General features: G+C 68.1%; 53 protein-coding genes. 40 read left to right on the top strand and 13 right to left on the bottom strand.

Going from position 1 to position 56372, the window contains the following annotated elements:
- Positions 1 to 333 precede the first annotated feature (333 nt).
- From J3S89_RS20135 to J3S89_RS20105, 7 genes are all read left to right on the top strand, one after another.
- Positions 334 to 1746 (top strand): ABC transporter substrate-binding protein, encoded by a 1413-nt coding sequence (locus J3S89_RS20135; protein ID WP_217930540.1) that lies wholly within the window; start codon positions 334 to 336, stop codon positions 1744 to 1746.
- A gap of 118 nt (positions 1747 to 1864) precedes the next feature.
- A complete protein-coding gene (locus J3S89_RS20130; protein ID WP_217930538.1) occupies positions 1865 to 2959 on the top strand; it encodes an ABC transporter permease in 1095 nt (364 codons plus the stop codon).
- A 10-nt stretch (positions 2960 to 2969) separates the two neighbouring features.
- Positions 2970 to 4763 (top strand): ABC transporter ATP-binding protein, encoded by a 1794-nt coding sequence (locus J3S89_RS20125; RefSeq protein WP_217930515.1) that lies wholly within the window; start codon positions 2970 to 2972, stop codon positions 4761 to 4763.
- A complete protein-coding gene (locus J3S89_RS20120) occupies positions 4763 to 5695 on the top strand; it encodes a GAF domain-containing protein (RefSeq protein ID WP_217930505.1) in 933 nt (310 codons plus the stop codon). Before J3S89_RS20125 ends, J3S89_RS20120 begins: the two co-directional genes overlap by 1 nt.
- Before the next feature lie 11 nt (positions 5696 to 5706).
- A complete protein-coding gene (gene nirB, locus J3S89_RS20115; RefSeq protein WP_217930503.1) occupies positions 5707 to 8145 on the top strand; it encodes a nitrite reductase large subunit NirB in 2439 nt (812 codons plus the stop codon).
- A gap of 32 nt (positions 8146 to 8177) precedes the next feature.
- On the top strand, positions 8178 to 8510 hold the full coding sequence (nirD, locus tag J3S89_RS20110) for a nitrite reductase small subunit NirD (protein ID WP_217930494.1): 333 nt from the start codon (positions 8178 to 8180) through the stop codon (positions 8508 to 8510).
- A 109-nt stretch (positions 8511 to 8619) separates the two neighbouring features.
- A complete protein-coding gene (locus J3S89_RS20105; protein WP_420801336.1) occupies positions 8620 to 11298 on the top strand; it encodes a nitrate reductase in 2679 nt (892 codons plus the stop codon).
- 82 nt (positions 11299 to 11380) lie between these two features.
- On the opposite strand, the gene J3S89_RS20100 is transcribed toward J3S89_RS20105, so the two are convergent.
- The 5 genes from J3S89_RS20100 to J3S89_RS20080 all read right to left on the bottom strand — a co-directional run bounded on the left by J3S89_RS20100 (position 11381) and on the right by J3S89_RS20080 (position 18877).
- Positions 11381 to 14554, bottom strand: a complete 3174-nt coding sequence (locus tag J3S89_RS20100) for an efflux RND transporter permease subunit (protein ID WP_217930483.1) — start codon at positions 14552 to 14554, stop codon at positions 11381 to 11383.
- A 16-nt stretch (positions 14555 to 14570) separates the two neighbouring features.
- Positions 14571 to 15725, bottom strand: coding sequence for an efflux RND transporter periplasmic adaptor subunit (locus tag J3S89_RS20095; RefSeq protein WP_217930481.1), 1155 nt, complete (start codon positions 15723 to 15725; stop codon positions 14571 to 14573).
- Positions 15726 to 15858: 133 nt separating this feature from the next.
- Complete coding sequence (locus J3S89_RS20090; RefSeq protein WP_217930479.1) at positions 15859 to 17466, bottom strand: methyl-accepting chemotaxis protein; 1608 nt, start codon at positions 17464 to 17466, stop codon at positions 15859 to 15861.
- The gene (locus J3S89_RS20085) at positions 17444 to 17968 is read right to left on the bottom strand and encodes a PAS domain-containing protein (RefSeq protein WP_217930469.1); all 525 of its coding nucleotides are present in this window, start codon (positions 17966 to 17968) and stop codon (positions 17444 to 17446) included. The genes J3S89_RS20090 and J3S89_RS20085 overlap by 23 nt, the downstream gene beginning before the upstream one ends.
- A gap of 510 nt (positions 17969 to 18478) precedes the next feature.
- Positions 18479 to 18877 carry a group III truncated hemoglobin gene (locus J3S89_RS20080; protein ID WP_217930459.1) on the bottom strand — a complete coding sequence of 133 codons (399 nt, stop codon included), beginning with the start codon at positions 18875 to 18877 and terminating at the stop codon, positions 18479 to 18481.
- 319 nt (positions 18878 to 19196) lie between these two features.
- On the opposite strand from J3S89_RS20080, the gene nifB reads away from it, so the two are divergent.
- The 7 genes from nifB (at position 19197) to J3S89_RS20045 (ending at position 24613) form a co-directional block, all read left to right on the top strand.
- Positions 19197 to 20681: a nitrogenase cofactor biosynthesis protein NifB gene (gene nifB / locus J3S89_RS20075; protein ID WP_217930457.1), complete on the top strand. Its 1485-nt coding sequence runs from the start codon at positions 19197 to 19199 to the stop codon at positions 20679 to 20681.
- 165 nt (positions 20682 to 20846) lie between these two features.
- Entirely contained in the window at positions 20847 to 21038 is a 192-nt protein-coding gene (locus J3S89_RS20070) for a 4Fe-4S dicluster domain-containing protein (RefSeq protein ID WP_217930455.1), read from the top strand.
- Between the two features lie 34 nt (positions 21039 to 21072).
- The gene (locus J3S89_RS20065; RefSeq protein ID WP_217930453.1) at positions 21073 to 21864 is read left to right on the top strand and encodes a 4Fe4S-binding leucine-rich repeat protein; all 792 of its coding nucleotides are present in this window, start codon (positions 21073 to 21075) and stop codon (positions 21862 to 21864) included.
- The gene (locus tag J3S89_RS20060; protein ID WP_217930444.1) at positions 21864 to 22193 is read left to right on the top strand and encodes a nitrogen fixation protein NifZ; all 330 of its coding nucleotides are present in this window, start codon (positions 21864 to 21866) and stop codon (positions 22191 to 22193) included. The genes J3S89_RS20065 and J3S89_RS20060 overlap by 1 nt, the downstream gene beginning before the upstream one ends.
- A gap of 97 nt (positions 22194 to 22290) precedes the next feature.
- The gene (nifT, locus tag J3S89_RS20055) at positions 22291 to 22503 is read left to right on the top strand and encodes a putative nitrogen fixation protein NifT (RefSeq protein WP_217930442.1); all 213 of its coding nucleotides are present in this window, start codon (positions 22291 to 22293) and stop codon (positions 22501 to 22503) included.
- Positions 22504 to 22836: 333 nt separating this feature from the next.
- On the top strand, positions 22837 to 23709 hold the full coding sequence (locus J3S89_RS20050) for an SIR2 family NAD-dependent protein deacylase (RefSeq protein ID WP_217930436.1): 873 nt from the start codon (positions 22837 to 22839) through the stop codon (positions 23707 to 23709).
- Between the two features lie 85 nt (positions 23710 to 23794).
- On the top strand, positions 23795 to 24613 hold the full coding sequence (locus J3S89_RS20045) for a shikimate 5-dehydrogenase (protein WP_217930434.1): 819 nt from the start codon (positions 23795 to 23797) through the stop codon (positions 24611 to 24613).
- A gap of 69 nt (positions 24614 to 24682) precedes the next feature.
- On the opposite strand, the gene J3S89_RS20040 is transcribed toward J3S89_RS20045, so the two are convergent.
- The gene (locus J3S89_RS20040) at positions 24683 to 25162 is read right to left on the bottom strand and encodes a ferritin family protein (RefSeq protein WP_217930432.1); all 480 of its coding nucleotides are present in this window, start codon (positions 25160 to 25162) and stop codon (positions 24683 to 24685) included.
- Between the two features lie 103 nt (positions 25163 to 25265).
- A complete protein-coding gene (locus J3S89_RS20035; RefSeq protein WP_217930430.1) occupies positions 25266 to 25637 on the bottom strand; it encodes a 2Fe-2S iron-sulfur cluster-binding protein in 372 nt (123 codons plus the stop codon).
- A gap of 723 nt (positions 25638 to 26360) precedes the next feature.
- On the opposite strand from J3S89_RS20035, the gene nifH reads away from it, so the two are divergent.
- From nifH to J3S89_RS20015, 4 genes are all read left to right on the top strand, one after another.
- Entirely contained in the window at positions 26361 to 27260 is a 900-nt protein-coding gene (gene nifH, locus J3S89_RS20030) for a nitrogenase iron protein (RefSeq protein WP_217930428.1), read from the top strand.
- Positions 27261 to 27393: 133 nt separating this feature from the next.
- Entirely contained in the window at positions 27394 to 28896 is a 1503-nt protein-coding gene (gene nifD / locus J3S89_RS20025) for a nitrogenase molybdenum-iron protein alpha chain (RefSeq protein WP_217930426.1), read from the top strand.
- Between the two features lie 269 nt (positions 28897 to 29165).
- The gene (gene nifK, locus J3S89_RS20020) at positions 29166 to 30704 is read left to right on the top strand and encodes a nitrogenase molybdenum-iron protein subunit beta (RefSeq protein WP_217930416.1); all 1539 of its coding nucleotides are present in this window, start codon (positions 29166 to 29168) and stop codon (positions 30702 to 30704) included.
- A 145-nt stretch (positions 30705 to 30849) separates the two neighbouring features.
- Entirely contained in the window at positions 30850 to 31611 is a 762-nt protein-coding gene (locus J3S89_RS20015) for an ion channel (protein WP_230489161.1), read from the top strand.
- Positions 31612 to 31630: 19 nt separating this feature from the next.
- Here the strand turns inward: J3S89_RS20015 and J3S89_RS20010 are convergent, their stop codons facing one another.
- Positions 31631 to 32239, bottom strand: coding sequence for a hypothetical protein (locus J3S89_RS20010; protein WP_217930414.1), 609 nt, complete (start codon positions 32237 to 32239; stop codon positions 31631 to 31633).
- Positions 32240 to 32489: 250 nt separating this feature from the next.
- Positions 32490 to 33785, bottom strand: a complete 1296-nt coding sequence (locus tag J3S89_RS20005) for an MFS transporter (protein WP_217930407.1) — start codon at positions 33783 to 33785, stop codon at positions 32490 to 32492.
- Between the two features lie 301 nt (positions 33786 to 34086).
- On the opposite strand from J3S89_RS20005, the gene nifE reads away from it, so the two are divergent.
- From nifE to J3S89_RS19930, 15 genes are all read left to right on the top strand, one after another.
- Positions 34087 to 35601 (top strand): nitrogenase iron-molybdenum cofactor biosynthesis protein NifE, encoded by a 1515-nt coding sequence (gene nifE, locus J3S89_RS20000; protein ID WP_217930405.1) that lies wholly within the window; start codon positions 34087 to 34089, stop codon positions 35599 to 35601.
- A gap of 11 nt (positions 35602 to 35612) precedes the next feature.
- Positions 35613 to 36998 (top strand): nitrogenase iron-molybdenum cofactor biosynthesis protein NifN, encoded by a 1386-nt coding sequence (nifN, locus tag J3S89_RS19995; protein ID WP_217930403.1) that lies wholly within the window; start codon positions 35613 to 35615, stop codon positions 36996 to 36998.
- Entirely contained in the window at positions 36961 to 37458 is a 498-nt protein-coding gene (gene nifX / locus J3S89_RS19990; protein ID WP_217930393.1) for a nitrogen fixation protein NifX, read from the top strand. The genes nifN and nifX overlap by 38 nt, the downstream gene beginning before the upstream one ends.
- A gap of 11 nt (positions 37459 to 37469) precedes the next feature.
- Positions 37470 to 37940: a NifX-associated nitrogen fixation protein gene (locus tag J3S89_RS19985; protein WP_217930392.1), complete on the top strand. Its 471-nt coding sequence runs from the start codon at positions 37470 to 37472 to the stop codon at positions 37938 to 37940.
- 176 nt (positions 37941 to 38116) lie between these two features.
- Positions 38117 to 38317, top strand: coding sequence for a CCE_0567 family metalloprotein (locus J3S89_RS19980; protein WP_217930381.1), 201 nt, complete (start codon positions 38117 to 38119; stop codon positions 38315 to 38317).
- Entirely contained in the window at positions 38317 to 38634 is a 318-nt protein-coding gene (gene fdxB, locus J3S89_RS19975; RefSeq protein ID WP_217930379.1) for a ferredoxin III, nif-specific, read from the top strand. Before J3S89_RS19980 ends, fdxB begins: the two co-directional genes overlap by 1 nt.
- 114 nt (positions 38635 to 38748) lie before the next feature.
- Positions 38749 to 39390 (top strand): nitrogen fixation protein NifQ, encoded by a 642-nt coding sequence (locus tag J3S89_RS19970; RefSeq protein ID WP_217930377.1) that lies wholly within the window; start codon positions 38749 to 38751, stop codon positions 39388 to 39390.
- A 259-nt stretch (positions 39391 to 39649) separates the two neighbouring features.
- Positions 39650 to 39970 carry a HesB/IscA family protein gene (locus tag J3S89_RS19965; RefSeq protein ID WP_217930369.1) on the top strand — a complete coding sequence of 107 codons (321 nt, stop codon included), beginning with the start codon at positions 39650 to 39652 and terminating at the stop codon, positions 39968 to 39970.
- 27 nt (positions 39971 to 39997) lie between these two features.
- Positions 39998 to 41041 carry a Fe-S cluster assembly protein NifU gene (gene nifU, locus J3S89_RS19960; protein ID WP_217930367.1) on the top strand — a complete coding sequence of 348 codons (1044 nt, stop codon included), beginning with the start codon at positions 39998 to 40000 and terminating at the stop codon, positions 41039 to 41041.
- A 289-nt stretch (positions 41042 to 41330) separates the two neighbouring features.
- Complete coding sequence (nifS, locus tag J3S89_RS19955) at positions 41331 to 42539, top strand: cysteine desulfurase NifS (RefSeq protein ID WP_217930365.1); 1209 nt, start codon at positions 41331 to 41333, stop codon at positions 42537 to 42539.
- A gap of 16 nt (positions 42540 to 42555) precedes the next feature.
- Complete coding sequence (gene nifV / locus J3S89_RS19950; RefSeq protein ID WP_217930350.1) at positions 42556 to 43719, top strand: homocitrate synthase; 1164 nt, start codon at positions 42556 to 42558, stop codon at positions 43717 to 43719.
- Positions 43720 to 43826: 107 nt separating this feature from the next.
- Entirely contained in the window at positions 43827 to 44555 is a 729-nt protein-coding gene (cysE, locus tag J3S89_RS19945) for a serine O-acetyltransferase (protein WP_230489162.1), read from the top strand.
- A gap of 40 nt (positions 44556 to 44595) precedes the next feature.
- Positions 44596 to 44985, top strand: coding sequence for a nitrogenase stabilizing/protective protein NifW (gene nifW, locus J3S89_RS19940; RefSeq protein ID WP_217930346.1), 390 nt, complete (start codon positions 44596 to 44598; stop codon positions 44983 to 44985).
- Positions 44986 to 45160: 175 nt separating this feature from the next.
- The gene (locus J3S89_RS19935; protein WP_217930343.1) at positions 45161 to 46186 is read left to right on the top strand and encodes a YeiH family protein; all 1026 of its coding nucleotides are present in this window, start codon (positions 45161 to 45163) and stop codon (positions 46184 to 46186) included.
- Between the two features lie 37 nt (positions 46187 to 46223).
- On the top strand, positions 46224 to 47129 hold the full coding sequence (locus J3S89_RS19930; protein WP_217930342.1) for a LysR substrate-binding domain-containing protein: 906 nt from the start codon (positions 46224 to 46226) through the stop codon (positions 47127 to 47129).
- A gap of 16 nt (positions 47130 to 47145) precedes the next feature.
- Here J3S89_RS19930 and J3S89_RS19925 read toward each other — a convergent pair whose 3' ends face one another.
- Positions 47146 to 47679, bottom strand: a complete 534-nt coding sequence (locus J3S89_RS19925; RefSeq protein WP_217930340.1) for a GNAT family N-acetyltransferase — start codon at positions 47677 to 47679, stop codon at positions 47146 to 47148.
- A gap of 4 nt (positions 47680 to 47683) precedes the next feature.
- On the bottom strand, positions 47684 to 48250 hold the full coding sequence (locus tag J3S89_RS19920; protein ID WP_217930338.1) for a helix-turn-helix domain-containing protein: 567 nt from the start codon (positions 48248 to 48250) through the stop codon (positions 47684 to 47686).
- Between the two features lie 127 nt (positions 48251 to 48377).
- Between J3S89_RS19920 and J3S89_RS19915 the strand changes: the two genes are divergently transcribed.
- From J3S89_RS19915 to J3S89_RS19885, 7 genes are all read left to right on the top strand, one after another.
- Entirely contained in the window at positions 48378 to 49016 is a 639-nt protein-coding gene (locus tag J3S89_RS19915) for a DsbA family protein (RefSeq protein WP_217930336.1), read from the top strand.
- Between the two features lie 192 nt (positions 49017 to 49208).
- Positions 49209 to 50060, top strand: coding sequence for an electron transfer flavoprotein subunit beta/FixA family protein (locus tag J3S89_RS19910; protein ID WP_217930325.1), 852 nt, complete (start codon positions 49209 to 49211; stop codon positions 50058 to 50060).
- A gap of 17 nt (positions 50061 to 50077) precedes the next feature.
- On the top strand, positions 50078 to 51187 hold the full coding sequence (locus J3S89_RS19905; protein WP_217930318.1) for an electron transfer flavoprotein subunit alpha/FixB family protein: 1110 nt from the start codon (positions 50078 to 50080) through the stop codon (positions 51185 to 51187).
- Between the two features lie 23 nt (positions 51188 to 51210).
- Positions 51211 to 52518, top strand: a complete 1308-nt coding sequence (locus J3S89_RS19900; RefSeq protein ID WP_217930316.1) for an FAD-binding protein — start codon at positions 51211 to 51213, stop codon at positions 52516 to 52518.
- 166 nt (positions 52519 to 52684) lie between these two features.
- Positions 52685 to 52975 (top strand): ferredoxin family protein, encoded by a 291-nt coding sequence (locus tag J3S89_RS19895; protein WP_217930314.1) that lies wholly within the window; start codon positions 52685 to 52687, stop codon positions 52973 to 52975.
- Between the two features lie 108 nt (positions 52976 to 53083).
- Positions 53084 to 53698, top strand: a complete 615-nt coding sequence (gene cobO, locus J3S89_RS19890; protein WP_217930306.1) for a cob(I)yrinic acid a,c-diamide adenosyltransferase — start codon at positions 53084 to 53086, stop codon at positions 53696 to 53698.
- 35 nt (positions 53699 to 53733) lie between these two features.
- Positions 53734 to 55176, top strand: a complete 1443-nt coding sequence (locus tag J3S89_RS19885) for a cobyric acid synthase (protein WP_217930569.1) — start codon at positions 53734 to 53736, stop codon at positions 55174 to 55176.
- 66 nt (positions 55177 to 55242) lie between these two features.
- Here J3S89_RS19885 and J3S89_RS19880 read toward each other — a convergent pair whose 3' ends face one another.
- On the bottom strand, positions 55243 to 55743 hold the full coding sequence (locus tag J3S89_RS19880; RefSeq protein ID WP_217930304.1) for a GNAT family N-acetyltransferase: 501 nt from the start codon (positions 55741 to 55743) through the stop codon (positions 55243 to 55245).
- Entirely contained in the window at positions 55737 to 56009 is a 273-nt protein-coding gene (locus J3S89_RS19875) for a YjhX family toxin (protein WP_217930302.1), read from the bottom strand. Before J3S89_RS19875 ends, J3S89_RS19880 begins: the two co-directional genes overlap by 7 nt.
- Between the last annotated feature and the right edge of the window lie 363 nt (positions 56010 to 56372).

Here is a 56372-nt window from a genome sequence, read left to right as displayed (position 1 = left end):
CTGATGCAGCATTGAGCAGAGGCGCCGCACGCGGCGGGTCGCGGAACCCCGCGAATTCGGCTCAATTCATTGTTCACATTGGAATTATCGAAGGCGCCCTGCGCTTGGCACGGCTCTTGTATTGAAGAGCGCGGTCAACGACGACCGACCGTCCGACGGATGGGAGCCCACAGACGGGCCTCCCTGTGTCAGGGGCGCCATCTTCCCGCGATCATCGCCTTCGTCCCGAGAGGGGGAGCGATCGAGACGCGGAGGATGTCGATCGTCGAGCGTCTTCGAGCGCGTGACCCCTGGTGATCCGAACCTGCCAGTTCGCTTTTTCGAGGGGTGACCATGACCGACCACCAGACCCGTTCCGGACTTTCGCGCCGCCGCTTCCTTCTGTCGGGCGCCGCCATCGGCGCCGCCGCCGTCGTTTCGACCTCGGTCGTCTCGAAGGCCGTAGCCGCGCCGCTGAAGCTCGAGAAGGACGTCGTCAAGCTGGGCTTCATCAAGCTCACGGACATGGCGCCGCTCGCCATCGCCCTGGAGAAGGGCTATTTCGACGACGAGGGCCTCCAGGTCGCGCTCGAGGCGCAGGCCAATTGGAAGGTCCTGCTCGACCGTGTCATCACCGGCGAGCTCGACGGCTCGCACATGCTAGCCGGCCAGCCGATCGGCGCCACCATCGGCTTCGGCACCCAGGCCGACGTCATCGCCCCCCTCTCGATGGATCTGAACGGCAACGGCATCACCGTGTCGAACGCCATCTGGGAGGAGATGAAGAAGCACGTCCCGATGGAGGACGGCAAGCCGAAGCATCCGATCTCCGCCGCCGCCCTGAAGCCGGTCATCGACGGGCTCAAGGCCGAAGGCAAGGCCTTCAAGATGGGGATGGTCTTCCCCGTCTCCACCCATAATTACGAGCTGCGCTACTGGCTCGCCGCCGGCGGCATCCACCCCGGCTTCTACAGCCCCGACAACGTCTCCGGCCAGATCCTCGCCGAGGCGCTGCTGTCGGTGACGCCGCCGCCCCAGATGCCCGCCACCATGGAGGCCGGCACCATCATGGGCTACTGCGTCGGCGAGCCGTGGAACCAGGCCGCCGTGTTCAAGGGCATCGGTGTGCCGGTGATCACCGACGACGAGATCTGGAAGAACAATCCGGAGAAGGTCTTCGGCGTCACCAAGAAGTGGGCCGAGGAGAACCCCAACACGCTCCTCGCCATCACCAAGGCGATGATCCGCGCCTGCATGTGGCTCGACGAGGGCAACGGCAAGAACCGCGCCGAGGCGGTGAAGATCCTCTCGAAGTCCGACTATGTCGGCGCCGACGAGAAGGTCATCGCCAACTCGATGACCGGCACCTTCGAATACGAGAAGGGCGACAAGCGCCCGGTCCCGGATTTCAACGTCTTCTTCAAGTATTTCGCCACCTACCCCTATTACTCCGATGCCGTGTGGTACCTCACGCAGATGCGTCGCTGGGGCCAGATCCCGACCGGCCGGACCGACGCTTGGTACGCCGAGACCGCCGAGAAGGTCTATCGCCCCGACATCTACATGAAGGCCGCCGAACTGCTGGTCGCCGAGGGCAAGGCCAAGAAGGAGGACTTCCCCTTCGGCTCCGACGGCTACAAGCCCGTCGACACCGGCTTCATGGACGGCATCGCCTACGACGGCAAGAAGCCCAACGACTATCTCGCCGCGCTGAAGATCGGCCTGAAGGGCGCCCAGAAGGTCGTCGGCAACGCCGTCGAGGGCTGAGCCCTTCTCCCCGGGGCGCGCGCGTTTGCCGACGGCCGCGCCGCCCCGCCGCCTCGCTCCGATGTTCCAGCACCCCGACACGCCGGCGCCTCGACGCCACCCCTGAAGGAAGCCCCCCATGACGATCGCCTCCGACACGCTCGCCACGGATGCCGCCAAGGCCGCCGACCGCGAGGCCCGCCGCCAGCGCTGGTTCACGCGCATCACCAAGGTCGAGGGCTATCTCTCGGTCCTGGGGCTGGGCTTCCTGGTGCCGGTCCTCAAGATGATCGGCGGCGACAATCTCAAGACGCAGGGGCGCGAACTGTGGCGCCTCGCCGGCGTGCCGGTGCTCGCCATGATGATCTTCCTCGGCATCTGGGGGGCGCTCGCCCCCCGCGTCCAGACCTCGCTCGGCGCCATCCCGGGGCCCGTCGAGGTGTGGGAGCAGTTCACGGTGCTGATGGCCGACCATTCGGCCGAACGCGCCAAGGAGAAGGCCTTCTATCAGCGTCAGGAGAAGCGCAACGCCGAGATCCTCGTCGCCGATCCCAAGGCCGAGATCAAGGTGCGCAGCTACGTCGGCAAGCCGACCTACATCGACAAGATCCTGACCTCGCTGAAGACCGTCTTCACCGGCTTCGTCATCGGCACGGTGGTGGCGATTCCGCTCGGCATCCTCGCCGGCCTGTCGCCGACGGTGAACGCCGCGATCAATCCCTTGGTGCAGATCTTCAAGCCGGTCTCGCCGCTCGCCTGGCTGCCGCTGGTGACGATGGTGGTCTCCGCGCTCTACACCTCGACCGACCCGATGTTCGAGAAGTCGTTCCTGGTCTCGGCGATTACGGTGACGCTGTGTTCGCTGTGGCCGACCCTGATCAACACCTCGCTCGGCGTCGCCTCGATCGACAAGGACCTGATGAACGTCGCCCGCGTGCTGCGTCTCGGCTGGGCCAAGAAGGTCTTCAAGCTCGTCATCCCCTCGTCGCTGCCGCTGATCTTCACCGGCATGCGCGTGTCGCTGGGCGTCGGCTGGATGGTGCTGATCGCCGCGGAAATGCTGGCCCAGAACCCCGGCCTCGGCAAGTTCGTGTGGGACGAGTTCCAGAACGGCTCCTCCTCCTCGCTCGCCCGCATCATGGTCGCGGTCTTCACCGTCGGCATCATCGGCTTCCTGCTCGACCGCGTGATGCTCGCGCTCCAGGCCGCCTTCACCGTCCAGGCCAAGCGTTGAGGAGCGAGCGATGAGCGAAGCGACCCCGATCCTCGAACTGAAACACGTCTCCAAGAGCTACGGCTCCGGCGACGGTGTCACCCACGTCCTCGCCGACGTGAACCTCTCGATCCGCGAAGGAGAATTCGTCGCCATCCTCGGTTTCTCCGGCTCCGGCAAGACCACGCTGATCTCGACCATCGCCGGGCTCGTCCAGCCCGACGCCGGCGAGGTGCTGATGAAGGGAAAGCCGGTCACCGAGCCCGGCCCCGAGCGCGGCCTCGTCTTCCAGTCCTATTCGCTGATGCCTTGGCTCACCGTCCACGGCAACATCATGCTGGCGGTGGAGACGGTGTTCCCCAAGGCCACGGCGGAAGAGCGCGAGGCGCGCGTCGCCAGGTACATCGCGATGGTCGGCCTCTCCCACGCCCGCGACCGCAAGCCGGCCGAACTTTCGGGCGGCATGCGCCAGCGCGTCGGCATCGCCCGCGCCCTCGCCATGAGCCCGGAGGTGCTGCTGCTCGACGAGCCCCTGTCGGCGCTCGACGCGCTGACCCGCTCCAAGCTCCAGGACGAGATCGAGCGCATCTGGGAAGAGGACAAGAAGACCGTCGTCCTCATCACCAACGACGTCGACGAGGCGCTGCTCCTCGCCGACCGCGTCATCCCGCTCACCCTCGGCCCCGGCGCCACCCTCGACCGCGAGTTCGTGATCGACCTGCCGCGTCCGCGCGATCGCACCGCCGCCAACCACGATCCCGAGTTCAAGCGCCTGCGCGCCGAAATCACCCAATATCTGATGGACATGGGCATCGAGCAGGGTTCGGGCGAGGACGACGGCAGCCGTCTGCCCGACGTCGTTCCGGTCCATTTCCGCGAGGACGTCGCCAGGATCAAGGCGGCCTTCGCCGAGGCCAAGAAGGCCGGCGAACTGCCCAAGGCCTGGGCCGAGGCCGCCCGCCCGAAGACCGGCATCGTCAATCGCTACGTCGAGTTCGACGAAGTGAAGAAGATCTACCCGACCCCGAAGGGCCCGCTCACCGTGGTCGACGGCTTCGACCTCGAGATGAAGCGCGGCGAGTTCATCTCGCTGATCGGCCATTCCGGTTGCGGCAAGTCGACCGTGCTCACCATGGTCGCCGGCCTCACCGACGTGTCGATGGGCGGCATCATCCTCGACGGTCGCGAGGTCGATCGGGCCGGCCCCGACCGCGCCGTGGTGTTCCAGGCGCCGAGCCTCTTCCCGTGGCTGACGGCCAAGGAGAACGTCCTGCTCGGCTGCGACGAGGTCTATCCGACCGCGACCCGGGCCGAGAAGGCCGATGTCGCCGAATATTACCTCGCCCGCGTCGGCCTCGGCGACGCCATGGACAAGCCCGCCTCCGACATGTCGAACGGCATGCGCCAGCGCGTCGGCATCGCCCGCGCCTTCGCGCTCTCGCCGAAGCTGCTGCTGCTCGACGAGCCCTTCGGCATGCTCGACAGCCTCACCCGCTGGCAGCTCCAGGAAGTGCTGATGGAGGTGTGGACCCGCACCCAGGTCACCGCGATTTGCGTCACCCACGACGTCGACGAGGCGATCCTGCTCGCCGATCGCGTGGTGATGATGACCAACGGCCCGAACGCCGAGATCGGCCGCATCCTCGAGGTCGACCTGCCGCGCCCGCGCACCCGCAAGGCGCTGCTCGCCCACCCCGACTACTACGCCTACCGCGAGCAGGTCCTGACCTTCCTCGAAGAATACGAACAAGGCGCGCACGGACCGGCGAAGGCCGCTCCGGCCGAGAAGAAGGCCGCCGGCAACGGTGGTCGGGAGGCCGCATGATGGACATCGCTCTGGACAAACCCGCCCGTACCTTCATCGAAGTGGCCGAGGTCTGGGTGCCCGAAGGGGACCGATTGGTCCTCGGTTCCGGCAACTACGGCACGCTCGCCGAATTCGCCGCCGTCTCCGGAGAGGAGAGCTTCGGCCGGGGTGAGGGCCTGCCCGGCAAGGCCTGGGCGGAAGCCCGGCCGGTGGTGCTGAAGGGCTTCGAGGGCTCCTATTTCAAGCGCACCGAGGCGGCGCGCGCCGCCGGTCTGACCAGCGCCGTGGCGGTCCCGGTCTTCGCCGGCGCCGAGCTGAAGGCCGTCCTGGTGGTGCTCTGCGGTGACGACGCGGACCGCACCGGCGCGATCGAGGTGTGGAAGGAGAAGGGCGGCCTGCTCACCCTCGACGACGGCTATTACGGCGCCGCCAAGCACTTCGAATGGGTCTCGCAGCACACCCAGTTCCCGCGCAGCCAGGGGCTCCCCGGCGGCGTCTGGGCGGCGGAGACGCCGATGCTGATGCGCGATCTCGGCTCGGGCTATCGCTTCATCCGCGCCGAGAGCGCCGGTCAGGCCGGCCTCACCACCGGCCTCGGCTTCCCCGTGCCGGTGCCCGGCGGCAAGGCCTTCGTCGTGACGCTCCTGTCGGCGCGCGGCACCCCGATCGCCCGTCGCTTCGAACTGTGGGACGCCCGCGCCGCCAAGGTCGGCAAGGCCCATGAGGCGGTTCTGGTCGACGGCATCTGCGCCCGCGAGGGGCCGCTGTGGAGCGAGGACGCCGAACGGCGTGTCGGCGCGTGGCAGGGCCTGATCGGCCGCGTCCTCGGCACCGGCGTTCCCCTCGTCGAGGGCAAGCAGCCCGGCCTCGCCGCCGGATACGACTCCATGGTCGCTCTCCCGATCCACGTCGGCGGCGAACTCTCCCACATCGTCGCTTGGTATTGCTGAGGAACAAAGGCATGCAGAAACTCGTCGTCATCGGCGCCGGCATGGCTTCGGGCCGTGTCCTGGAACACCTGTTCGAGTCCGCCCCCTCGGCCTTCGAGGTCACGCTCTTCAACGCGGAGCCGCGCGGCAACTACAACCGCATCATGTTGTCGCCGGTCCTCTCCGGCGAGAAGAGTTACGAGGAGATCGTCACCCACGACGACGCCTGGTACGCGGAGAACGCCGTCGCCTGCCGCTTCGGCGAGCCGGTCGTCTCGATCGATCGCGACCGCAAGGTGGTGGTCGGCGCGAAAGGCGAGGTCGCCTACGACAAGCTGGTGATCGCCACGGGGTCCTCGCCCTTCATCGTGCCGGTTCCGGGCAAGGATCTCCCCGGCGTCGTCGCCTACCGCGACCTCGACGACACCAACGCGATGATCGAGGCGAGCGTCCCCGGCGCCCGCGCGGTCGTCATCGGTGGCGGCCTGCTCGGCCTCGAGGCGGCGGCGGGCCTGCGCCTGCGCGGCATGGAGGTGACGGTCGTCCATCTGATGGGCCACCTGATGGAGCGTCAGCTCGACGAGGCGGCGGGCTATCTCCTGCGCAAGGATCTCGAGAAGCGCGGCATCACGGTTCTGACCCGCGCCTCGACCAAGGCGATCCTCGGCACCGAGAAGGTGGAGGGCGTCGCCCTCGAGGACGGCTCGGTGATCCCCGCCGATCTCGTGGTGATGGCCGTCGGCATCCGCCCGGAGACCCGCGTCGCCAAGGCGGCCGGCGTCGAGGTCAATCGCGGCATCAAGGTCGACGCCCAGATGCGGACCTCCGACCCGGACGTCTTCGCCGTCGGCGAATGCGTCGAGTTCGAGGGGATTCTGTTCGGTCTCGTCGCGCCGCTCTACGATCAGGCCAAGGTTCTCGCGGCGACGCTGCTGGGCGAGACGGCGGCCTTCACCCCGAAGGAGCTGTCGACCAAACTCAAGGTGACCGGCTGCGATCTCTTCTCGGCCGGCGATTTCGCCGAAGGCGAGGGCCGCGACGACATCGTCCTGCGCGATCCCGCCCGCGGCATCTACCGCCGCTTGGTGCTCGAGGGCGATCGCGTCCTCGGCGCGGTGATGTACGGCGACACCGCCGAGGGCGGCTGGTTCTTCGACCTGATCCGAGACGGCACCGACGTCGGCGCCATGCGCGACACCCTGATCTTTGGCCAGGCCTATCAGGGGGGCTCCCCCCTGGACCCTATGGCGGCCGTTGCAGCCTTGCCGGATGATGCGGAGATCTGCGGTTGCAACGGCGTCTGCAAGGGCACCATCGTCAAGGCGATCACCGAGAAGGGGCTGACCAGCCTCGAGGAGGTGAGGGCGGTCACCAAGGCCTCCGCCTCCTGTGGTCAGTGCACCGGCAAGGTCGAGCAGGTGCTCGCGGTCACCCTCGGCGACGCCTTCACCGGCCCGGCCCGCAAGACCATGTGCAAGTGCACCGACCTCACCCACGGCGAGGCGCGCGACTTCATCCGCGCCAAGGGCCTGAAGTCGATCCCCGCCGTGATGCAGGAACTCGGCTGGAAGACGCCGAACGGCTGCGCCTCCTGCCGTCCGGCGCTCAACTACTACCTCGTCTGCGATTGGCCGGGCGAATACGAGGACGACGGCCGCTCGCGCTTCATCAACGAGCGCGTCCACGCCAACATCCAGAAGGACGGCACCTTCTCGGTGGTGCCGCGCATGTGGGGCGGCCTGACCACGGCGGCCGAGCTGCGCGCCATCGCCGACATCGCCGAGAAACACGCGGTGCCCCTCGTCAAGATGACCGGCGGCCAGCGCATCGACATGCTCGGCATCAAGAAGGAGAACCTGCCGGCGATCTGGCGGGATCTGAACGAGGTCGGCCTCGTCTCGGGCCATGCCTACTCCAAGGGCCTGCGTACGGTGAAGACCTGCGTCGGCAAGGAATGGTGCCGCTTCGGCACCCAGGACAGCATGGGCCTCGGCGTCAAGCTCGAGAAGCTCATGTGGGGTTCCTGGACCCCGGCCAAGGTCAAGCTCGCCGTCTCCGGCTGCCCGCGCAACTGCTCGGAAGCGACGGTCAAGGACATCGGCGTGATCTGCGTCGACAGCGGTTACGACATCCACATCTCCGGCGCGGCCGGTCTCCACGTCCGGGCGACCGATCTGCTCTGCCACGTCGATACGGAGGAGGAGGCGCTCGAATATTCCGGCGCCGTGCTCCAGATGTATCGCGAGGGTGCCTGGTATCTCGAACGCATCTACAAGTGGCAGGAACGCGTCGGCCTCGACACGATCAAGGCGACGATCGTCGACGATCCGGCGGCCCGTGAGGCGCTGTGGGAGCGCTTCCTGCTCTCGCAGAAATTCGCCCAGATCGACCCGTGGGCCGAGCGCGTCGCCGGCCTGGAATCCCACGAGTTCTCGCCCATCACCATCGTCCCGGCCCTGGCCGCCGAATGACCCCGAGTCCAGAACGACAGGAGCACCGCGCCATGACCACTTGGTACGACATCTGCGCCTTCGACGACGTGCCGGCCCTCGGGGCCCGCACGGTGCGGATCGGGGCCCGCGAGATCGCGGTCTTCCGCACCGCCGACGACGCCGTCTTCGCGCTCGAGAACAAGTGCCCGCACAAGGGCGGTCCGCTGGCCGAGGGCATCGTCCACGGCCGCAAGGTCGCCTGTCCGCTGCACAACTGGGTCATCGACCTGGAGAACGGCGAGGCGACCGGCGCCGATCACGGCTGCGCGGAGGAATTCGCGGTCGCCGTCGAGGCCGGCCGCATCCGCCTCGCCGTCCCCGCGGAGAGGCTCGCCGCCGAGTGATCCACCGCCCGGACGGTTCGCCGTCCGGGTGATCTCGCCACAGACCGATCATCGTCCGACGTCCGACGCGCGCGCCCCGCGTCGGCGCGAGGAGACCCGCATGTCCGACATCGTCCGCTCGACCCTCACCACCTGCCCCTATTGCGGCACCGGCTGCGGCGTGAAGGCGGACGTCCACGCCGACGGCACGGTGACGGTCTCCGGCGATCCCGATCATCCCGCCAACTACGGCCGGCTCTGCGTCAAGGGCGCGGCGCTCGCCGAGACCCTGGTCCCGGACGGCCGCCTGACCCGGCCGGAGATCGGCGGCGTGGTCGCGACCTGGGACGAGGCGCTCGACCGGGTCGCGGACACCTTCGCCGCCGCGATCCGCGATCACGGTCCCGACAGTGTCGCGCTCTATGTCTCCGGCCAGATCCTGACCGAGGATTATTACGTCGCCAACAAGCTGATGAAGGGATTCGTCGGCTCGGCCAACATCGACACCAATTCGCGCTTGTGCATGGCCTCCTCTGTCGCCGGCCACAAGCGCGCCTTCGGCACCGACACCGTGCCCGGCACCTACGAGGATCTCGAACAGGCCGATCTGGTGGTGCTGATCGGCTCCAACCTCGCCTGGTGCCACCCGATCCTCTACCAGCGCATCGCCGCCGCCAAGGCCGCGCGTCCCGCCATGAAGGTGGTCAACATCGACCCGCGCCGCACCGCCACCGACGACGTCGCCGATCTTCATCTCGGCCTCGCGCCGGGCTCCGACGTCGCCCTCTTCGCTGGCCTGTTGCACGCGCTGGAGCGCGCCGGACGGCGCGACGCCGCCTTCGTCGCCGATCACACCTCCGGCCTCGACGAGGCGCTCGCCGCCGTCGCCGGTTTTGCCGATCCGGCCGAGGCCGCCCGCGTCACCGGCCTGGCCGTGGCCGACGTCGAGGCCTTCTTCGCCCTCTTCGCCGCGACCGAGAAGGTGGTGACGGTCTACAGCCAGGGCGTCAATCAGTCCTCGGCCGGCACCGACAAGGTCAACGCCATCATCAATTGCCACCTCCTCACCGGCCGCATCGGCAAGGAGGGCGCCGGGCCGTTCTCGGTGACGGGCCAACCCAACGCCATGGGCGGACGCGAGGTCGGCGGCCTCGCCAACCAGCTCGCCGCCCATCTCGAACTCGCCGACCCGGCCCACCGCGCCCTGGTCCAGGAGTTCTGGGGCTCGCCGAGGATCGCCGAGACGGCCGGCCACAAGGCGGTCGACCTCTTCGATGCCGTCGCCGACGGGCGCATCCGAGCGCTGTGGATCATGGCGACCAACCCGGTCGACAGCCTGCCCGACGCCGATCGCGTGAAGCGCGCCATCGAGAACTGTCCCTTCGTGGTGGTCTCCGAGGTGATGCGCTCGACCGACACCGCCGAACTCGCCGACGTCCTGCTGCCGGCGGAAGCCTGGGGCGAGAAGGACGGCACCGTCACCAATTCCGAACGCCGCATCAGCCGCCAGCGCGGCTTCATGCCCCCGGTCGGCGAGGCGAAGCCCGATTGGTGGGCCCTCGCCGAGGTCGGCCGGCGGCTCGGCTGGGGCGAGGCCTTCGGCTGGGAGACCGCCGCCGGCGTCTTCCGGGAACACGCGAGCCTTTCCGGTCATCGCCCGGAGGTGACTCGCGATTTCGACATCTCCGCCTTCGCCGATCTCGACGACGCCGGCTTCGACGCGCTCGCTCCGTTCCAATGGCCGCGCCGGGCCGGGGAGGCGACGCCCAATGCCCAGAAGCGCTTCTTCGCCGACGGCCGCTTCTTCACCCCCGACGGCCGGGGCCGCTTCGTCGCCACGCCCTTCCGCGCGCCCCGCGCCCGGCCGACGCCCGAACGGCCGTTCTGGCTCAACACCGGCCGCATCCGCGACCAGTGGCACACCATGACCCGCACCGGGGTGGCGCCGCGTCTCTCCGGCCACATCGCCGAACCCTTCGTCGAGATCGCCCCCGCCGACGCCGAGCGCCTCGCCATCGCCCCGGCGAGCCTCGTGCGCATCGAGAACCATCGCGCCCACGTGGTCGTCCGCGCCCTCGTCACCGACCGTCAGAGCCCCGGTGCGGTCTTCGTGCCGATCCATTGGACCGATCGCTTCACCGCGCGCGGCCGGGTCGATGCCCTCGTCGCGCCCGAGACCGACCCGATCTCCGGCCAACCGGAATCGAAGGCGACCACCGTCGCGGTCGAGCCCTTCGCCGCGCGCTGGTACGGCTTCGCGGTGGGACGCGAGACCCGTCCCGCCCACGAGACCGACTATTGGGCGCTCGCCCGCATCGAGGGCGGCATCCGCCTGGAATTGGCCGGCCTCGACGCGTTCGGCGACGCCGAGGCGTTCGCCGGCGATCTCTTCGGCCCGATCGATGCCGTCGTGCATGTCGCCGACGCCAAGGCGCGCCGCCTGCGCCTCGCCGCGATCCGCGCGGGCGAGGTGGTGGGGCTGCTCTTCGTCGCCCCGACCCCGGTCGAGGCCTCGCGCGACTGGCTCTGCTCGCGCTTTTCCTCCGGCCCGATCCCGGCGATCGAGGCCGTCTCCCTTCTCGCCGGTCGTCCCGGCGGCGCGACCGTCGATCCCGGCCGCCGTGTCTGCACCTGTTACGGCGTCGGTATCGAACAGATCCGCGACGCCGTACGCGGTGGTTGCCGCTCCGTCGCGGCGATCGGCGAGAAGCTTCGGGCCGGCACCAACTGCGGCTCCTGCCGCCCCGAGATCGCCACCGTCCTCTCCGAGACCCTCGCCGAGATCGCCCCGGCCGCGGCGGCGGAGTGACGGCATCGGATCGCGGAAACGAAAAGGCCCCGTTCGATCGCTCGAACGGGGCCTCGTCTCATTGGGTGAGCTGAGGGCGGCGTCAGCCGCCGCGCGCCTCCGCCACCGCCCGGCGCTTGGCGCGGGTGCGCACCCAGCCGGTGGTCTTGCGGATCGCCACATAGAACACCGGCGTCAGGAAGAGGCCGACGAAGGTGACGCCGATCATGCCCGAGAGCACGGCGGTGCCGATCGCCCGCCGCATCTCGGCGCCCGGGCCGACCGCGAAGGCGAGCGGCACCACGCCGAGGATGAAGGCGAAGGCGGTCATCAGGATCGGCCGGAGACGCAGACGGCAGGCCTCGATCGCCGCCTTGACCGGCCCGTCGCGGTTCTGGATCTCCTGCTGCGAGGCGAACTCGACGATCAGGATCGCGTTCTTCGCGGCGAGACCGATCAGCACGATCAGACCGATCTGGGTCAGGATGTTGTTGTCCATCCCCCGCATCCACACGCCCGCCAGCGCCGCGCCGACGCCGAGCGGCACGATCAGGATGATCGCCAGCGGCAGCGCCCAGCTCTCGTACTGCGCCGCCAGGAGCAGGAACACGAACAGCACCGACAAGGCGAAGATCGGCGCCGCCGAACTCGCCGCGAACTTCTCCTGATAGGCGAGTTCGGTCCACTGGAAGCCGGTGCCCTGCGGCAGCACCTGCCGGGCGATCGCCTCCATCTTGTCGAGGGCGGCACCCGACGAGACGCCCGGGCCGGCCTGACCCTGGAGCGGGATCGAGGTGTACATGTTGTAGCGCTGAATCAGCGCCGGTCCCGCCACCTCGCGCGCCGTCACCAGCGTGCCGAGCGGCACCAGCGCGCCGTTCGAGGACCGCACCTTGAGCCGGGCGAGATCGTCCCGGGTCATGCGGAACGACGCGTCGGCCTGGGCGCGGACCTGATAGACCCGGCCGAAGGCGTTGAAGTCGTTGACGTAGGCCGAGCCGAAGTTCTGCTGGAGCGCGTCGAAGATCGCGCCGATCGGCACGTTCAGCATTTGCGCCTTGGTCCGGTCGATGTCGAGCCAGACCTGCGGCGTCGAGGCGGAGAAGGTGGTGAAGACGCGGGAGAGGTCCGGATCCTTCGCCGCCGCGCCCATCATCTGATAGGTGAGGCCGAGGATGCGGCGCATGTCGGCCGAATCCTTCTCCTGGATCTGCATCTTGAAGCCGCCCTGGTTGCCGAGGCCGCGCACCGGCGGCGGCGGCACCGCCACGGTGAAGGCCTCCTGCATCGGCGCCAGCGTCTTCAGCACCGCGCCGACGATCTTGTCCGAGGTCAGGCCCTTGGGCAGACGCTCGTCGAACGACTTGAACGGCACGAACAGGATCGCCCCGTTCGAGGACGGCGTGAAGGTCGAGGCATTGACGCCCGCCACCTCGACGGTCGCCGCGACGCCGTCGATCTTGCGCACCCGTTCGCCCGCTTCCGCGACCACGGCCTGCGTGCGCGACAGCGAGGCGCCGTCCGGCAACTGGACGATGACCAGCGCATAGCCCTGGTCCTGGCTCGGAATGAACCCGGTCGGCAGGACCTTGGCGAGCCACACCGTGCCCGCGATGAGCCCGGCGTAGATCAGCAGCGAGACGAACTTCCAGCGCACGGCGACCCCGACCGCCGCCGCATAGGCGTCGGCGAGCCGGTCGAAGCCGCGGTTGAACCCGCCCGCCAGCGCGTGGCCGATCCGCGCGATCGGGCCCTCCGGCTCGTCGTCGCGATGCGGCTTCAGGAGCAGCGCGGCGAGCGCCGGCGACAGGGTCAGCGAATTGACCGCCGAGATGATGGTGGAGACCGCGATCGTCACCGCGAACTGGCGGTAGAACTGGCCGGTGATGCCGGTGACGAAGGCGGTGGGGATGAACACCGCGGCGAGCACCAGCGCGATGGCGATGACGGCGGTGCCGACTTCGTCCATCGTCGTGTGGGCGGCGTCGCGCGGGCGCATGCCGTCGCGCATGTTGCGCTCGACGTTCTCCACCACGACGATGGCGTCGTCGACGACGATGCCGATCGCCAGCACCAGACCGAAGAGCGTCAGGTTGTTGAGCGAATAGCCGAGCGCCGACAGGACCGCGAAGGTGCCGATCAGCGACACCGGGATCGCCACCAGCGGAATGACCGCCGTCCGCCACGACTGGAGGAAGACGATGATCACGATCACGACGAGGCCGACCGCCTCGAACAGCGTCTCGTAGACCGCGTCGACCGAGGCCTGGATGTATTCGGTCGGGTTGAAGCCGACGGTGTAGGTGAGACCGGCCGGGAAGCTCTTGGAGAGCTCCTTCATCTCGGTCTCGATCTGATGGGCGGCGGCGAGCGCGTTGGTGCCGGGGCGCTGGAACACCGCCACCGCCACCGAGGGCTTGCCGTTGTAGAACGAGGCGTTGGTGTAGCTCTGTGCGCCGACCTCGACCCGCGCCACGTCGGCGAGCCGGATCACGCGGCCGTCGGCGGTCGAACGGACGATCACGTCCTCGAACTGCTTGGGATCCTGGAAGCGCCCCTGGGTGCGCACCACCAGTTCGAAGGCATTGTCCTTCGGCGCCGGCTGCGCCCCGAGCGTGCCGCTCGACACCTGGACGTTCTGCGCCCGGACCGCCTGGACGACGTCGTCGGCGACGAGGCCGAGCCCGGCGAGCTTGGTCGGGTCGAGCCAGATCCGCAGCGAATAGAGCCGCTCGCCGAAGATCGTCACCTCGCCGACGCCATCGAGCCGCAGGAGGGGATCGCGGACGTTGGCGCGGGCGTAGTTCGACACGTAGAGCGGATCGAGCGACCCGTCCGGCGAGAACATCGTCAGCACCATCATGATGTCGGGCGACGACTTGTTGGTGGTGACGCCGGTCTGCTGCACCGCCTGCGGCAGGCGCGGCAGCGCGACCGAGACGCGGTTCTGCACCAGAACCTGCGCCTTGTTGAGATCGGTGCCGAGCTTGAAGGTGATGGTCAGCGCCATCGACCCGTCGGAGGAGGCGTAGGAGGACATGTAGAGCATGTCCTCGACGCCGTTGATCTGCTCCTCGAGCGGGGTCGCGACGGTCGCGGCCACGGTCTCGGCGTCGGCGCCGGGGTAGTTGGCGCGCACGACGATCGTCGGCGGGGCGATCTCGGGATATTGCGAGACCGGCAACGCGTTGAACGCCACCAGCCCGACGATCACGATCAGGATCGACAGGACCGAGGCGAAGATCGGTCGGCGGACGAAGAAATGGGCGAAACGCATGGGGCTCGGCCCTTTCTCACTTGGCCGGCGCGGCGACGGGCGGCAGGGTCGCGACCTGCGGCGTCACCTTGATGCCCGGCCGGATCCGCACGAGGCCGTTGATCGCGATCGTCTCGGTGCCGGCGAGGCCGGACCGGATCAGGCGATAGCCGTCGATCTTGGGGCCGAGCACCACCGGCTTCGGCGTCACCGCGCCGTCCTCGCCGACCGCATAGACGATGCGTCGGGTCTGGTCGGAGGCGATCGCGTCGTCGGGAACGAGGATGCCCTGCTTCGGACCGCCGAAGGGCACGCGGATGCGCCCGAAGAGGCCCGGCGTCAGGAACAGATCGGCGTTGGCGACCTTGGCGCGCAGGCGCACCGTGCCCGAGGCCTGATCGACCCGGTTGTCGACGAAGTCGATCGTCGCCTTGCGCTTCGGCTCGGGCTCGTCGGAGGTGCCGATCTCCACCGGCGTGCCGACGATCGTGCCCTTGGCGCCGGCGCTGCCGAGCGCGCGCTCGAGGCCGAGGAAGGTCGCCTCGTCGAGCTCGAAATAGAAGTCGATGGGATCGGCGGCGACGATCGACGACAGCGCCGTGTCGGCGGCGCCGACCAGAGTCCCCTCCGACACCAGCGTCCGCGACATCCGTCCGTCGAAGGGCGCGCGCACCTCGGTGAACTCGAGATTGAGCGTCGCCGCGGCGAGCGCCGCCTTGTCGCCGATGGCGCGGGCCTGGGCCTGGAGGAAGGCCTGACGGCGCTGATCGTAGAGCTGATCGGTGATGTTGCCGGTCTTCTGGAGCTGCTGGGCGCGCTCGAGATCACTGGTGGTGAACTGCAGGGTGGTCTCCGACACGGTGACCGCCGCCTTCGCCTGATCGACCGCGGCCTGATAGGGGCGGGGGTCGATGGTGAAGAGCAGCTCGCCCTTCTTGACGAAGGCGCCGTCCTTGAAGGTGACGGACTGGAGATAGCCGGGAACCCGCGACTTGATCGTCACCGATTGGGTGGCGTCGAACCGGCCGGTATAGATCAGCGTCTCCTGAACCTCGCGTACCACCGGCTTGGCGACCGTCACCGCCGGACCGGCGGGCGGGGCCGACTGGGCGAGGGCCGACGTGGAGAAGACACCGAGGCTCGCCGCCAGGGCGGCGCCGGCGGCGGCGAAACGAAGGGCGGACACCCGCATGAGCGGACCTCGACTGACATGAAACGACACGAGGCCGGAGAGTCGCTCCGGCCTTTGTCGCATATCAGCATGATTACGGACGCGCCGTCACCTGGAGATTTCGTGAGTTTCGGCGGTGCACACGTGAAGGCGGTCAGGCGGCCTTGGCGTGGGCGACCATGCGGCGCAGCCGATCGACGGCGTCTGGAGCCAGTTCGGCGGCGATGAATTCGACGCCCGCGAGGCCGCCGTCGCGCCAACGCACGATGCTCGGGCAGACGACGCCCGGCTCGCACACCAGCTCGAGCCGTGCGCCGACCGCGAGCGAGGGTTCGCATCCCGCGAGCTTGGCGCCGCTCATCGAGACGTCGATGCAGGTCGCCCGCGCGCGCCGCGCGCCCTCGAGCACGTCGAGTTCGTAGCCGGTCTCCACGCGCGGCTCGGCCGTCACGCGGCGGTCGAGCGGCCCGCGCCGCAGGCGCACCAGGAAGTCGCGCACCGTCTGCGACAGGCGATCGCCTTCCGAGGAGATCGAGCGCGAGGTGCCGAGCAGGCCGTCGGCGAGTTCGGCGGTCTCGCGGGCGATCTCGCCGATGCTCGAGATGTTGTCGGTGACCCGCCGCGAGCCCTCGAAGGCGCTGCCGACGTTGTGGGCGATCTCGGAGGTGGCGACGATCTGCGCCTCGATCGAGCCGCGCATCGCGCCGGTGATGGCGTCGATCTCGGCGATGGTGCCGCCGATGCCGACGATGCTGTCGACGGCGGCCCGGGTCGCGCTCTGGACCTCGGCGATGTGGCGGCCGATCTCGCCCGTCGCCTTGGCGGTCTGTTCGGCGAGGCCCTTGACCTCGGCGGCGACCACGGCGAAGCCGCGTCCCGCCTCGCCGGCGCGCGCCGCCTCGATCGTCGCGTTGAGGGCGAGGAGGTTGGTCTGGCCGGCGACTTGATCGATCAGGCCGATCACCGCTCCGATCTTCTCCGCCGCGCTGGAGAGGCCGGAGACGATGCGTCCGGTCTCCTCGGCGCGAACGACCGCCGCCCGGGCGATCGTCGCGGAGCGTTCGACCTCGTCGCCGATGCCGCGCGCCGAGGCGGTCAGGTGCTCGGTCGCGTCGGCGACGCGCTGCACGTCGGTGGAGGCCGCCTGCGAGGTGCCGACGACCGAGGTGGCGCGATCGCCGGTGACGCCGGCGCCCTGGCTCATCCGCGTGGCGGTGTCGCTCATGCCGCCGGCGGCGGCGATCAGGCTGTCGACGATCGAATTGATGGTCTGGGCGAAATCCTCGGTCGAGACGTTGAAGGACTCGACCCGCTGCTGGATCGCGTCGGTCGCTTCGTTGATCGTGCCGGAGGCCCTGAGGAGCGCGCCGTGCATGCCGTCGGGCAGGATGCGGCGCCAATATTGGTTGTGGCGCACGGCGTCCATCGCCGCGCCGGATTCGCGCACGAAGGCGTCGATGTGGTCGGCCATGTCGTTGATCGCCTCCGACAGGTCGCCGACCATCCCCCCTTGATCGAAGACCAGATCGCGGGTCTCGAAGTCGCCCTTGCCGAGCGCCTCGCACACCCGGATCGCGCGGGAGACGCCGGCCCGCACGTGGAGCGCCGCTCGGATCCCGATCGCGGTCGCCAGCGCCGCCACGGCGAGGAGACCGAGCGCGGCCCACCGTGCCTCGAAGGCGATCGCCACCCCGGTCCCGATGATCGCCGCCAGGGCGACGACGCCCGGAACGAGCACTTCAGAGCGAGAAGATGAGCTCATCATAGCTGCTGGCCTTCGACTTCACGATGTCCAAGAGGCGGGCGAAGGAGGCGCGCATGCCCTCTTTCGCGTTGGCGTGCGAAGCCTCGATCGCCAGAAGCTCGGCATAGACGGGCTCGATCACCGTCTCGATCACCCGGCGGTCGGGCACGCGGCGGTTGGAGTGGTAGCCGCAGACCGTCCCCGCGTCGTCGTAGGACGGGGTGACGTGGGCGAAGACCCAATAGAAGTCGCCGCTCTTCGCCATGTTCTTGACGTAGGCGAAGACCTCCTTCTCTTCGCCGAGCCGATCCCACAGCAGCTTGAAGACCGCGCGCGGCATGTCGGGATGCCGGATGATCGAATGGGGCGCGCCCATCAGCTCGGCGCGGCTGTAGCCCGCGACCGTCGCGAAGGTCTTGTTCGCGTAGGTGATCCGGCCCTTGAGGTCGGTCTTGGACACGATGATCTCATCGGGGTCGAAGGTGACCTCGTGGCGGGTCGGTCGGATGGAGGACGCCATGACAACTCCGAGCGCTTCGGCGAACCTGAAGGGGCGTCCTCCAGATTGGAAGCAGGGCGGTTAACGAATGATGTGAAATCCGCTACGTAGATCTACTTCACCGAAATATGACCTTGGGTAAGGGCGCCGCCACGGGCGCGCGCCGACAGATCCCGCCGAGACCTCCAAAGTAATATTTCAAATCTCACATCGAAACAACGCGCCGGAACCGGCGCGGTGCCGCCCGACGACGTCTCGCCATCCTGCGCCCGCGCGCCGGGGCGGAACGATCTCTCGGACGCGGTCCGCGAAGACGTCGCGGTGAGGAATTTGCGATGCAGCAGAAATTTCGCATTGCAATTACTGCAACGCAACATTATGGTCTCCGGGTGAGCCGCGCTTCGCGGCGCCGCTCATGGCCCTTCTCGGGCGTTTCCTCCCTAAGACTTGGGCCGCCGTAGGGCGGCCTTTTTTTTTGGCTCGCGCCATCGCGGCCGGGGCGAGCCGGCGGCGGGGAGGGCGCGCCCTCCCTCAGCTGCGCGGCAGGCGCATCGGCCGGCCGTCGGGGCCACGCAACGGGAACAGTCCGGCCTGGAAGGCGGTCGACATGTGGCCGGCCTTGGTGATCGCCTGCTCGGCGAGATCCGCCGGCAGTTCCTCGCGCGCCGTCTCGCTGAACAGCGCCATCCAGCGATCGAAATGATCGGGCTCGATCGCCAGCTTCCAATGCGGCGGAAACGGCCGGCCCTGATAGCGATCGGTTCCCAACAATTGACGCGACCAGAAATCGACGATCACGCCGATGTGCTCGTCGAAGGCCGGGATCGCCCGAAACACCGGCCCGAGCAGATCGTCGCGGTCGCCCTTCGCGTAGAAGCGGCGCACCAGACGATCGATCGCCGCTTCCAAGCCGTCTGCGGTCTGGTCCATGGGAGATCACGTACCTCGTGTTGCGTTTCTCCGACGTTTGGGACCCGCCACCGGCGATGGCAATAAGGAAAAGACCGCATACCCGCGGTTTTCGAGGCTCGTCGAACCGATTTTGACGCGCGCGGCGCGCCCGCCGCCGCCGAACCGCGCGGATCCGCCCCGCCTCCGAGGCCGCGTGTCGGACACGCGACACGAATCCGACAACGCGTGCTGTCGGTAAAAGTCCATAGATCCTGGAATCGTTGAAAACCAAGCCGATTTCGGTTCTGGCACGCCGCTTGCCATCTCTCCCTCGAACCATGCCGAGGGGAGTGGGTCGATGAACCAGCCGATGATTTCCTTGGAAAGCCTCTTTGCTCCGATCGACGAGGAAGCTCTCCAGAAGGCCGCCACGTCGGGCGGTTGCTCGTCGTCCTCCTGTGGCTCGTCCGCCAAGCCGGAGGACATGGCCGAGGACGTGTGGGACAAGATCAAGGACCACCCGTGCTACTCGGAAGAGGCGCATCACTATTTCGCGCGCATGCACGTGGCGGTGGCGCCCGCCTGCAACATCCAGTGCAACTACTGCAATCGCAAATACGATTGCGCCAACGAGAGCCGCCCCGGCGTCGTCTCCGAGAAGCTGACCCCCGATCAGGCGATGCGCAAGGTCGTGACGGTCGCCAACGAGGTGCCGCAGCTCTCCGTGCTCGGCATCGCCGGCCCCGGCGACGCCTGTTACGACTGGAGGAAGACCAAGGCGACCTTCGAGCAGATCTCCAAGGAGATCCCCGACATCAAGCTGTGCATCTCGACCAACGGTCTGGCCCTGCCCGATCACGTCGACGAGCTCGCGACGATGAACGTCGACCACGTCACGATCACCATCAACATGGTCGATCCCGAGATCGGCGCGAAGATCTATCCCTGGATTTATTACAACAAGCGCCGTTACGAGGGCATCGAGGCGGCCAAGATCCTGCACGAGCGCCAGATGCTCGGCCTCGAGATGCTGACCGCCCGCGGCATCCTCACCAAGATCAACTCGGTGATGATCCCCGGCGTCAACGACGAGCACCTGCTCGAGGTCAACAAGTGGGTCAAGGAGCGCGGCGCGTTCCTGCACAACGTGATGCCGCTGATCTCCGATCCGGCCCACGGCACCCATTACGGCCTGACCGGCCAGCGCGGCCCGACGCCGATGGAGCTGAAGGCGCTGCAGGACAAGCTCGAGGGCGGCGCCAAGCTGATGCGCCACTGTCGTCAGTGCCGCGCCGACGCGGTCGGCCTGCTCGGCGAGGATCGCGGCCAGGAATTCACCCTCGACCAGCTGCCGGAGACCGTCACCTACGACGCTTCCCGCCGCGAGGCCTATCGCGAGATCGTCGCCAAGGAGCGCGGCGATCACGTCGAGGCCAAGAAGGCCGCCGTTGCGGAAGTGAAGGACGTCGCCACCGACGCGAAGCTCCTGGTGGCGGTCGCCACCAAGGGCGGCGGCCGCGTCAACGAGCACTTCGGCCACGCCAAGGAGTTCCAGGTCTACGAGGTCGGCCCCAAGGGCATCGGCTTCGTCGGACACCGCAAGGTCGAGGCCCAGTACTGCGAGGGCGGCTGGGGCGAGGACGCGACGCTCGACACCGTCATCCAGGCGCTGGTCGGCGTCGACGTGGTGCTCTGCGCCAAGATCGGCGACTGCCCGAAGGACATGCTGACGGCGGCCGGCATCCGGGCCACCGACGACTACGGCTTCGAATACATCGAGACCGCGATCGGTTCGCTCTACGCGGCCGAATTCGGCCTCGAGACCTCCGCGGCGGTCGCCTGACCCGACCCGCCGCCCGGCGCTCTCCTCCGGGAGAACGCCGCTCTTTCGTGGGTGTCGACGGAAGTTGGGCCGTCGCTCGCTCGCGCTTCATCCGGCGGTCGCCGCCGGACGGCCCCACCCGGCGGTTCCCGCCGATCTCGAGACGTGACTTCAGGAGAAAGCCTCATGGCCTTCAAGATCATCGCTTCCCAATGCACCAGCTGCGGCGCCTGTGAGTTCGAGTGCCCCTCCGCCGCGATCCGGATGAAGGGCGAGACCTACATCATCGATCCGGCCAAGTGCACCGAGTGCGAGGGCATGGACACCCAGCAGTGCGCGGCGGTCTGCCCGGTGCCCAAGACCTGCATCAAGGCCTGACCACCCGGCCCGAACGGCGAGAGGGACGCCGCTCATGACCGAGACGTGTCAAGAACCGGATCCGGCGCCCCAGCCGGTCGTCGAGGACGAGGCTCTCGACTGGCTGGGCAACCCGGTCTCCTGCAAGGACTGTCCGCACGAGGAGAACCGTGCGGCCGGCCTCTGCGAATTCGGACGGACCTGCGTCAACGATCGGCGCGGCAAGAGGATCGACCGCTTCTTCGCGGCCGATCCCTCCCAGGCCGATCGTTACCTCGGCCATCCCTATTTCGAGGTGCGGGTGCTGGCGGCGAAATACGCGAGCCTGTTCCGTCTGCCCTCGCTGATGAACGATCCGGAGCCGGACGTCCGCGCCATGGTGGCGTTGCGCCTGCCGAAACCCCGGATCCGCGCCTTCGTGAAGGACCCCGATCGGCGCGTGCGCATGACCGTGGTCCGCCGGCTCGACGGCGAGGATCTGGTGCCGCTCCTGCTCGATGCCGACTACGGCGTCCGCATGGCGGCGGCCCGTCGCGCGCCGCCGGCCCTGCTGATCCGCGTCATGCACGACGAGGACGCCGAAATCCGTCGCGAGGCGGCCCGCCGCATCGTCGACACGCTGGTCGCCGCCATGGCCGGCGACGACGACCCGACCGTGCGGGCGATCGTCGCCGAGCGTCTGGCGCCGGAACGGCTGCGCCTCATGGTGCACGATCCGGACGTGCGCGTGCGCTTCACCGTCGCCGAGCGGATCCCGCTCGCCGATCTCGACCTCCTGGCGGAGGACGCCGAGGAGATCATCCGCGAGGTCGTGGCCGAGCGGTGGAAGACCGAAGGGGGTGTGTGATGGGCCTTGGACGCGAAGAGGAAGTCGAGATCCGCAAGCCCCCGGTCTTCAAGCCGGGCGAGCGGGTGATCGCCAAGCGCCTCGTCAAGAACGACGGCACCTATCCCCGCAAGGAGATCGGCGAGCCGCTCGTCCTCAAGGGCGACACCGGCTACGTCCGCGACATCGGGACCTTCCTGCAGATGTTCTACATCTACGCGGTCGAATGGACCGAGCGCGGCACCATCGTCGGCATGCGCGGCAAGGAACTGGTCAGCCTCGATCGCGCCCCAGAGGAGGCCGCGCGCTACGCCCGCAAGGCCGAGGAAGAGGTCGAGCCGGCCGAATGAGTTCTCCGCCCCTCGAGGGGGCGACTTCCGGGCGGTCCGGGGAATGGACCGCCGCCGACCACCGGGCCCCGCCCGATCCATTCCGAAAGGCCCCGCCATGAAGATCATGATCCGCAACACGCCCAAGGGCCTGTCCGCCTACCTTCCCAAGAAGGACCTCGAGGAGCCGATCGTCGAGATGGAGAAGGAGTCCATGTGGGGCGGCACCATCAAGATCAAGAACGGCTGGGCCTTCGAACTGCCCGAGATGCCCGCCGACACCAAACTGCCGATCACCGTCAACGCCCGCAAGATCGGCGAGGAGGAGTGAGACGGGGCGTATGAACCTCGGCCTTTCGGCCTTTCGCGGAGGTCCTTCATGCCGAGGAGCGAGCGCGAGCGAGCCTCGAAGCACGAAGGACCGAGAGGCACCGCCCGTCATGGCTTCGCGCCTCACGAGGCCCGGCCTCCGGCCGGGCGCCTCGGGGTGAAGCCGAACCGAGCGAGTAAATTCGCAATCGCATCCGTTCGGTATGAGCCGGCGCCGGGCGAGGGCGGTTGCCTCGCCCCTTCTCCCGCAGGGGGAGAAGGAATCCCGCCACCGCCTCGCCCCGCACACGTCCTCTCGCGCCTCGGTGCGAAATCGTCTTCGAAGGAGCCTCAGATGACCATTCTCGCCACCGATGCCGTCGTGCTCACCGGCGCGGCCGCCGAGGCCAAGATCGCCGACGTCCGCTTCGGTCTGGAGGCCGATCGCCTCGTGCCCTATCTCGGCCCGGAGCTGATGCGCCTTTCCGGCGAACCGCCGGTGCCGATGCTGCCCGAGACGGTCGCCGCCGCGCTCCACGCCAAGGCGCCGGCGCCCTCGCGCATCCGGACCAACATGTGGTCGGTCGCCCAGTTCATCGAGCAGCGACGCCATCGCAAGACGCTGGTCGGCTACATGGCCGAGATCTTCGCGGCTCCCGTGGCCCCGTCGAAACTGACGAGATGGCTCGCCTCCCTGCCGCTCTCGCTGATCGTCGACACCTGGTACGACGGCGCCACCCGTGCCGCGCTGAACGCCGCCGGCCGCGCCGACTGGATCGAGGTCCAGGGCGTCACCCGCTCCGGCGAGAACCGCGACATCTGGACCAAGGTCTACGATCCCGCCGGCACGGAAGTCCTGCCCGAGGCAGCCGACGCGGCGAAGACCGTGCTCTACAAGCCGCACGGCGCCGTCACCCCGGCCAAGAACTTCCTCGTCGCCGACAGCGACTATGTCGAGGTCCTCACCGAAATCGACATCCAGTCGCCGATCCCCGAAGTGGTGAAGGGCCTGCGCACCACGCGCGGCTTCGTCTTCGTCGGCTGTCGCTTCCACGACCAGATGCTGCGCACCTACGCCCGCCAGATCGCCAAGCGCTCGGCCGGTCCCTCCACCGCGATCGTCGAGGTCGCGAACCTCACGCGCAACGAGCTGAAGTTCTTCGCCGAACTCGGCATCGAGGTGGTCGACATGCCGCTCGCCCGCGCCGTCGAGTTGCTGGTGGGGTGACGAGGGATCGCTCGTATTGAACGAAAGTCGTATGCGGTCTAGGCTCCTCGGCGCGGCATCTCCGCCGCCGGGGAGACGACCGCGAATGACGCTCCGTATCGATCGCGACACGCGCCTGTGCATGTCGATCTCGGCCCGGCCGAGCAACGTCGGAACGAGGTTCCACAATCATCTCTACGAGGAATTGGGCCTGAACTACGTCTACAAGGCCTTCGCGGTGACCGACCTCGCCGGGGCGATCGCCGGCATTCGCGCCCTCGGCGTGCGCGGCTGCGCCGTGTCGATGCCGCACAAGGAGGCCGTGATCGCCTTCGTCGACGAGATGGCGCCCTCGGCCGCCGCGATCGGCGCGGTCAACACTCTCGTCAACGACGACGGCCGACTGACCGCCCACAACACCGATTACGTCGCGGTCGCGAAGCTGATCGTCGAGCATGGGGTGGATCCGGCGACGCCGGTGGTCCTGCGCGGTTCCGGCGGCATGGCCAAGGCCGTCGCCGCCGCGCTCTGCGACGCCGGCTTTTCGCGCGGCACCGTCGTCGCCCGCAACGAGGCCGCCGGCCGCGCGCTCGCCGAGCGCTGCGGCTGGTCCTGGTCATCCGAGGTCGGGGCGACGGCGGGGGCGCTTCTCGTCAACGTCACGCCGATCGGCATGGCGGGTGGGCGCGAGAGCGAGGATCTCGCCTTCGACGAGGCCGCGATCGCCGCGGCCGACACGGTCTTCGACGTGGTGGCGATGCCCTCGGAGACCCCGACCATCCGCACGGCCCGCCGCCTCGACCGGCGGGTGATCACCGGCGCCGAGGTGATGACGCTCCAGGCGGTGGAGCAGTTCGTGCTCTATACCGGGCTGCGCCCGAGCGACGCCGCGATCGCCCGCGCCACCGCCGTCTCGCGCGCCTGAACCGAATTCATGGCCGAAAACCCCGGCGCGGACGCCAGGGCTTCACGGGTGTCGGGGGGGAAGGGTCCCTCAAGCGTCGACCGGCATCGGCTGGCCCGCCTTGTGCGCGGCGATCCACTTCTCGAGCTCGCCGACGTGCTCCTTCTCCTCCTCGACGAACTCCTTGGCGAGCGCCTTGATCTCGGGGTCGTCGGTGGTCTCGAACACATGGGCATAGAAGGCGAGTCCGGCCTTTTCCGCCTCGAGCGCGATCTCGAGCGCCTCCTCGCGGGCGAGGAACGGATCCGCCCCCCAGATCGCCGCCCGTTCCGGGCTCTCGCCCTGCGGCCAATGGAACTCGTCGGGCGTCATCTCCGGGATCTCGCGGAAGCCGGCGCGGGCCTTGGCGTCGCCCATGTGCCACTTGGAATATTCCGAGAGCTTACGGAAGAGCTTGCCCACCTCGGCGTTGCCGTAGGTGGTCATGCTGTCGGCGAGCTCGCCGAGGCGCAGCATCGCCTCCTCCTCGAGTTTGATGGCATAGGCCAGAAATTCCTCGACGCTCTTCATGTCGACGGTCTCCTCGTCGGTCGATCACCTCGCCGGGGCGAGGTCTCGGGGGGGGCGGCGGAGGCCGTCGGGCGTGAGCCCGCGCCTCCGGCCGCGCGTTCGATCACTCCGCGCCGCCCGGCTCGTCGCCGGCGAAGCGCACCAGCACGTCCTGGTCGCGGACGATGTACTGGCAAGCGAGCCGATATTTCGGCGCCACGTCGTTGGTCTCGGCGTTGGCGATCTCGGCGGCGGTGATCTTGCCGAGCGACTTCAGCATGCTCTTCTCCTTGTCGGTGAGCATCGAGCCCATGGTCTTGCCGGTGAGGGTGACGACCTCGATCAGGCAGGACCCGCACTCGCCGTCGCGGCATTCGAACGGAATCGGGATCTTGTGCTTCTCGGCGACGCTGAGGATCGTCCCGCGGTCGCCCGCGACGGCATAGACCGTCACGTCCTTGTGGAGGGTGGGGGAGGAAAAGGTCACGTTGGCCATGGTTCGGCGGCTCCGCTCGCTCGTGGTGTGTCGGACGACACGGGGGGGGATGTCCCGCGCGAGCCCGGCGTCGGGGCGACCGAAGGCCGCCCGCCGCGAGGATCGCGAGGGTCGTGTCGGCGTTTCTCAGCAAGCCCCGCGCCAAGGCTGTAAATTAAATGAAAACAATAGGATGATCGACTTTCGACGGATCCCGTCGCTCGCGCGTCGCGGCCCTGCGACGCGGCTGTCGCGAATTTGTCGGGGTCGCGACAGCCGATGTCGCCGCTCCCCGGGGCCTCACACCCCGCGCGGCGCGCCCGCGACGGCGTACGCGCACGCGTGCGAGGAGGATCGTGACGCCTGGTCTCGTCGCGTCGAGGGGGAGGGAGGTCGCGCACCCCACCCCCGTGGCGGCGAGGCATGCGCGCGGGCGGCCCGAAACCTGCGCGCGGCGCGTCGACGGAGGCCCGGCGTTCCGCGAATTCTTCGTCTTCCGACGTTGTTCGACACGACCTGTCGGGAAATGTCGGGGTCGCGACAGGTGCCCGCCGACGCGCGCCTCGGCCGTATTGCCTCTGTAAGACATTGAAAATAAACGATCAAAAAAAATCTGAAGGGCCTCGCCGGCAGTTGGCACGGGACTTGAAATCCTCTGTCGGTGCGAGGCGGCGACGAGCTGCCGAACGGACGGACGGCATCGAAGACCGATGCCTGACCAAATCTTTCGAAGGGGTTCGAAACATGGGCAAGCTTCGGCAGATCGCCTTCTACGGTAAGGGTGGCATCGGCAAGTCCACCACCTCCCAGAATACTCTCGCGGCTCTGGTCGATCTGGGTCAGAAGATCCTGATCGTCGGCTGCGATCCGAAGGCGGATTCCACCCGCCTGATCCTCAACACCAAGATGCAGGACACCGTCCTGTCTCTCGCCGCCGAAGCCGGTTCGGTGGAGGACCTCGAGCTCGAGGACGTCCTGAAGGTCGGCTACAAGGGCATCAAGTGCACCGAGTCCGGCGGACCGGAGCCGGGCGTCGGCTGCGCCGGCCGCGGCGTCATCACCGCCATCAACTTCCTGGAAGAGAACGGCGCCTATGACGACGTGGACTACGTGTCCTACGACGTTCTCGGCGACGTCGTCTGCGGCGGCTTCGCCATGCCGATCCGCGAGAACAAGGCCCAGGAGATCTACATCGTCATGTCCGGCGAGATGATGGCGCTCTACGCCGCCAACAACATCGCCAAGGGCATCCTGAAGTACGCTCACTCCGGCGGCGTGCGCCTGGGCGGACTGATCTGCAACGAGCGTCAGACCGACAAGGAGCTCGAGCTCGCCGAGGCCCTGGCCGCGCGTCTCAACACCAAGCTCATCCACTTCGTGCCGCGCGACAACATCGTCCAGCACGCCGAGCTGCGTCGTCAGACCGTCATCGAGTACGCCCCGGACAGCCAGCAGGCCGCCGAGTACCGCGAACTCGCCCGCAAGATCCATGAGAACTCGGGCAAGGGCACCATCCCCACCCCGATCACCATGGAAGAGCTGGAAGAGATGCTGCTCGAGTTCGGCATCATGAAGACGGAAGAGCAGCAGCTCGCCGAGCTTCAGGCGAAGGAAGCCGCCAAGGCCGCCGCCGCCGCGCAGTGACGTGGACGGCCCCGGGTGCGGGTTCGCCCGCACCCGGTTCCGAGGCCGGACCCGATCCGAGCCTCGACCAGAACCGCCCCAGGCGTTGGGGCGCATGCTCCTGATCCGAACCGGATGACCAGAGGGGGGTTCCATGAGCCTCGATTACGAAAACGACGGCGAATTGCACGGCAAGCTGATCGAGGAAGTCCTCGCCCAGTATCCCGACAAGTTCGCCAAGCGCCGCAAGAAGCACCTGTCGGTCGCTTCCGACGCCGGCACCGAGGAGATCGAGGGCGCCGAGCGTCCGGTCACCGAGTGCGACGTCAAGTCCAACATCAAGTCGATCCCCGGCGTCATGACCGTCCGTGGCTGCGCCTATGCGGGATCGAAGGGCGTGGTGTGGGGTCCGATCAAGGACATGGTCCACATCTCCCACGGCCCGGTCGGCTGCGGCCAGTATTCCTGGTCCCAGCGCCGCAACTACTACATCGGCAAGACCGGCATCGACACTTTCGTGACGATGCAGTTCACCTCCGACTTCCAGGAGCGTGACATCGTCTTCGGCGGCGACAAGAAGCTCGAGAAGATCATCGACGAGATCGAGGATCTGTTCCCGCTGGCCAACGGCATTTCGGTCCAGTCCGAATGCCCGATCGGCCTGATCGGCGACGACATCGAGGCGGTCTCCAAGAAGAAGGCCAAGGAGCACGACACGACCATCGTTCCGGTCCGTTGCGAAGGCTTCCGCGGCGTCTCCCAGTCGCTCGGCCACCACATCGCCAACGACGCGATCCGGGACTGGGTCTTCGACAAGAAGACCCGTGAGGTCGAGACCACCCCCTACGACGTCAACGTCATCGGCGACTACAACATCGGCGGCGACGCCTGGGCCTCCCGCATCCTGCTCGAGGAGATGGGCCTGCGCGTGGTCGGCAACTGGTCGGGCGACGCCACGCTCGCCGAGGTCGAGAACGCGGTCCACGCCAAGCTCAACCTGATCCACTGCTACCGCTCGATGAACTACATCTGCCGGCACATGGAAGAGAAGTACGGTATTCCGTGGATGGAGTACAACTTCTTCGGCCCGTCGCAGATCGCCATGTCCCTGCGCAAGATCGCCAAGCACTACGGCCCGGAGATCGAGGAGAAGGCCGAGGCGGTGATCGCCAAGTACCAGCCGCTCGTCGATGCCGTGATCGCCAAATACGGCCCGCGTCTGAAGGGCAAGTCGGTGATGCTCTATGTCGGTGGCCTGCGCCCCCGTCACGTGGTCAACGCCTACGAAGACCTCGGCATGCAGATCGCCGGCACCGGCTACGAGTTCGCCCACAACGACGACTATCAGCGCACCGGCCACTACGTGAAGAAGGGCACGCTGATCTACGACGACGTCACCGGCTACGAGCTCGAGAAGTTCATCGAGGCGATCCGCCCGGATCTGGTCGGCTCGGGCATCAAGGAGAAGTACCCGGTGCAGAAGATGGGCATCCCGTTCCGTCAGATGCACTCCTGGGACTACTCCGGCCCCTATCACGGCTACGACGGCTTCGCGATCTTCGCCCGCGACATGGACCTCGCCATCAACAATCCCGTCTGGGATCTGTTCGATGCGCCCTGGACCAAGGAAGCGCCGCTGGCCGCCGCCGCGGAGTGAGGTGAACCCCGGTTTCCTTCGCCCTTCGAGGTTCGGCCGCGCCGAGCACCTCGGGGTGAGGGAAACCTCCTCCCGGAACGATCTCGGGAGGAAGCCTTCCTGGTGAGGCGCGAGGCGTGAGCCGAGCCTCGAACCACGAAGGCGGGCCGAAAGCGCAAGAATCGACGTCACGAACGAACGCCGCGAGCATCCCGCCCGCGCGATCCCCCGATCACACCCCAACGGTCGTCCGCCGTATGGCGCGGAGACCTTCAGCGAGGTGACCACACATGCCGCAGTCAGCCGATCGCGTGCTCGACCATGCTCCCCTGTTCCGCGAGCCGGAATATCAGGAGATGTTCAAGAACAAGCGGGAGCAGTTCGAGTGCCCGCTGCCCACGGAACAGGTGAACGATCAGGTCGAATTCACCAAGTCGTGGGAATATCGCGAGAAGAACCTCGCCCGTCAGTCCCTGGTGGTGAACCCGGCCAAGGCCTGCCAGCCGCTCGGCGCGGTCTTCGCCGCCGCCGGCTTCGAGAAGTGCATGTCCTTCGTGCACGGGTCGCAGGGCTGCGTTGCCTACTATCGCTCGCACCTCTCCCGTCACTTCAAGGAGCCGTGCTCGGCGGTCTCCTCCTCGATGACCGAGGACGCGGCGGTGTTCGGCGGCCTCAACAACATGATCGACGGCCTGGCCAACACCTACGCGCTCTACGAGCCGAAGATGATCGCCGTTTCGACCACCTGCATGGCCGAAGTCATCGGTGACGACCTCCAGTCCTTCATCCAGAACGCGAAGACCAAGGGCTCCGTTCCGCAGGAGTTCGACGTTCCCTTCGCCCATACCCCGGCCTTCGTCGGCAGCCACATCGACGGCTACGACAACATGATCAAGGGCATTCTGGAGAACTTCTGGAAGGGCGCCGTCCGCAATGCCGGCACCTCGCTCAACATCATCCCCGGCTTCGACGGCTTCTGCGTCGGCAACAACCGCGAGCTGAAGCGCCTGCTCGACTTGATGGGCGTCGAATACACCTTCATCCAGGACGCGGCCGACCAGTTCGACACCCCCTCGGACGGCGACTATCGCATGTACGACGGCGGCACCACGATCGAGCAGGTCAAATCGGCGCTCGACGCCAAGGGCACGATCTCGCTGCAGTACTGGAACACCCGCAAGACGATGGACTACGTCGCCGAGCAGGGCCAGGAGACCGCGACCTTCCATTATCCGCTCGGCGTCAAGGCCACCGACGCCTTCCTGATGAAGGTCTCGGAGATCTCCGGCAAGGCGATCCCGGAGGCGATCCGCATGGAGCGCGGCCGCTTGATCGACGCCATGGCCGACAGCCAGGCCCATCTGCACGGCAAGAAATACGCGATCTGGGGTGATCCGGACTTCGTCCAGGCGATGGCCCAGTTCGTCATGGAGACCGGCGGCGAGCCGACCCACTGCCTGGCCACCAACGGCACCAAGCAGTGGGAATCCGAGATGAAGGACATGCTGGCGGCCAACCCGTTCGGCGCTTCGGCCCAGGTGTGGGCGGGCAAGGACCTCTGGCACCTGCGCTCGCTGCTCTTCACCGAGCCGGTCGACTTCATGATCGGGTCGTCCTACGGCAAGTACCTCGAGCGCGACACCGGCACCCCGCTGATCCGCCTGACCTTCCCGATCTTCGATCGTCACCACCACCATCGCTTCCCGCTGATGGGCTATCAGGGCGGCCTGCGCGTCCTGACGACGATCCTCGACAAGGTCTTCGACAAGCTCGACGCCGACACGATCATCCCCGGCGAGACCGACTACTCCTTCGACCTCACCCGCTGAGCGCGAACCCCGACATCGTCGGACATGCGGCGGCCGCCCCTCGGGGCGGCCGTTTCGCGTGGCGGGGGCGGTGTCCTTGCGAATTGCCGGAAGGCGTCGACGCCGTTACACCGAATGTCGGGGAAGCGACGGGGGAGGCGAGGCGGTGAAGGCTCTGGTGAGGGAACTCTACGGCGCGGATTCGGCGCGTGCCGTCGCCTTCCGTTATGCGTTGCTGGCCTTCGACGTCGTCACCGTGCTGTTCCTGATCGGCTCCTCCTTCACCGACCATACGGCGCTCGTCGAGGTGGTCGACGTGGTGATCGGCATCGGCATCGTCGCCGATTTCGCCGCCCGTCTGTGGATCTCCGAGCGACGCCTCCGGGATCTCGTCCACCCCTACGGCGTCGTCGACATCGTCGTGATCGCCTCGCTCTTGGCGCCGATGATCGGCGAGGGCTTCGCCTTCCTCCGGGTGGCGCGCATGTTGCGCCTCCTGCGCTCCTACCAGACGGTACGGCGGCTTCGCACCGACTTCGAGTTCTTTCGTCGCAACCAGCAGACGATCGATGCGGCGATCAACCTCCTCGTCTTCATCTTCGTGATGACGGCGGTGGTCTACGAGACCCAGCACTGGACCAACGAGGAGATCGCCAACTATGCCGACGCGCTCTATTTCACCGTGACGACCCTGACGACCACCGGATTCGGCGACGTCACCCTCAAGGGCACCGCCGGCAAGATGACCTCGGTGGTGATCATGATCTTCGGCGTGTCGCTGTTCCTGCGCCTCGTCCAGGTGATGTTCCGCCCGCCCAAGGTCGAGCACAAATGCCCGCGCTGCGGCCTGCGCCGCCACGATCACGACGCCGTCCACTGCAAGGCCTGCGGCGAGATCCTGAACATCGAGGACGACGGCGCCGTGTGAGCGCGCGCGGCGAACCGCGTCAGCGGTGGCCGCGGCTGGGCGGGGCGGCGGCCGGCCGGCTGTCGCGGATCATCTCGGCGATGCGCGCCGCCCAGGTCTCGGCGAAGCGCTTCTGGTCGGCGAGCGGCAGCGTCGCCGCGCAATAGTCGATGATCGTGCCGTCCGGCAGCCGCATCGCGAAGGACCAGGACGCCGAGCTCTCCGCGTCCTCGGCGTCGTGGACGAGCCGGGGCGGGGTCAGGGTGCCGAGGGCGAAGTGCTTCTTGGTGGTCAGGAGCGGCCGGCGCACGACGAGGCGCGCGCGTCGCGCCGCGGGCTCGAGCCGCAGCTCGCGCCCCGGCAGGAGACCGGCGAAGAGGAGGGTGGTCGCGACCGCCAGGATCAGCGCCGTGATCCCGATGCCGAGCGCCAGTCCGCTCGGCGACACCTGCGCCTGCGGCGCCCAGGCGACGACGCGGGCGATGTTGAAGGCGCCGAGCAGTGCGATGGCGAGGAGAACGAGGCCGACGCCGTCGAAGAGAAGCGCGATCCACCGGGGTGGTGGCTCGGTTCGAATGACGATGTCTGTTCCCTCGAAGGTCACCATGATCGATCCGGCGAGGATGGAGGTCGCGCCCGGTCGGACCACTTTCGCGTCCGTGTCTCCGACTGTGGCGCAGTCGGGTTGAAATCGCGTGAACGGAACGAAACGGCCGCCCCGAGGGGCGGCCGTCGTGATCATGTCGCGGAATGTCGGCTTTCCGCCCAAGCCCGTCCCACCATCGGGCATCGAGAATGAGCGACGCCGGTCCCGACGCGAATTTCTCGTGCCTCCGACGCGGACGAGAAATTCGCGTGGCTTCGAAGGCCGGGAGCCTCGGCACCTTCGGCCTTCGGTCTCACGCGTGATCGCGGGGATGGAGCTTCGAGAGAATGAGCACCAGCGCCGCATTGGCGAGCGCGCCGAAGCCGAGCAGGATCAGACCCCAGGAGAAGGACCCGGTCGTCTCCTTGACCCAGCCGACGATGTAGGGGCCGACGAAGCCGCCGAGGGCCCCGATCGAATTGACCGTGGCGAAGGCGGCCGCCACCGCGGATCCCTTGAGATAGGTCGGCGGCAGGGTCCAGAACGAGGGCAACAGCCCGTAGACGCCGCTCGCCGCCAGCGACAGGGCGACGATCGAGACCAGCGGATCGGTGGAGAGCCCGGCGCCGATCAGCCCGACCGCCCCGGCGATCGCCGGCAGCACGACCAGCATCACCCGCTTGCCGGTGCGATCGCCGATCCGCCCGAGCACGATCATCGCGATCGCCGCCGCCGCGTAGGGGATCGCCGCGACGAAGCCGGTCTGGAGATTGGAGAGCCCGAAGGCCTTCACGATCTGCGGCACCCAGAAGATGATGCCGAACCCGCCCAGGAGCGAGCCGAAATAGGCGAGCGACATCAGAAGAACCGGCGGCGAGACGAGCCCGGCGAGGATGGTCGTGCCGTGCACGTGTGATCCCCCCGACCGCCCCTCGCGGTCGAGTTCCGCCTCGATCGCCGCCTTCTCGTCGGCGCTCAGCCAATGCGCGTCGGCGGGACGATCGACCATGACGCGGTAGACCATCAGCCCGACGACGACCGCCGGCAGACCCTCGAGAATGAACAGCCACTGCCACGACTTGAAGCCGAGCGCGCCGTCGAGCCCGGGGATGCCGAGGATGATGCCGGAGAGCGGCCCGCCGATCACGATCGACAACGGGATCGCCAACATCAGGAGCGCCGTGGTGCGCGCCCGGCGATTGGCGGGAAACCACCACGTCATGTAGAGCAACAGACCCGGCAGCAGACCGGCCTCGGCCATGCCGAGCAGGAAGCGCACGGTGAAGAAGGCCTTGGCGTCGTTCGCCCAGGCGAGCGCGACCGAGGCGATGCCCCAGGCGATGACGATCGGAGCGATCCAGCGCCGCGCGCCGATCTTCTCCAGAATCATGTTCGACGGCACCTCGAACAGCACGTAGCCGAAGAAGAAGAAGCCCACGCCCCAGGCGTAGACCGTCGGCGTGAAGCCGAGATCCTTGTTCATCGCCAGCGCCGCGAAGCTGACGTTCGAACGATCGATGAAGCTGATCAGAAACAGAAGACTCATGAAGGGCACCAGCCGCCGCGCGGCTTTGGCCAATCCGGTCGTGAGGGCGCTTTCGGCGCTCATGTCGTTTTCCCCCGAGCGTTGTTCCGATCCCGTCTCGAGGGTCGACGAGGGCGACCGTCGGCGAGGCCGGTGGAGAGCCTCCCGGTTTCGCGCCGGGCCGAACTCTCGCGGGAGGAGAATACGATTCGAATACCGAAAATAAACATCAATCTCGAAAATATAGGCGACTGCGTAATTCCCCTGCGCGAGGCCGCGCCATCGCGCCTCTCGGCCGGCCACTGGCACACCCCTTGCTCTTACTCCTCGTGACGAAGCCGGTTTGTCGGATGACCGACAAACACGACGAGAGGGGGCCGGACGCATGCTCTCACCGAAGGTCCAGGAACTCTTCGACGAGCCGGGTTGCGACAAGAACGTCGCCAAGGACGAGAAGGCGCGCAAGAAGGGCTGTTCCAAGCCTCTGACCCCCGGCGCCGCCGCCGGAGGCTGCGCCTTCGACGGCGCCAAGATCGTGCTTCAGCCGATCACCGACGCCGCCCACCTGATCCACGCGCCCTTGGCCTGCGAGGGCAATTCCTGGGACAATCGCGGCGCGGCCTCCTCCGGCCCGATGTTGTGGCGCACCTCCTTCACGACGGATCTCACCGAGCTCGACGTCGTGCTCGGCCAGGGCGAGCGCAAGCTCTACAAGGCGATCCGCGAGATCGTCGAGGCGCACCGGCCTCCGGCGATCTTCGTCTACGAGACCTGCGTGACGGCGCTGATCGGCGACGACATCGAGGCGGTCTGCAAACACGCCTCCGAGAAGTTCGAGACCGCCGTGATCCCGGTCCACGCCGCCGGCTTCGTCGGGTCCAAGAACCTCGGCAACAAGCTGGCTGGCGAGGCCCTGCTCGACCACGTCATCGGCACGCACGAGCCGGACGACGTCGGTCCCTACGACGTCAACATCCTCGGCGAATTCAACCTCGCCGGCGAGTTCTGGATGGTGAAGCCGCTGCTCGACGAGCTCGGCATCCGGGTGCGCGCCTGCGTGCCGGGCGACGCGCGCTATCTCGACGTCGCGGCGGCCCACACGGCCAAGGCGACCATGATGGTGTGCTCGACCGCGCTCATCAACTTGGCCCGCAAGATGGAAGAGCGCTGGGGCATCCCCTATTTCGAGGGCTCCTTCTACGGCGTCGCCGACACGTCGGAAGCGCTGCGCCGGCTCTCGCGGCTCCTCGTCGATCGCGGGGCCGCCCCGGAACTCCTCGACCGCACCGAAGCGCTGATCGCCCGCGAGGAGGCGATCGTGTGGAAGAAGCTCGAGGCCTTCCGGCCGCGTCTCCAGGGCAAGCGCGTCCTCCTCAACACCGGCGGCGTCAAATCCTGGTCGGTGGTGGCGGCCTTGATGGAGATCGGCATCGAGATCGTCGGCACCTCGGTCAAGAAGTCGACCGTCGAGGACAAGGAACGCATCAAGCAGATCCTCAAGGACGAGAACCACATGTTCGAGGGGATGGCGCCGCGTGATCTCTACGCCCTGCTCGAGCGTCACGAAGCCGACATCATGTTGTCGGGCGGCCGCACCCAGTTCATCGCGCTGAAGGCGCGGATGCCCTGGCTCGACATCAACCAGGAGCGCCACCACCCCTATGCCGGCTACGACGGCATGGTGGAGATGGTGCGCCAGATCGACATCGCCATCCACAATCCGATCTGGGACCAGGTGCGCGAACCCGCCCCCTTCGACGAGACCGGCCGTCTGCTCGCGACTTCGGTCGTGGTCGGCCGTCCCGAGGCGCCCGGCCCGAAGGCCGAGGCCGCCGCGATCCCCGCCTTCACCTACAAGAAGTTCGCGAACGCCGGCTCCGGCGACGCCGACGACTGCTGAGGAGCCGGCTCATGACGACGATCCTTCCGGTCGAGAAGTCGGCCTCGGTCAACCCGCTGAAGTCAAGCCAGCCGCTCGGCGCCGCCTTCGCCTTCCTCGGCGTCGACGGTTGCGTGCCGCTGTTCCACGGCTCCCAGGGCTGCACCTCCTTCGCGTTGGTGCTGTTCGTGCGCCACTTCAAGGAGACGATCCCGCTCCAGACCACGGCCATGGACGAGGTCGCCACCATCATGGGCGGCGCCGATCATCTCGAGGAGGCGATCCTCAACCTCAAGTCCCGCACCAAGCCGAAGCTGATCGGCGTCTGCACGACGGCGCTGGTGGAGACCCGCGGCGAGGATTTCGCCGGCGATCTCGCCACCATCAAGGCCCGCCGCGCCGAGGCGCTCGCCGGCACCGAAGTGGTGCTCGCCACGACGCCCGATTTCAACGGCTCGATCGAGGAGGGTTGGACCAAGGCCGTCGTCTCGATGATCGAGGGCATCACCGCGCCGGTCTCGCCGCTCCGCAATCCGCGCCGGATCGCGATCCTGCCGGGCTTCAACCTGACGGTCGCCGACATCGAGGAGATCCGCGAGACGGTCGAGGCCTTCGGTCTGGAAGCCACCATCCTGCCCGACGTGTCGGGGGCTCTGGACGGCACCGTGCCGGGCAAATGGATCCCGACCACCTACGGCGGCACCAGGGTCGAGGACATCCGCTCGCTCGGCGAATGCATTCATTGCATCGCCATCGGCGAGGGCCAGCGCGCGGCGGCCGAGAAGCTCGCCGAGATCGCCGACGTGCCCTACACGCTGTTCGGCACCCTGACCGGCCTGAAGGCCGCCGATCGTTTCGTCACCGCGCTTGCCGAGATCTCCGGCAATCCGGTCCCGGCGAAGCTGCGCCGCGCCCGCTCGCAACTCGCCGACGCGCTCCTCGACGGTCATTTCCACTTCGGGGGCAAGAAGATCGCCATCGCGGCCGAGCCCGATCATCTCTACCAGTTGTCGGTCTTCTTCGCCGGCATGGGCGCCGAGGTGACGACCGCCGTCACCACCACCGGCACCTCGCCGATCCTGCGGAAGGTGCCGACCGACGAGATCAAGGTCGGCGATCTCGGCGACCTCGAGGCGCGCGCCTTCGGCTGCGACCTCCTCGTCACCCACAGCCACGGCCGTCAGGCGGCCGAGCACCTCGGCATTCCGCTCTTCCGGGTCGGGTTCCCGATCTTCGATCGGCTCGGCGCGCAGCATCGGACCTTCGTGGGCTATCGCGGCACCCGCGACCTGATCTTCGAGGTCTCCAACATCTTCCAGGCCCAACAGCACGATCCGACCCCGGAGGGGTTGAATCCGCTTCTGAAGAGAGAGAACGACCATGACCGCCGTTCGGAGATTGACGCTCGTGCCCACTGACGGCGCCGAAACCCCGGCTCCCGAGCGCGCCGCCGGCGCCGTTCGCGTGGCCATCGCCACCAACGACATGAAGGGGCTCAACGCCCACTTCGGCTCGGCCGCCCGCTTCGCGGTCTACGACGTGACCAAGGCGGGCTGGAGCTTCGTCGAGGCGCTCGCCTTCGACGACGTGACCCCGGAATCCGGGCAGCACAAGACCGACGGCGACGATCGCATCACGCCGAAGGTCGAGGCGCTGACCGGCTGTCATCTCCTCTTCTGCCTGGCGATCGGCGGTCCATCCGCCGCCAAGGTCGTCTCCGCCAAGATCCACCCGATCAAGGTGGCGAACCCCTCGTCGATCGACGAGGTGCTGGAGCGCACCCGCACGATGCTGAACGGCGCGCCGCCGCCCTGGCTGCGCAAGGTGCTGGCCGAGGCCGGCATCGCCGCCCCCAAACCTTCCTTCGCCGACGATTGAGGATCATCCCGATGTCCGATACGCTCGATGTCTCCGCCGACGAAACGGCGCTCGCCACGCCCTTCCTCGCCACCCTGGTGCGCCTGATGCGCGCCGAGGACAGCTACGGCTCCTGGGAGAAGCGCTCCGACGCCCATCTCCTCAAGGACTTCATCCTGACCAAGGAACAACGCCGCGAGATCCCGATCATCGGCGATCCCGATCCGGACGTGCTGTGGCGGATCGAGAAGTTCTACGCCGCCGTCGGCCTCGCCATCGAGGAGAAGGCCGGCCACATCGCCTCGCCGATGATGAAGATGAGCCACGAGGGCTTCGGCCGGGTGATCCTCACCGTCGGTCGGCTGGTGGTTCTGTCGAAGTCGCTGCGCGACGTCCACCGTTGGGGTCAGGAGAACCTGACCAAGCTCGCCGAGGCCGGCACCAAGGCGGTCGACGAGGCCTGCGAGATGATCGCCAAGTTCCCGGAAGTCGCCGACTGGTGAACCGGGGAGGGGGGCGACGCATTCCCCGCGTCGCCCGACCGGCATCATCCCCGGCGAGGCCGGCTCGCGCACGCGAGCGGGGCGTTCGGTCTCGTGGGCCGACCGCGCGCCTCGTCCGCGCCGGGGATGATGCTCGGCCCATCCGTCTTTCGAACCATCCCATCCGGAGTGACGCCATGTCCGACGTCGACACCCTCAAGGCCGAGATCAAGAAGCTCAACGCCAAGGCCACCAACGCCAAGATGAACCTGCACGACCTCTCCGAGGAACTGCCTGGCGACTGGCCGAAGATCATGGAGGTCGCCCAGGCGGCCTACGACGCCTATGCCGCCCTCGACGCGGCGCGCGCGAAACTGAAGGCTCTGGAGGCCGCGTGATGACCGACTACACCACCCGTGACGGCTCCCAGTGGATGCCGGAATACCTCACCGCCATCAATGCCGAGACCTGCATCGGCTGCGGCCGCTGCTTCAAGGTCTGCTCGCGCGACGTGATGCACCTCTACGGCGTCGACGACGAGGGCGAGATCCTCGGCCAGTGCGTCGAGGGCGAGGACGAGGACTTCGACGGCGAGCTCAACCGCATGATCATGGTCGTCGACAAGGCCGGCGCCTGCATCGGCTGCGGCGCCTGCGCCCGCGTCTGCCCCAAGGCCTGCCAGACCCACGTCGCGGCCGACAAGGTCGCCGCCTGACGCGCTCGTCTCGATCGCGTCGCGATCGATCCTCGGAGACGGTCGGTGTCTCCCCCGGCCACCGACCGTCTCGATCGCCTCCCGCTTTCCGATCCTCACGTGGTGGAGAGAACGATGGCTCGACATCGGCACGCTCGATTGATGCGGAGCGCCGCGACGACCGACGACGGCGGCGACGCCTTCGACACCCATGTGATCGCCTGCGTCCTCTCGGTCGGTCTCGACGAGGTCGAGCGCGGTCTCGTCACCCTGTGCGAGGCGACCGGCCTCGACGCGGCGACACTCGACGGCCTCCTGGCGTCCCGCTTCCCGTCGTTTCCGCGCGCGACCCTGCCGCCGGTGGCGACGGTCGGGCCGCCGCTCGAGATCGAGGAGGAGATGCTGCGCGATCTCCTGATCGAGCACGCCGCGACCGCGCTCGCGCCCGTCCTCGCCACGATGATCGCCCGCCGCGCGCTCCGCCCCGATCACCTCTGGCAGGACCTCGGCCTCTTCGATCGCGCCGAACTCGGCCGCCTGCTCGCCCGCCACTTCACCACGCTCCACGCCGGCAACACCGCCAACATGCGCTGGAAGAAGTATTTCTATCGCAAGCTCTGCGAGGCCGAGGGCTTCTCGCTCTGCTCGGCGCCGAGCTGCGCCCAGTGCGACGATTTCCGCGACTGCTTCGGCGCCGAAGACGGCGAGAGCCGCATGGCCGAGCGTCGCAGGGAAATCGACCGCGCCGAGACCGCCGCCGCCTTCGCCGCCGAGTGAGCCGCCGGCCCGCGCCCCCCCCCTCGCTTCCCTCACGAGATCCACCTTCGGCCGCAGTCGCGATCGCCTCGCGACTGCGGCCGAAAACGTCGTGCGATCAGGCGTTTCGTCGAAATCGCGACATGTCGCAAATCCCCCGATGTCGGTTTTCCAACACCTGCCGGAAAGGAAAAAGACGTGGATTGTCAGGGCGTTCGCTCGTTGGCACGAGCTTTGCGAAATCCCTCTCGAACGCCATTCGAGCATGAGGGTTTCCACGATGATCCAGCTCACCGACAGTGCCGTCGCCGCCGTCAAGACGGCGCTCTCCCGCGCCACCGCTCCGGCGGAAGGGCTGCGCATCAAGGTCGAGGCGGGCGGCTGCGCCGGCTTCAAATACATGATGGGCCTCGAGGGCACGACCCGCGACGGCGACATGGTCATCGATCAGGACGGCGTCAAGCTCTACGTCGATCTCGACAGTCAGGCTCTGGTCTCCGGCATGACCGTCGATTTCGTCACCGGCCTCGACGCGTCCGGCTTCGTCTTCGAGAACCCGAACGCCACCTCGAAGTGTTCGTGCGGCAAGTCCTTCGGTTGATCCGATACCTTTTCAGGAGAGCAGGCCATGTGGGACTACACCGACAAGGTTCGTGACTATTTCTTCAACCCCGTCAACGCCGGGGTTCTGGAGACGGCCAACGCCGTCGGTGAGGTCGGCGCGATCTCCTGCGGCGACGCGCTGAAGCTGATGATGAAGGTCGATCCCGAGACCGAGATCATCGAGGCGGCCAAGTTCCAGACCTTCGGCTGCGGCTCGGCGATCGCCTCGTCCTCGGCGCTGACCGAGATCATCCTCGGCAAGACGCTCGACGAGGCCTTGAAGATCACCAACCAGGACATCGCCGACTTCCTCGGCGGCCTGCCGCCGGAGAAGATGCACTGTTCGGTGATGGGCTACGAGGCGCTCCAGGCGGCCGTCGCCGACTATCGCGGCGAGGTCTGGTCCGACGATCACGAGGAAGGGGCGCTGGTCTGCAAGTGCTTCGGCGTCGACGAGGGCATGATCGAGCGCGCGGTGCGCTCGAACAAGCTGACCACGCCGGAAGCGGTCACCAACTTCACCAAGGCCGGCGGTGGCTGCCTCACCTGCTTCGAGCGGATCGAGGGCGTGCTCGCCAAGGTCAACGAGGAGATGGTGGGCGAGGGGCTGCTCTCCTTCGACGAGGCCTATCGGATCGGCTCGGTCGACCCGCGCTCGCTGAAGCAGAAGGCGAAGCCCAAGGCCGCCGTCGGCTCGACCCCGGTCGAGACGGCCGCCACGGAGACCCGCAAGCCGGTGATCTCGCTCGACGCGCTCGAGAAGGCCGCCGCCGCGACGGTGGTGGTCGGTTCCGCCGCCGAGGCCGCGCTTCAGCCGGCGATCGGCCTGCCGCGCTACACCACGGTGCAGAAGATCAAGCTGATCGAGGAGGCGCTGGAGGAGATCCGCCCGGTCCTGAAGAAGGACGGTGGCGACTGCGAGCTGATCGACGTCGACGGCGCCAACGTCATCGTCAAGCTCTCGGGCGCCTGCGTCGGCTGTCAGATGGCCTCGATGACCATCAACGGCGTTCAGGAAAAGATCGTCGCCAAGCTCGGCATCCCCGTCCGGGTCGTGCCGGTGAAGTGAGGCGAGGGGGGCCGATCCCGGCGTCCCATGGGAATTCCGTGTCGGGCTTCATGGTGAGGTGCTCGCCTCGGCGAGCCTCGAACCACGAAGCCCGGGCACGGTGGTGGTCACGATCCCTTCGTGGTTCGAGGCGCGCCCTTCGGTCGCGCACCTCACCATGAAGGGGGCCATCCGAGGGGCGAGGCCACCCTGTGGGACCTCGTTTCGATCGTCCGAAATTCACGACCCGAGGGCCGGTCCCACGTTTTGGATCGCCCGACCTGCGACAGACTCTCGAGGAGATCTCCCGATGACCGTCACCCCCGTCTATCTCGACAACAACGCCACGACGCGCTGCGACGCCGAAGTCGTCGAGGCGATGCTGCCCTATTTCACCGAGCAGTTCGGCAATCCCTCCTCGATGCACGCCTTCGGCGCCTCGGTCGGCGGTGCCGTCAAGGCGGCGCGCGCCTCGCTGATGAAGCTGCTCGGCGCCGAGTTCGATCACGAGATCATCTTCACGTCGGGCGGCACCGAGAGCGACAACATGGCGATCCTCTCCGCGCTCGAGGCGATGCCCGGCCGCGACGAGATCATCACCTCGGCGGTGGAACACCCGGCGGTCCTGTCGCTCTGCGCCCATCTCGAGAAGACCCGCGACGTCAAGGTCCACGTGATTCCGGTCGACGGCCGCGGCCTCCTCGACATCGCCGCCTATCGCGCGGCGCTCTCGGAGAAGACCGCGGTCGTCTCGATCATGTGGGCCAACAACGAGACCGGCACGATCTTCCCCGTCGCCGAACTGGCCGAACTCGCCAAGGAGGTCGGCGCGCTGTTCCACACCGACGCGGTCCAGGCGGTCGGCAAGATCCCGCTGGACCTGAAGTCCACCCAGATCGACATGCTCTCGCTCTCCGGCCACAAGCTGCACGGGCCGAAGGGCACCGGCGCTCTCTACGTCAAGCGCGGCACCCGCTTCCGCTCGCTCTTCAAGGGCGGCCATCAGGAGCGCGGCCGTCGCGCCGGCACCGAGAACACCCCCGGCATCGTCGGCCTCGGCAAGGCGGCCGAACTGGCGCTGATCCACATGGAGGACGAGGTGACCCGCGTCGCCGCCCTGCGGGACCGGCTCGAGAAGGGGATCCTCCAGCGCATCCCCAATTGCTTCGTCACCGGCAATCCGGCCGAGCGCCTGCCCAACACCGCCAACATCGCCTTCGAATACATCGAAGGGGAGGGGATCCTCCTCCTGATGAACCGCGAGGGCATCGCCGCCTCGTCGGGTTCGGCCTGCACCTCCGGCTCGCTCGAGCCGAGCCACGTGCTGCGCGCCATGAACATCCCCTACACGGCGGCGCACGGCGCCATCCGCTTCTCGTTCAGCCGCGACAACACCGACGCCGACGTCGAGCGCGTCCTCGAGGTGATGCCGCCGATCATCGAGAAGCTCCGGGCGCTCTCGCCCTTCTGGAAGGGCGCGAACGAGGCGCCGGCGACCTTCAACCCGGTCTATGCCTGAACCCGGAGGGATGCTCATGACGCCCCGCGTCTTCCTCAACGACACGACGCTGCGCGACGGCGAGCAGGCGCCCGGCGTCGCCTTCTCCGCCGCCGAAAAGCTCGAGATCGCGGAAGGTCTGGCGGAAGCGGGCATCCCCGAGATCGAGGCCGGCACCCCGGCGATGGGGGCGGAGGAACAGGCGGCGATCCGGGCGATCGCCGAGGCCGGGCTCCCCATGCGGGTGCTCGCCTGGTGCCGCATGACCCGGGCCGATCTCGACGCGGCGCGGGCGGCGGGCGTCTCGGCGGTCAATCTGTCGCTCCCCGTCTCCGACGTCCAACTCTCGGCGAAGCTCGGCATCGATCGCGTCACGGCGCTCGCCCGGACCGAACGCACCGTCGCCGAGGCGCTCGATCGCGGCTTCGAGGTGGCGATCGGCTGCGAGGACGCCTCACGCGCCGACGTCGACCACCTCGCCCGCGTCATCGAGACGGTGGAGCGGCTCGGCGCCTTCCGCGTCCGCCTCGCCGACACCGTCGGCGTGCTCGATCCGTTCGCCACCCACGATCTCGTCGCCCGCCTCGTTGCCGGCACCGATCTGCCGCTCGAGATCCACACCCACGACGATCTCGGCCTCGCCACCGCCAATGCGCTCGCCGCCGTGCGCGCCGGCGCCCGTCACGTCTCGGTGACGGTCGGCGGCATCGGCGAGCGCGCCGGCAATGCCGCGCTCGAGGAGATGGTGCTGGCGCTCGATCGGCTCGGCTACCCCTCCGGCGTCGCGCCGTCCCGCCTCTGCGATCTCGCCGCCGTGGTTTCGACCGCCTCGGGTCGGCCGATCCATCCGCAGAAGGCGGTGATCGGCGGCGACGTCTTCACCCACGAGAGTGGCATCCACGTCGCCGGCCTCCTGTGGAACCGCGACACCTATCAGGGCATCGACCCACGCGCGCTCGGCCGCGACCACGGCTTCGCCATCGGCAAGCACTCCGGCCGCGTCGCCATTTCTCATGCGCTGGAGAGCCGGGGCGTCGAGCTCGACGATCGCGTCTATCCGAAGCTGCTCGCCAAGGTGAAGGCCCATGCGGTCCGCACCAAGCGCTCGCTGCCGGTCGATCGCCTCGTCGAGATGCACCAGCGGCTGGTCGAGGAGGAAGCCGAACCCTTCGGGGTCGCGCCTCTCCGGACCCGGTCATGACCGAGACCACGCGGAAATCCGAGGAGAGCGCCGTGAGCGACTTGCCCTATGACGCGGGACTGATCGAGACGGCCGCCGAGGCGACGCCGAAACGGTCGCTGTGGGCGATGATCCGCGAGGACGTCGCCTGCGTGAAGGCGCGCGACCCCGCCGCCCGCTTCACCCTCGAGATCGTGCTGACCTATCCCGGCGTCCACGCCATCGTCTGGCATCGGATCGCCCATGCCCTGTGGCGGCGCGGGCATCGCTTCGCCGGGCGCTTCGTGTCGTGGCTGGGGCGGTTTCTGACCAATGTCGACATCCACCCCGGCGCCACCATCGGCCGACGCTTCTTCATCGATCACGGCGCCGGTGTCGTGGTCGGCGAGACCGCCGAGATCGGCGACGACGTCACGCTCTATCACGGCGTGACGCTGGGCGGCGTCTCCTGGCGGCCGGGCAAGCGTCATCCGACGCTCGGAAACGGCGTGCTGGTCGGTGCCGGTGCCAAGATCCTCGGGCCGATCACCGTCGGGGCCGGCGCCCGAGTCGGCGCCAATTCGGTGGTGATCGAGGACGTGCCCCCGGAGATGACCGTGGTCGGCATCCCCGGCCGCATCGTCAAGGCGGTCGAGGGCCGGCGCCTGATCTCCGGCCGCATCGATCTCGAACATCATCTGATGCCCGATCCCGTCGGCGAGGCGATCGCCACCTTGGTCGACCGGATCGATTTTCTCGAAGCCCGGCTCGCCCATCTCTCGGGAAAGGCCGGTCCCTCCGTCGAATTCGAGGTGCTGCCCGAGACCCGTCCCTCCGGAGCGAGGGGCGAGACGCGCGAGATCCCGCCGGCCCATTGACCATCCGCCCACCCGGCCTCGGCCGTGAAGGAGAAGACCCATGACCGAGTCGTCCTGTTCCCTCGACGATGCCGTCGTCGTCAAAGACATCCTGGCCCGCCTGAAGGCCTGCTCCTCGGCCGAGGACTTCTTCACCGAGCTGAAGGTCAAATACGATCCCAAGGTGCTCGGCCCCGCTCGTCTCCACATCTTGAAGCGGATGGGCCAGCATCTCGCCGGCGAGGATCTCGAGGACATGCCCGACCGGGTCGTCGCCGCCCGCGCCCGCACCTTTCTCGAGCGCGCCTACGAGGACTTCGTCACCTCCTCGCCCTTGAAGGAACGCGTCTTCAAGGTGTTGAAGGACCACGACCCCTCCCGCCCGGTGAAGCCCGGCGAGGCCTTCGTCTCTTTCGACGAGATCCTGGCGCCGATCCCGCCGAAGGCGTGACGCCGCCGCCGGGCGCGGGTTTCGCAGCCGCGAACCGGCTCGTTCGCGCCGCGCGAGATCTCGATCCATTCGTTCGTTTTTGACGAACGAATGGATCGAACTTATCAATTGGAACGATGAAGTGGAATTTCTCATGGATGGGGTCCCCGTCCCTAGATCGTCCACGAGGTCGTTCATGTCCCTGTCCGCCACCGTCCCACCGTTCCATCAGGGGCTTCGCCGCGTCGGCGGCGTCCTGCCCGGCCTCGCCCTCGCGGTCGGCGTCGCCGGCCTCGCCGTCGCGTTGCGCCGCCTGCCGAGCCTCGCGGCGGTGTCGCCGATGATCCTGGCGATCGGCTTGGGCATGGCGATCCGCAACACCGTCGGCCTGCCGCATGCCTTCGCCGGCGGGGTCGCCTTCGCCATGCGCCGCCTCTTGCGGCTGGCGATCGTCCTGCTCGGCTTCCAGGTGACGGCGACGCGCCTGTTCGAGGTCGGCGCGCGCGGCTTCATGGTGGTGGCGACGGTCTTGGTCGCGACCTTCGCCTTCACCGTCTGGCTCGGCCGGCGCCTCGGCGTGCGGCCGCAGCTCGCCGAGCTGATCGCCGCCGGCACCTCGATCTGCGGCGCCTCCGCCGTGGTCGCCACCAACACCGTCACCCGCGCCGAGGAGGCCGACGTCGCCTATGCCGTGGCGACGGTGACGCTGTTCGGCTCGCTGTCGATGGTGCTGATGCCGATCGCCGGCCATGGGCTCGCCCTGGCGCCCCATGCCTACGGCCTCTGGGTCGGGGCGAGCGTCCACGAGATCGCCCAGGTGGTCGCCGCCGCCTTTCAAGGCGGTGACGCCGCCGGCGAATACGGCACCATCGCCAAACTCGCCCGGGTGATCCTGCTCGCCCCCGTGGTGATCGGCCTCGGGCTCCTCGCCCGCCGCCGCGCCGAGGTCGCGGGAACCCGGGCGCGGGTGCCGTTCCCGTGGTTCGTCCTCGGCTTCGTCGGACTGGTCGGGCTCGGCAGCCTCGTCGAATGGCCGCGTCCCTTCCTCGGCGTCGCCGCGACCACCACCACCTTCCTCCTGTCGACGGCGCTGGCGGCGATGGGGCTTCTGACCGACGTGCGCCGTCTCGCCGCCGAAGGTCTTCGCCCCTTGATCCTCGGCGCCGCCGCCTGGATCTTCGTCTCGGCTTCCGCTCTCCTGCTGGTGATCACCATCGGATGACCCCCATGCCGCTCCACCTTCCACCCCACGGACCACGATGACGCTCGAGCAACTCCGCATCTTCGTCGCCGTCGCCGAGCGCGAGCACGTCACCCGCGCCGCCGTCGAACTGGGTCTGACCCAGTCGACGGTGAGCGCCGCCGTTCGCGCCCTCGAGGAGCGCCACGCCGTCCGCCTGTTCGATCGGGTCGGGCGGCGCGTCGTTCTGACCGAGGTCGGCCGCCTCTTCCTCGACGAGGCCCGCGCCGTTCTCGCCCGCGCCGAGGCCGCCGGCCGCCGCCTCGCCGAGATTTCCGGCCGCATCGCCGGCCCGCTGGAGATCCGCGCCAGCCACACCATCGCCACCCATTGGCTGCCGCAACGGCTGGTCCGCTTTCGCGCCCGCCACCCCGACGTCGAGTTCCGCCTCGGCATCGCCAACACCGCCGCCGTCGCGGCGGCCATCGACGACGGCCTCGCCGAGATCGGCCTGGTCGAGGGCGAGATCGCCACGCCGTCGCTGAAGCGGCTCACCGTCGATCACGATCGTCTGGTGTTGGTCGCCGCGCCCGGTCATCGTCTCGCCGGCCGTTCCTTCGCCGGTCGTGGCGAGATCGATCCCGCCGATTTCGAGACCTTCGACTGGGTCCTGCGCGAGGGCGGGTCCGGCACCCGCTCGGAACTCGCCGCCGCGCTCCACCGCCGCGGCGTCGCCGTCGACCGGCTCCGTGTGGTGCTCGAACTTCCCTCCAACGAGGCGATCCTCGAGGCGGTGATGGCCGGCGGCGGCGTCACCGCGCTGTCGTCGCTGGTCGCCGAACCGGCCATCGCCGCCGGCGCTCTGGTCGCCCTCGGCCCCGATCTGGTCGAACGCGCCTTCCACCTGTTGCGCCACGCCGCCCGCACCCCGAGCCGCACCGCCGCCGCCTTCCACGCCTTCCTCGCCGAGGGCGGGAGAGGGTGAGGGACGGGGCCGGATCTCAGGCCGCCGCGCCGATCCGCTTCCAATAGATCAGCGTGCCCGTCAGCCCGCCGTGCGGTTTCAGCGCATAGTCGGGGATCTCGCCGGCATAGACGAAGCCCGCCTTCTCGTAGAGCCCGGCGGCGCCCTCGTCGCGTGCCGTGTCGAGGACCATGAGCGTCTTGCCGCGCGCGACCGCCTCCCGCTCCGCCGTCCGGACCAGCGCCATGGCGAGCCCGCGCCCGCGATGGGAGGGCCGCGTCATCATCTTGGCGAGTTCGGCCCGGTGCGGTTGGTTCGGCGGGCATTCGAGCAGGAGCGTCAGCGTCGCCACCGGGACGTCGCCGTCGCCGTCGAAGGCGCCGAAGACGATCCGCTCGCCCCGGCCCGCCGCCGCAAGCGATCCCGCCCAGAAGGCGTCGGCCCGCTCGCGCTCCAGCGGATGCATGAAACTGACCGAGCCGCCCGCCGCCACGGTCTCGATCAGGAGATCGGTCAAGGCGGCGCGGACGGCCGGGGTGTCGGCGAGGGCTTCGATGCGGATGTCGGACATCGGGTCAACTCCGAGCGAGCGCGACCACATAGGTCACGGGCAGGGCGGTCTCGTTGGCGAAGGTGGTGTCGGCGGGCGGGCCGAAGCCGTAGGCGTCGCCGGGCGCGAGGTCGCAACGTTTCCCGCCCTCGATCAGGGTGAGAACCCCCTCGCGCACCCACACCACTTGGCGGATGTGGGCATAAGAGGCCGCCGGCAGCGTCACCGAACGCCCGGCCGGCAGGCTCACCTCGACCAGCTCGATCGGATGATCGGGATGGCGGAAGGTCTGACTACGGACATAGCCGGTGTCGGGATCGCGCCATTCGGCGCGGTTCGCGGCGCGACAGATCCGCTCGCCCCCGGTCTCCGCCCGCGTCAGGAGGCCGGCCAGGGTGAGGTCGAAGGCGGCGGCGATCTTGACCAGGATCACCGCCGTCGGGCTCGCCTCCTCGCGCTCGATCTTGCCGATCGTCGCCTTGGCGACCCCCGAGCGCTCGGCGAGATCGGCGAGCGACCACCCCCGCGCGTCGCGTTCCAGACGGATGCGGCGGGCGAGGCGGGCTCCGGTTTCGTCCATCAAAGTGTCCATATGGGCACTATCATGGATTTTCGTGGCTGCCGCAACCCTGACGCTCACTCGCGCGTCACGGCAAAGTCATTGGCCGAATGCTGCGACGCGGCATAGCCTGTCGCGATCCCTCCATGGAGTGTTTCTCTTGGCCCGCGTCCCCGCCATCGCCGTCGCCGATCCGTCGCGCCGTACCCTTCTCGCCCTCGGAGCCGGCCTCGGCCTCGCCGCCCTCGGCGCCCGTCCGTCCCACGCCGCCGTCGATCCCGCCGACGTCTTCGCCGACGCCGACGTGCCCGTCCTCGGCAATCCGAAGGGCGACGTCGCGGTCGCGGTCTGGTTCGACTATCAGTGCCCCTTCTGCAAGAAGGTCGAGCCGATCCTGAACGAGGTCGCGCGCAAGGACGGCAAGGTCGCCATTCTCCTGAAGGATTGGCCGATCTTCGGCGATCTTTCCACCGCCGCCGCCCGCGCCGCCTGGAGCGCTCGCCGTCAGAACCGGCTCGCCGCGCTCCACGATCGCCTGATGGCGGTGCCGAAGCGCCTCGATACCGCCCGTCTCGACGCCGAGATCGCCGCCGCCGGCCTCGATCGCGCCCGTCTCGACACCGACATGGCCGCCGAGACCGCCGCCTTCGACGCCCTCGTCGCCCGCAACGGCGCCCAGGCCGAGGCCTTCGGCTTCCCCGGCACGCCGGCCTTCGTGATCGGCTCCTTCGTGTTCCCCGGCGGTCTCGACGCCGACGGTTTCCGTCAGGCGATCGCCGACGCGCGCCGCAAGCGCTGAGCGTCGATCTGTCGGATTTGCGACACGCTCGTTGCGAATGTCGCTCTGTCCTGCTCCTCCGAAAAAACACGTACACATGCGAAATGCGGCGGTTTTCCGCCGCTTTTTCATTTGGCACGACCCATGCGTATGTCCCCTCGACAGGCCGGTGGTCCACTCGCGACCGGCGACGAACGTACGAGGAGAGGCGGCATGCACATCGTCGTCTGCATCAAGCAGGTTCCGGACAGCGCCCAGATCCGCGTCCATCCCGTCACCAACACGATCATGCGCCAGGGCGTGCCTACGATCATCAATCCCTATGATCTGTTCGCCCTGGAAGAGGCTCTGCGGCTGCGCGACAAACACGGCGGCGAGGTCACGGTGCTCACCATGGGCCCGCCGATGGCCGAGGATTCCCTGCGCAAGGCGCTGACCTTCGGCGCCGACCGCGCGGTGCTCCTGACCGATCGCTTCTTCGCCGGCTCCGACACGCTGGCGACCTCCTACGCGCTCGCCGCCGCGATCGAGAAGATCGGCGAGGTCTACGGCAAGCCGGAGATCGTCTTCACGGGCAAGCAGACCATCGACGGCGACACCGCCCAGGTCGGCCCCGGCATCGCCAAGCGGCAGAGCCTTCTGCAGCTGACCTACGTCTCCAAGATCGCCGAACTCGATCTCGACGGCGGCAAGATCACCGTCGAGCGCCGCTCCGAGGGCGGCGTCCAGGTGCTCGAGACCAAGCTGCCGGTGCTGATCACCATGCTCGAGGGCACCAACGACATGCGCCGCGGCTCGATGGCCGACGCGCTGCGCGCCGCCCGCAGCGATCTGGTGATCTGGTCGGCCAAGGACGCCGGCATCGAGGACATCCTCAAATGCGGCCTGCGCGGCTCGCCGACGGTGGTCAAGCGCGTCTTCGCGCCCGCCGCCCGCGCCGAGAAGGCCGAGCAGATCGAGATCCGGCCGGCGGCGATCGACACCGCCGACGCGCTCATCGAGACGATCTTCGGGACGCTGCCGGCGCTCGAGACCGAACTCGTCGAACTTCACCAGACGCTCTGAGCCGGGGAGGGGAAACCATGGCCAACGAACCCGCGAAGCCCGCTCCCGCCGCAGGCGGCCGCGCCGGCATGAAGAAGGAACTGCCCGAGCACTTCAAGGCCTACAAGGGCGTCTGGGTGTTCATCGAGGCCGAGCGCGGGGTGGTCCATCCCGTCTCCTACGAGTTGCTCGGCGAGGGCCGCAAGCTCGCCGACCAACTCGGGGTCGAACTCGCCGGCGCCATCCTCGGCCCCAAGGGCGAGGGGACGAACCACGCCATCGCCGAGACCTTCGCCCACGGCGCCGATCTCGTCTATCTGATGGAGGACGAGCTTCTCGCCGACTATCGCAACGAGCCCTTCTCCAAGGGCCTGACCGATCTCGTCAACACCTACAAGCCCGAGATCCTGCTGCTCGGCGCCACCACGCTCGGCCGCGACCTCGCCGGCTCGGTGGCGACGACGCTCTTGACCGGCCTCACCGCCGACTGCACCGAACTCGCCGTCGACGCCGACAAGTCGCTCGCAGCGACCCGGCCGACCTTCGGCGGCTCGCTGCTCTGCACGATCTACACGCTGAACTTCCGCCCGCAGATGGCGACCGTCCGCCCCCGCGTCATGTCGATGCCGGCCCGCACCGACAAGCCGATCGGCAAGGTCGTGATGCATCCGCTGAACATGGCGGAAGAGGACATCGTGACGAAGATCCTGAACTTCGTCGCCGATCGTCAGGCCGGCAAGGTCAACCTCGCCTATGCCGACATCGTCGTCGCCGGCGGCCTCGGCATGGGCGCGGTCGAGAACATGCAGCTGGTCAAGAACTTGGCGAAGTCGCTCGGCGCCGAATACGGCTGCTCGCGCCCGCTGGTCCAGAAGGGATGGATGCCGGCCGAACGTCAGATCGGCCAGACCGGCAAGACCATCCGGCCGAAGCTCTACATCGCCGCCGGCATCTCCGGCGCGATCCAGCACCGGGTCGGCGTCGAGGGCGCCGACCTGATCGTCGCCGTCAATACCGACAAGAACGCCCCGATCTTCGACTTCGCCCATGTCGGCGTCGTCACCGACGCGGTGCGCTTCCTGCCGGCGCTGACCGAAGCCTTCACCCGCCGCCTCTCGCCCCACAACCGCGACAAGCTCGCCGGCTGAACCCGCGCTCAGGAGATCGACCGATGATCGAGGAAAAATTCGACGCCATCGTCGTGGGCGCGGGCATGGCCGGCAACGCCGCCGCCTACACCATGGCTTCCCGTGGCCTCAAGGTGCTGCAGCTCGAGCGCGGTGAATATCCGGGCTCCAAGAACGTCCAGGGCGCGATCATGTACGCGTCCATGCTCGAGAAGATCATTCCCGATTTCCGCGAGGATGCCCCGCTCGAGCGCCATCTGGTGGAACAGCGCTTCTGGATGATGGACGACAAGTCCCACACCGGCATGCACTACCGCTCCGAGGATTTCAACGAGGACAAGCCCAACCGCTACACCATCGTGCGGGCGCAGTTCGACAAGTGGTTCTCGCGCAAGTGCCGCGACATGGGCGTGACGCTTCTGACCGAGACCACCGTCACCGAGCTGATCCAGAACGATCAGGGCAAGGTGCTCGGCGTCAAGACCGACCGCAAGGGCGGCGCCGTCTTCGCCGACGTGGTGGTGCTCGCCGAGGGCATCAACGGCCTGCTCGGTCCCCGCTCGGGCCTGCGCACCTCGCCGAAGCCCGAGACCGTGGCGCTGGCGGTCAAGGAGATGCACTTCCTGCCGGCCGAGACCATCGAGAGCCGCTTCAACGTCAAGGGCGACGAAGGCGTCGTCATCGAGATGGTCGGCACCTTCTCCAAGGGCATGACCGGCCTCGGCTTCCTCTACACCAACAAGGAGAGCATCTCGGTCGGGCTCGGCTGTCTGGTCTCCGACTTCGCCGAGACCCGCGAGAGCCCCTACGCCATGCTCGAGGGCTTCAAGAACCACCCCTCGATCGCGCCGCTGCTCGAAGGGTCGGAATGTAAGGAATACGCCGCCCACCTGATCCCGGAGGGTGGCTACAAGGAGATCCCGCAGCTCTTCGGCGACGGTTGGGTCGTGGTCGGCGACGCGGCGCATTTCAACAACGCCATCCATCGCGAGGGGTCCAACCTCGCCATGACCTCCGGCCGTCTCGCCGGCGAGGCGATCCACCGGATCAAGGCCGCCCGCGATCCGATGACCAAGGAGCACCTGAAGCTCTACAAGCAGCTCCTCGACGACAGCTTCCTGATGAAGGATCTGAAGAAGTACAAGGATATGCCCGGTCTTCTTCACACCAACTCGTCGAATTTCTTCCTGAGCTACCCCCAGCTCGTCAGCCAGGCGGCGCAGAACTTCCTGCGCGTCGACGGCACGTCGAAGCTCGAGAAGGAGAAGCGCACCAGCCGTGCCTTCATCGAGAAGCGCTCGCGCATCGGCCTGATCTCCGACGCGGTCCGCCTCGCCTTCGCCTGGCGCTGATTGCCCGCCGGACGGACCTCGGCCCGTTCGGCACGCCTTTCGCATTGCTCTCCCGGAGAGCCGATCCGAGGTCGGCTTTTCGACAAACCCCGGAGGCGCCGCGCGCGCCCGATCGAAGCCCGCGAGACGCCCCGGCGCTCGCACAGTCATCGGAAAGGACGGACCCATGACGATCGCCGTGCGTGTCGAGGACAAGCTCTTTCAGAATCGCTATCTGGTCGATGCGGGGCGCCCCCACATCACCGTCGCCGTCCATGAGAAGCCGTCGGCCAATCTCATGGCGCTGACCACGATCTGCCCGGCCAAGTGCTACGAGTTGAACGAGAAGGGCCAGGTCGACGTCACCCCCGACGGCTGCATGGAATGCGGCACCTGCCGCGTGCTGTGCGAGGCGTCCGGCGAGATCACCTGGAACTACCCGCGCGGCGGCTACGGCGTGCTCTACAAGTTCGGCTGAGGGGAAGAGGCGGGGCGGATCGGGATCCGCTCCGTCGCCTCGTCCGCACTTGCACACGCCCCGCGTCCGTGGTCTCAGGGATGGACGACAACCGTCCCCGAGGCCGCCATGACCGACACGCCCACCCCCGAAGACCGCCACAAGGCCAAGATGGCCGCGCGCAAGGCCGTCCAGGACGCCGAGGTGGCGGGCAAGACGATCACTGAGAAGGGGCTCCTGATCGTCAACACCGGCCCCGGCAAGGGCAAGTCGACGGCCGCCTTCGGCCTCGCCCTGCGCATGCTCGGTCACGGCCACCGCGTCGGCGTGGTGCAGTTCATCAAGGGCGCGTGGTCGACCGGCGAGCGTACCGCGCTCGAGCGCTTCGACGATCTCGTCTCCTGGCACACCATGGGCGAGGGCTTCACCTGGGAGACCCAGGACCGCGCCCGCGACGTCGCCGCCGCCACCCGCGCCTGGGAAAAGGCCTGCGAGCTGATGGCCGATCCCGCGATCGCCCTGGTGATCCTCGACGAATTGAACATCGCGCTGCGCTACGACTATCTGCCGCTCGCCGACGTCGTCGCGACCTTGCGCGACCGCCGTCCCGACCTCCACGTCGTTGTCACCGGCCGCAACGCCAAGCCCGAGCTGATCGAGGCCGCTGATCTGGTGACCGAGATGGGCGCGGTGAAGCACCATTTCGCCGCCGGCGTGAAGGCGCAGCAAGGCATCGAATTCTGATGGTGACGTCCACCTCCCGCCGCGCCAAGGCCCTGATGCTCCAGGGCACCGGGTCCGACGTCGGCAAGTCGCTGCTGGTCGCCGGCCTCGCCCGCGCCTTCGCGAATCGGGGTCTGGTGGTGCGCCCCTTCAAGCCGCAGAACATGTCGAACAATGCCGCCGTCACCGTCGACGGCGGCGAGATCGGCCGCGCCCAGGCGCTGCAGGCCCGCGCCGCGAGGGTTCCGCCGTCGGTCCACATGAACCCGGTGCTGTTGAAGCCCCAGTCCGACGTCGGCTCTCAGGTGGTGGTCCAGGGCCGGGTGATCGGCAATGCCAAGGCGCGCGAGTTCCAGTCGTGGAAGCCGCGCCTCGAGGCCTCCGTCCACGAGAGCTTCGAGAAGCTGGCGGCAGAAGCCGATCTGGTGATCGTCGAGGGCGCCGGCAGCGCGGCCGAGGTCAATCTGCGCAAGGGCGACATCGCCAACATGGGCTTCGCGCGCAAGGCCGACGTGCCGGTGGTCCTGGTCGGCGACATCGATCGCGGCGGCGTCATCGCCCAGGTGGTCGGGACCAAGGCGGTGGTCGATCCGGCCGACGCGGCGATGGTGGTCGGCTTCCTGGTCAACAAGTTTCGCGGCGACCCCTCGCTCTTTTCCGCCGGCATGGAGCTGATCGCCGAGAAATCCGGCTGGCCGGCACTCGGGCTCGTGCCGTGGTTCCGCGACGCGGGGCTTCTCCCGGCCGAGGACGCGGTGGTGCTCGACAAGCGCCGCGCGGCCGGGGAGGGCGCCACCACCATCGTCGTGCCGCGCCTGCCGCACATCGCCAATTTCGACGATCTCGACCCGCTCGGCCAGGAGCCGGGCGTCCGCCTGATCATGCTGCGCCCCGGCGAGCCGATCCCGGCCGAGGCCGACCTCGTCCTCCTGCCCGGGTCCAAGGCGACCATCGCCGATCTCGCCGCGCTGCGTCGCGAGGGTTGGGACGTCGACATCCTCGCCCATGTGCGGCGTGGTGGTCGCGTCCTCGGCATCTGCGGCGGCTATCAGATTCTCGGCCGCACCATCGCCGACCCCGACGGCGTCGAGGGCCCACCGACCTCCGTCCCCGGCCTCGGCCTCCTCGACGTCGAGACCGTGCTCGGCGGCGACAAGTGCCTGGAGAGCGTGACCGGCACACTCGCCGGTTCGAACGCCCCCTTCGCCGGCTACGAGATGCATGTGGGACGCACGTCGGGGGCCGATCGCGCTCGGCCCCTGGTGACCTTCGCCGACGGCCGCGACGACGGCGCGACGCGCCCCGACGGTTGCGTCTCCGGCTGTTACGTGCACGGCCTCTTCGCCGACGATCGGGCGCGCGGCGCCTTCCTCGAGCGGCTCGGCGCGGCGACGTCGGATCTCGCCTACGAGGCCCGCGTCGAGGCGACGCTCGACGCGCTCGCCGCGCATGTGGCCGATCACGTCGATCTCGATCGTCTCTGGGCGCTGGCGCGCTGAGGCCGCCGTGTCGCGTTCAGGGTCGAAGTCGGGCCGCGCCCTGGCGAGCGGCGGCCCGACCTCCCGTCACTCCGCCTGATCGAGGCCGAAGGCCGGATGATGGATCAGCTCCCCGCGCGGCGCGACGCCGTCGAAGGGGAGGGCCTGAACCACCTCCGGCGGACAGCCGGCGACGCCGAAGCCGGGGAAGGCGCGGAAGCCGAACCGGCCATAATAGCCGGGATCGCCGACCAGCGCCGCGCCCCGGCAGGTCGCCCGCAGACGGCGGAGCGCCTCCGCCATCAGCGCCGAGCCGATGCCCTGGGCATGCCGGGCCGGCAGGACGGCGAGCGGCCCGATCAGCCCCCAACCCTCCTGCGTCCCGATGCGCGCCGCCGAGGCGGCGAGATGACCGATCACCTCGCCGTCCTCCTCGGCCACGAGCGAGAGCAGGAGCGCGTCGTCGGCGCGAAGCCTCTCGACGATCGCCGCCTCGGTGCCCGTGGCCTGCGGCAGGAGCCGCATGGCTTCGGTGACGACCCGGCCGATGGCCGAGACGTCGCCGGATGTTTCGTCGCGGATCAACATGACGAACCTCCCTGGTTGTCGAGCTGGGCGCGGACGGAGACGCGGCCGCGTCTCGAGATCCGATAGGGGCTGCCCGATCGCGATTCGATCAATCGCTTGCGGCGTAGGCGTTCGAAGACGGTCGCGTCGAAATCGGCGAGAATCATGCCCTCGCGCGTGACGCAGGTCACGGAGGTGATCTTGGGGCCGTCGTCGCGCTCGTGGAGGATGTGGCCACCGAGGGCCAGCACGTGCAGAGCACGTTGTTCGTTTCGAGAGATGTTCATGGAAGTCTCGTGTGACGGACATGAAGAAACACCCCGGGGCACGCGGGCACCCGGCGGCTTCGAAGTCACGAGGCTCTCCGAGAACCGGAGAGCCGTATCACACAAGCTCCGACATCCAATCTCCATCGGCCGACCCGCGACCCTCGTCGCTGGACGGCATCTCTCATCTAGGAGCGCTAGGGGCGAGATGCAACCCCGGACGATGAGGGTGGGCTGCTCGTTGCGAGGCCTTATTTGACCGATTCCGTTGAAAAACTCGCCGGCGGCGCGGCATGCATTCGGCGACGATGGGCCCCACGCTCGAGTTTGAGAGGGCCCTCCCTCCTCAAGTCGCCCCGACCGGCTCGTTCATCGGGATCAGCT

Source organism: Pinisolibacter aquiterrae (assembly GCF_019160155.1).
GTDB classification, from domain to species: Bacteria; Pseudomonadota; Alphaproteobacteria; order Rhizobiales; family Ancalomicrobiaceae; genus Pinisolibacter; species Pinisolibacter aquiterrae.
The sequence above is the reverse complement of the archived record's forward strand: the minus strand, read 5'-3'. Positions and strand labels throughout refer to the sequence as shown.

What these genes read in the sequence shown, in the direction of transcription:
- J3S89_RS20135 (WP_217930540.1), top strand. Translation starts at nt 334, where the DNA reads ATGACCGACCACCAGACCCGTTCCGGACTTTCGCGCCGCCGCTTCCTT.
- J3S89_RS20130 (WP_217930538.1), top strand. Translation starts at nt 1,865, where the DNA reads ATGACGATCGCCTCCGACACGCTCGCCACGGATGCCGCCAAGGCCGCC.
- J3S89_RS20125 (WP_217930515.1), top strand. Translation starts at nt 2,970, where the DNA reads ATGAGCGAAGCGACCCCGATCCTCGAACTGAAACACGTCTCCAAGAGC.
- J3S89_RS20120 (WP_217930505.1), top strand. Translation starts at nt 4,763, where the DNA reads ATGGACATCGCTCTGGACAAACCCGCCCGTACCTTCATCGAAGTGGCC.
- nirB (WP_217930503.1), top strand. Translation starts at nt 5,707, where the DNA reads ATGCAGAAACTCGTCGTCATCGGCGCCGGCATGGCTTCGGGCCGTGTC.
- nirD (WP_217930494.1), top strand. Translation starts at nt 8,178, where the DNA reads ATGACCACTTGGTACGACATCTGCGCCTTCGACGACGTGCCGGCCCTC.
- J3S89_RS20100 (WP_217930483.1), bottom strand. Translation starts at nt 14,554, where the DNA reads ATGCGTTTCGCCCATTTCTTCGTCCGCCGACCGATCTTCGCCTCGGTC.
- J3S89_RS20095 (WP_217930481.1), bottom strand. Translation starts at nt 15,725, where the DNA reads ATGCGGGTGTCCGCCCTTCGTTTCGCCGCCGCCGGCGCCGCCCTGGCG.
- J3S89_RS20090 (WP_217930479.1), bottom strand. Translation starts at nt 17,466, where the DNA reads ATGAGCTCATCTTCTCGCTCTGAAGTGCTCGTTCCGGGCGTCGTCGCC.
- J3S89_RS20085 (WP_217930469.1), bottom strand. Translation starts at nt 17,968, where the DNA reads ATGGCGTCCTCCATCCGACCGACCCGCCACGAGGTCACCTTCGACCCC.
- J3S89_RS20080 (WP_217930459.1), bottom strand. Translation starts at nt 18,877, where the DNA reads ATGGACCAGACCGCAGACGGCTTGGAAGCGGCGATCGATCGTCTGGTG.
- nifB (WP_217930457.1), top strand. Translation starts at nt 19,197, where the DNA reads ATGAACCAGCCGATGATTTCCTTGGAAAGCCTCTTTGCTCCGATCGAC.
- J3S89_RS20070 (WP_217930455.1), top strand. Translation starts at nt 20,847, where the DNA reads ATGGCCTTCAAGATCATCGCTTCCCAATGCACCAGCTGCGGCGCCTGT.
- J3S89_RS20065 (WP_217930453.1), top strand. Translation starts at nt 21,073, where the DNA reads ATGACCGAGACGTGTCAAGAACCGGATCCGGCGCCCCAGCCGGTCGTC.
- J3S89_RS20060 (WP_217930444.1), top strand. Translation starts at nt 21,864, where the DNA reads ATGGGCCTTGGACGCGAAGAGGAAGTCGAGATCCGCAAGCCCCCGGTC.
- nifT (WP_217930442.1), top strand. Translation starts at nt 22,291, where the DNA reads ATGAAGATCATGATCCGCAACACGCCCAAGGGCCTGTCCGCCTACCTT.
- J3S89_RS20050 (WP_217930436.1), top strand. Translation starts at nt 22,837, where the DNA reads ATGACCATTCTCGCCACCGATGCCGTCGTGCTCACCGGCGCGGCCGCC.
- J3S89_RS20045 (WP_217930434.1), top strand. Translation starts at nt 23,795, where the DNA reads ATGACGCTCCGTATCGATCGCGACACGCGCCTGTGCATGTCGATCTCG.
- J3S89_RS20040 (WP_217930432.1), bottom strand. Translation starts at nt 25,162, where the DNA reads ATGAAGAGCGTCGAGGAATTTCTGGCCTATGCCATCAAACTCGAGGAG.
- J3S89_RS20035 (WP_217930430.1), bottom strand. Translation starts at nt 25,637, where the DNA reads ATGGCCAACGTGACCTTTTCCTCCCCCACCCTCCACAAGGACGTGACG.
- nifH (WP_217930428.1), top strand. Translation starts at nt 26,361, where the DNA reads ATGGGCAAGCTTCGGCAGATCGCCTTCTACGGTAAGGGTGGCATCGGC.
- nifD (WP_217930426.1), top strand. Translation starts at nt 27,394, where the DNA reads ATGAGCCTCGATTACGAAAACGACGGCGAATTGCACGGCAAGCTGATC.
- nifK (WP_217930416.1), top strand. Translation starts at nt 29,166, where the DNA reads ATGCCGCAGTCAGCCGATCGCGTGCTCGACCATGCTCCCCTGTTCCGC.
- J3S89_RS20005 (WP_217930407.1), bottom strand. Translation starts at nt 33,785, where the DNA reads ATGAGCGCCGAAAGCGCCCTCACGACCGGATTGGCCAAAGCCGCGCGG.
- nifE (WP_217930405.1), top strand. Translation starts at nt 34,087, where the DNA reads ATGCTCTCACCGAAGGTCCAGGAACTCTTCGACGAGCCGGGTTGCGAC.
- nifN (WP_217930403.1), top strand. Translation starts at nt 35,613, where the DNA reads ATGACGACGATCCTTCCGGTCGAGAAGTCGGCCTCGGTCAACCCGCTG.
- nifX (WP_217930393.1), top strand. Translation starts at nt 36,961, where the DNA reads ATGACCGCCGTTCGGAGATTGACGCTCGTGCCCACTGACGGCGCCGAA.
- J3S89_RS19985 (WP_217930392.1), top strand. Translation starts at nt 37,470, where the DNA reads ATGTCCGATACGCTCGATGTCTCCGCCGACGAAACGGCGCTCGCCACG.
- J3S89_RS19980 (WP_217930381.1), top strand. Translation starts at nt 38,117, where the DNA reads ATGTCCGACGTCGACACCCTCAAGGCCGAGATCAAGAAGCTCAACGCC.
- fdxB (WP_217930379.1), top strand. Translation starts at nt 38,317, where the DNA reads ATGACCGACTACACCACCCGTGACGGCTCCCAGTGGATGCCGGAATAC.
- J3S89_RS19970 (WP_217930377.1), top strand. Translation starts at nt 38,749, where the DNA reads ATGGCTCGACATCGGCACGCTCGATTGATGCGGAGCGCCGCGACGACC.
- J3S89_RS19965 (WP_217930369.1), top strand. Translation starts at nt 39,650, where the DNA reads ATGATCCAGCTCACCGACAGTGCCGTCGCCGCCGTCAAGACGGCGCTC.
- nifU (WP_217930367.1), top strand. Translation starts at nt 39,998, where the DNA reads ATGTGGGACTACACCGACAAGGTTCGTGACTATTTCTTCAACCCCGTC.
- nifS (WP_217930365.1), top strand. Translation starts at nt 41,331, where the DNA reads ATGACCGTCACCCCCGTCTATCTCGACAACAACGCCACGACGCGCTGC.
- nifV (WP_217930350.1), top strand. Translation starts at nt 42,556, where the DNA reads ATGACGCCCCGCGTCTTCCTCAACGACACGACGCTGCGCGACGGCGAG.
- cysE (WP_230489162.1), top strand. Translation starts at nt 43,827, where the DNA reads ATGATCCGCGAGGACGTCGCCTGCGTGAAGGCGCGCGACCCCGCCGCC.
- nifW (WP_217930346.1), top strand. Translation starts at nt 44,596, where the DNA reads ATGACCGAGTCGTCCTGTTCCCTCGACGATGCCGTCGTCGTCAAAGAC.
- J3S89_RS19935 (WP_217930343.1), top strand. Translation starts at nt 45,161, where the DNA reads ATGTCCCTGTCCGCCACCGTCCCACCGTTCCATCAGGGGCTTCGCCGC.
- J3S89_RS19930 (WP_217930342.1), top strand. Translation starts at nt 46,224, where the DNA reads ATGACGCTCGAGCAACTCCGCATCTTCGTCGCCGTCGCCGAGCGCGAG.
- J3S89_RS19925 (WP_217930340.1), bottom strand. Translation starts at nt 47,679, where the DNA reads ATGTCCGACATCCGCATCGAAGCCCTCGCCGACACCCCGGCCGTCCGC.
- J3S89_RS19920 (WP_217930338.1), bottom strand. Translation starts at nt 48,250, where the DNA reads ATGGACACTTTGATGGACGAAACCGGAGCCCGCCTCGCCCGCCGCATC.
- J3S89_RS19910 (WP_217930325.1), top strand. Translation starts at nt 49,209, where the DNA reads ATGCACATCGTCGTCTGCATCAAGCAGGTTCCGGACAGCGCCCAGATC.
- J3S89_RS19905 (WP_217930318.1), top strand. Translation starts at nt 50,078, where the DNA reads ATGGCCAACGAACCCGCGAAGCCCGCTCCCGCCGCAGGCGGCCGCGCC.
- J3S89_RS19900 (WP_217930316.1), top strand. Translation starts at nt 51,211, where the DNA reads ATGATCGAGGAAAAATTCGACGCCATCGTCGTGGGCGCGGGCATGGCC.
- J3S89_RS19895 (WP_217930314.1), top strand. Translation starts at nt 52,685, where the DNA reads ATGACGATCGCCGTGCGTGTCGAGGACAAGCTCTTTCAGAATCGCTAT.
- cobO (WP_217930306.1), top strand. Translation starts at nt 53,084, where the DNA reads ATGACCGACACGCCCACCCCCGAAGACCGCCACAAGGCCAAGATGGCC.
- J3S89_RS19885 (WP_217930569.1), top strand. Translation starts at nt 53,734, where the DNA reads ATGCTCCAGGGCACCGGGTCCGACGTCGGCAAGTCGCTGCTGGTCGCC.
- J3S89_RS19880 (WP_217930304.1), bottom strand. Translation starts at nt 55,743, where the DNA reads ATGTTGATCCGCGACGAAACATCCGGCGACGTCTCGGCCATCGGCCGG.
- J3S89_RS19875 (WP_217930302.1), bottom strand. Translation starts at nt 56,009, where the DNA reads ATGAACATCTCTCGAAACGAACAACGTGCTCTGCACGTGCTGGCCCTC.